The 51,671-nt window shown below is 62.3% G+C and carries 47 protein-coding genes and 2 pseudogenes (1 of these 49 only partly in view); 36 read left to right on the forward strand and 13 right to left on the reverse strand.

Annotation, left to right across the window (positions count from 1 at the left end; translation table 11 throughout):
* The 6 genes from B0G57_RS16265 to B0G57_RS16295 form a co-directional block, all read left to right on the forward strand.
* Window positions 1-325, forward strand: the 3' end of a protein-coding gene (locus tag B0G57_RS16265; protein ID WP_018441460.1) for a tetratricopeptide repeat protein. Its footprint begins 1,775 nt before the window's first position; 325 of the gene's 2,100 nt are visible here — the last part of the coding sequence; its start codon lies off the left edge, out of view; its stop codon occupies window positions 323-325.
* A gap of 103 nt (window positions 326-428) precedes the next feature.
* Window positions 429-1,541: a DegT/DnrJ/EryC1/StrS family aminotransferase gene (locus B0G57_RS16270; RefSeq protein WP_018441461.1), complete on the forward strand. Its 1,113-nt coding sequence runs from the start codon at window positions 429-431 to the stop codon at window positions 1,539-1,541.
* 193 nt (window positions 1,542-1,734) lie between these two features.
* Window positions 1,735-2,415, forward strand: a complete 681-nt coding sequence (locus B0G57_RS16280) for an acetyltransferase (RefSeq protein WP_018441463.1) — start codon at window positions 1,735-1,737, stop codon at window positions 2,413-2,415.
* Between the two features lie 63 nt (window positions 2,416-2,478).
* Window positions 2,479-3,435 (forward strand): GNAT family N-acetyltransferase, encoded by a 957-nt coding sequence (locus B0G57_RS16285; RefSeq protein WP_018441464.1) that lies wholly within the window; start codon window positions 2,479-2,481, stop codon window positions 3,433-3,435.
* A 45-nt stretch (window positions 3,436-3,480) separates the two neighbouring features.
* Window positions 3,481-3,909 (forward strand): sugar 3,4-ketoisomerase, encoded by a 429-nt coding sequence (locus B0G57_RS16290; RefSeq protein ID WP_018441465.1) that lies wholly within the window; start codon window positions 3,481-3,483, stop codon window positions 3,907-3,909.
* Window positions 3,906-4,910, forward strand: a complete 1,005-nt coding sequence (locus B0G57_RS16295; protein WP_018441466.1) for a class I SAM-dependent methyltransferase — start codon at window positions 3,906-3,908, stop codon at window positions 4,908-4,910. Before B0G57_RS16290 ends, B0G57_RS16295 begins: the two co-directional genes overlap by 4 nt.
* A gap of 122 nt (window positions 4,911-5,032) precedes the next feature.
* Here B0G57_RS16295 and B0G57_RS16300 read toward each other — a convergent pair whose 3' ends face one another.
* Window positions 5,033-5,854, reverse strand: a complete 822-nt coding sequence (locus B0G57_RS16300) for a phytanoyl-CoA dioxygenase family protein (protein ID WP_018441467.1) — start codon at window positions 5,852-5,854, stop codon at window positions 5,033-5,035.
* Window positions 5,855-5,863: 9 nt separating this feature from the next.
* Window positions 5,864-6,784, reverse strand: a complete 921-nt coding sequence (locus B0G57_RS16305) for a glycoside hydrolase family protein (protein WP_018441468.1) — start codon at window positions 6,782-6,784, stop codon at window positions 5,864-5,866.
* A 271-nt stretch (window positions 6,785-7,055) separates the two neighbouring features.
* Between B0G57_RS16305 and B0G57_RS16310 the strand changes: the two genes are divergently transcribed.
* From B0G57_RS16310 to B0G57_RS16330, 5 genes are all read left to right on the forward strand, one after another.
* Window positions 7,056-7,304, forward strand: coding sequence for a hypothetical protein (locus tag B0G57_RS16310; RefSeq protein ID WP_146013333.1), 249 nt, complete (start codon window positions 7,056-7,058; stop codon window positions 7,302-7,304).
* A gap of 153 nt (window positions 7,305-7,457) precedes the next feature.
* Window positions 7,458-9,164, forward strand: coding sequence for a glycosyltransferase family 2 protein (locus B0G57_RS16315; protein WP_018441470.1), 1,707 nt, complete (start codon window positions 7,458-7,460; stop codon window positions 9,162-9,164).
* Window positions 9,154-11,181, forward strand: coding sequence for an O-linked N-acetylglucosamine transferase, SPINDLY family protein (locus B0G57_RS16320; RefSeq protein WP_018441471.1), 2,028 nt, complete (start codon window positions 9,154-9,156; stop codon window positions 11,179-11,181). The genes B0G57_RS16315 and B0G57_RS16320 overlap by 11 nt, the downstream gene beginning before the upstream one ends.
* On the forward strand, window positions 11,178-13,574 hold the full coding sequence (locus B0G57_RS16325) for a tetratricopeptide repeat protein (RefSeq protein WP_018441472.1): 2,397 nt from the start codon (window positions 11,178-11,180) through the stop codon (window positions 13,572-13,574). The genes B0G57_RS16320 and B0G57_RS16325 overlap by 4 nt, the downstream gene beginning before the upstream one ends.
* Window positions 13,571-15,553, forward strand: a complete 1,983-nt coding sequence (locus B0G57_RS16330) for an O-linked N-acetylglucosamine transferase, SPINDLY family protein (RefSeq protein ID WP_018441473.1) — start codon at window positions 13,571-13,573, stop codon at window positions 15,551-15,553. Before B0G57_RS16325 ends, B0G57_RS16330 begins: the two co-directional genes overlap by 4 nt.
* 4 nt (window positions 15,554-15,557) lie before the next feature.
* Here the strand turns inward: B0G57_RS16330 and B0G57_RS16335 are convergent, their stop codons facing one another.
* The 3 genes from B0G57_RS16335 to B0G57_RS16345 form a co-directional block, all read right to left on the reverse strand.
* On the reverse strand, window positions 15,558-15,857 hold the full coding sequence (locus tag B0G57_RS16335; RefSeq protein ID WP_018441474.1) for a flagellar protein FliT: 300 nt from the start codon (window positions 15,855-15,857) through the stop codon (window positions 15,558-15,560).
* Window positions 15,858-15,875: 18 nt separating this feature from the next.
* On the reverse strand, window positions 15,876-17,345 hold the full coding sequence (gene fliD, locus B0G57_RS16340; protein WP_018441475.1) for a flagellar filament capping protein FliD: 1,470 nt from the start codon (window positions 17,343-17,345) through the stop codon (window positions 15,876-15,878).
* A 193-nt stretch (window positions 17,346-17,538) separates the two neighbouring features.
* Window positions 17,539-18,369, reverse strand: coding sequence for a flagellin domain-containing protein (locus tag B0G57_RS16345; protein WP_018441476.1), 831 nt, complete (start codon window positions 18,367-18,369; stop codon window positions 17,539-17,541).
* Between the two features lie 560 nt (window positions 18,370-18,929).
* On the opposite strand from B0G57_RS16345, the gene rpsU reads away from it, so the two are divergent.
* The gene (rpsU, locus tag B0G57_RS16350) at window positions 18,930-19,142 is read left to right on the forward strand and encodes a 30S ribosomal protein S21 (protein ID WP_018441477.1); all 213 of its coding nucleotides are present in this window, start codon (window positions 18,930-18,932) and stop codon (window positions 19,140-19,142) included.
* 289 nt (window positions 19,143-19,431) lie between these two features.
* Here rpsU and B0G57_RS16355 read toward each other — a convergent pair whose 3' ends face one another.
* Window positions 19,432-20,034: a DNA-3-methyladenine glycosylase I gene (locus B0G57_RS16355; RefSeq protein WP_018441478.1), complete on the reverse strand. Its 603-nt coding sequence runs from the start codon at window positions 20,032-20,034 to the stop codon at window positions 19,432-19,434.
* Window positions 20,035-20,370: 336 nt separating this feature from the next.
* Between B0G57_RS16355 and B0G57_RS16365 the strand changes: the two genes are divergently transcribed.
* The 3 genes from B0G57_RS16365 (at window position 20,371) to B0G57_RS16375 (ending at window position 22,801) form a co-directional block, all read left to right on the forward strand.
* The gene (locus B0G57_RS16365; RefSeq protein ID WP_018441480.1) at window positions 20,371-21,285 is read left to right on the forward strand and encodes a BadF/BadG/BcrA/BcrD ATPase family protein; all 915 of its coding nucleotides are present in this window, start codon (window positions 20,371-20,373) and stop codon (window positions 21,283-21,285) included.
* A gap of 48 nt (window positions 21,286-21,333) precedes the next feature.
* Window positions 21,334-22,155 (forward strand): Cof-type HAD-IIB family hydrolase, encoded by an 822-nt coding sequence (locus B0G57_RS16370; protein ID WP_018441481.1) that lies wholly within the window; start codon window positions 21,334-21,336, stop codon window positions 22,153-22,155.
* A 334-nt stretch (window positions 22,156-22,489) separates the two neighbouring features.
* Window positions 22,490-22,801 (forward strand): H-NS histone family protein, encoded by a 312-nt coding sequence (locus B0G57_RS16375; RefSeq protein ID WP_018441482.1) that lies wholly within the window; start codon window positions 22,490-22,492, stop codon window positions 22,799-22,801.
* Between the two features lie 80 nt (window positions 22,802-22,881).
* Here the strand turns inward: B0G57_RS16375 and B0G57_RS16380 are convergent, their stop codons facing one another.
* Complete coding sequence (locus tag B0G57_RS16380; RefSeq protein WP_018441483.1) at window positions 22,882-23,949, reverse strand: glycosyltransferase family 4 protein; 1,068 nt, start codon at window positions 23,947-23,949, stop codon at window positions 22,882-22,884.
* 574 nt (window positions 23,950-24,523) lie between these two features.
* Here B0G57_RS16380 and flhD point away from each other — a divergent pair.
* The 15 genes from flhD to B0G57_RS16455 all read left to right on the forward strand — a co-directional run bounded on the left by flhD (window position 24,524) and on the right by B0G57_RS16455 (window position 39,081).
* On the forward strand, window positions 24,524-24,844 hold the full coding sequence (gene flhD, locus B0G57_RS16385) for a flagellar transcriptional regulator FlhD (RefSeq protein WP_018441484.1): 321 nt from the start codon (window positions 24,524-24,526) through the stop codon (window positions 24,842-24,844).
* A 19-nt stretch (window positions 24,845-24,863) separates the two neighbouring features.
* Window positions 24,864-25,421, forward strand: a complete 558-nt coding sequence (gene flhC / locus B0G57_RS16390) for a flagellar transcriptional regulator FlhC (RefSeq protein WP_018441485.1) — start codon at window positions 24,864-24,866, stop codon at window positions 25,419-25,421.
* 193 nt (window positions 25,422-25,614) lie between these two features.
* Window positions 25,615-26,475, forward strand: a complete 861-nt coding sequence (gene motA / locus B0G57_RS16395; protein WP_018441486.1) for a flagellar motor stator protein MotA — start codon at window positions 25,615-25,617, stop codon at window positions 26,473-26,475.
* A gap of 57 nt (window positions 26,476-26,532) precedes the next feature.
* Window positions 26,533-27,540: a flagellar motor protein MotB gene (gene motB, locus B0G57_RS16400; RefSeq protein ID WP_018441487.1), complete on the forward strand. Its 1,008-nt coding sequence runs from the start codon at window positions 26,533-26,535 to the stop codon at window positions 27,538-27,540.
* Between the two features lie 7 nt (window positions 27,541-27,547).
* Window positions 27,548-27,919, forward strand: a complete 372-nt coding sequence (locus B0G57_RS16405) for a response regulator (protein WP_018441488.1) — start codon at window positions 27,548-27,550, stop codon at window positions 27,917-27,919.
* Between the two features lie 20 nt (window positions 27,920-27,939).
* Window positions 27,940-30,261 (forward strand): chemotaxis protein CheA, encoded by a 2,322-nt coding sequence (cheA, locus tag B0G57_RS16410; RefSeq protein ID WP_018441489.1) that lies wholly within the window; start codon window positions 27,940-27,942, stop codon window positions 30,259-30,261.
* 24 nt (window positions 30,262-30,285) lie between these two features.
* A complete protein-coding gene (cheW, locus tag B0G57_RS16415; protein ID WP_018441490.1) occupies window positions 30,286-30,816 on the forward strand; it encodes a chemotaxis protein CheW in 531 nt (176 codons plus the stop codon).
* A gap of 73 nt (window positions 30,817-30,889) precedes the next feature.
* Window positions 30,890-32,890, forward strand: a complete 2,001-nt coding sequence (locus B0G57_RS16420; RefSeq protein ID WP_018441491.1) for a methyl-accepting chemotaxis protein — start codon at window positions 30,890-30,892, stop codon at window positions 32,888-32,890.
* A 100-nt stretch (window positions 32,891-32,990) separates the two neighbouring features.
* Window positions 32,991-33,971: a CheR family methyltransferase gene (locus B0G57_RS16425; RefSeq protein ID WP_018441492.1), complete on the forward strand. Its 981-nt coding sequence runs from the start codon at window positions 32,991-32,993 to the stop codon at window positions 33,969-33,971.
* On the forward strand, window positions 33,968-34,747 hold the full coding sequence (gene cheD, locus B0G57_RS16430) for a chemoreceptor glutamine deamidase CheD (RefSeq protein WP_018441493.1): 780 nt from the start codon (window positions 33,968-33,970) through the stop codon (window positions 34,745-34,747). The genes B0G57_RS16425 and cheD overlap by 4 nt, the downstream gene beginning before the upstream one ends.
* Window positions 34,748-34,752: 5 nt before the next feature.
* The gene (locus B0G57_RS16435; protein ID WP_020566281.1) at window positions 34,753-35,829 is read left to right on the forward strand and encodes a protein-glutamate methylesterase/protein-glutamine glutaminase; all 1,077 of its coding nucleotides are present in this window, start codon (window positions 34,753-34,755) and stop codon (window positions 35,827-35,829) included.
* A gap of 94 nt (window positions 35,830-35,923) precedes the next feature.
* Window positions 35,924-36,319, forward strand: coding sequence for a chemotaxis response regulator CheY (gene cheY / locus B0G57_RS16440; RefSeq protein ID WP_018441495.1), 396 nt, complete (start codon window positions 35,924-35,926; stop codon window positions 36,317-36,319).
* A 1-nt stretch (window position 36,320) separates the two neighbouring features.
* Entirely contained in the window at window positions 36,321-37,037 is a 717-nt protein-coding gene (gene cheZ, locus B0G57_RS16445; RefSeq protein ID WP_018441496.1) for a protein phosphatase CheZ, read from the forward strand.
* Window positions 37,038-37,259: 222 nt separating this feature from the next.
* The gene (locus B0G57_RS16450; RefSeq protein WP_018441497.1) at window positions 37,260-37,769 is read left to right on the forward strand and encodes a DUF2844 domain-containing protein; all 510 of its coding nucleotides are present in this window, start codon (window positions 37,260-37,262) and stop codon (window positions 37,767-37,769) included.
* A 73-nt stretch (window positions 37,770-37,842) separates the two neighbouring features.
* Window positions 37,843-39,081 carry a DUF3443 domain-containing protein gene (locus tag B0G57_RS16455; protein WP_267879610.1) on the forward strand — a complete coding sequence of 413 codons (1,239 nt, stop codon included), beginning with the start codon at window positions 37,843-37,845 and terminating at the stop codon, window positions 39,079-39,081.
* A 163-nt stretch (window positions 39,082-39,244) separates the two neighbouring features.
* Here the strand turns inward: B0G57_RS16455 and B0G57_RS16460 are convergent, their stop codons facing one another.
* Window positions 39,245-39,565 carry a type II toxin-antitoxin system RelE/ParE family toxin gene (locus tag B0G57_RS16460; RefSeq protein WP_018441500.1) on the reverse strand — a complete coding sequence of 107 codons (321 nt, stop codon included), beginning with the start codon at window positions 39,563-39,565 and terminating at the stop codon, window positions 39,245-39,247.
* A gap of 8 nt (window positions 39,566-39,573) precedes the next feature.
* A complete protein-coding gene (locus B0G57_RS16465; protein ID WP_026229812.1) occupies window positions 39,574-39,870 on the reverse strand; it encodes a type II toxin-antitoxin system Phd/YefM family antitoxin in 297 nt (98 codons plus the stop codon).
* A 228-nt stretch (window positions 39,871-40,098) separates the two neighbouring features.
* Between B0G57_RS16465 and flhB the strand changes: the two genes are divergently transcribed.
* From flhB to B0G57_RS16490, 5 genes are read left to right on the forward strand one after another with little or no spacing between them, the layout of a single operon-like run.
* Complete coding sequence (flhB, locus tag B0G57_RS16470) at window positions 40,099-41,337, forward strand: flagellar biosynthesis protein FlhB (RefSeq protein WP_018441502.1); 1,239 nt, start codon at window positions 40,099-40,101, stop codon at window positions 41,335-41,337.
* Window positions 41,334-43,436: a flagellar biosynthesis protein FlhA gene (flhA, locus tag B0G57_RS16475; RefSeq protein ID WP_018441503.1), complete on the forward strand. Its 2,103-nt coding sequence runs from the start codon at window positions 41,334-41,336 to the stop codon at window positions 43,434-43,436. Before flhB ends, flhA begins: the two co-directional genes overlap by 4 nt.
* The gene (flhF, locus tag B0G57_RS16480) at window positions 43,433-45,481 is read left to right on the forward strand and encodes a flagellar biosynthesis protein FlhF (RefSeq protein WP_018441504.1); all 2,049 of its coding nucleotides are present in this window, start codon (window positions 43,433-43,435) and stop codon (window positions 45,479-45,481) included. The genes flhA and flhF overlap by 4 nt, the downstream gene beginning before the upstream one ends.
* The gene (locus B0G57_RS16485) at window positions 45,474-46,346 is read left to right on the forward strand and encodes a MinD/ParA family ATP-binding protein (RefSeq protein WP_018441505.1); all 873 of its coding nucleotides are present in this window, start codon (window positions 45,474-45,476) and stop codon (window positions 46,344-46,346) included. The genes flhF and B0G57_RS16485 overlap by 8 nt, the downstream gene beginning before the upstream one ends.
* Before the next feature lie 32 nt (window positions 46,347-46,378).
* The gene (locus B0G57_RS16490) at window positions 46,379-47,107 is read left to right on the forward strand and encodes an RNA polymerase sigma factor FliA (protein WP_026229813.1); all 729 of its coding nucleotides are present in this window, start codon (window positions 46,379-46,381) and stop codon (window positions 47,105-47,107) included.
* A 16-nt stretch (window positions 47,108-47,123) separates the two neighbouring features.
* Here the strand turns inward: B0G57_RS16490 and B0G57_RS16495 are convergent, their stop codons facing one another.
* The 4 genes and pseudogenes from B0G57_RS16495 to B0G57_RS16505 all read right to left on the reverse strand — a co-directional run bounded on the left by B0G57_RS16495 (window position 47,124) and on the right by B0G57_RS16505 (window position 51,033).
* Complete coding sequence (locus B0G57_RS16495) at window positions 47,124-48,377, reverse strand: MFS transporter (RefSeq protein ID WP_018441507.1); 1,254 nt, start codon at window positions 48,375-48,377, stop codon at window positions 47,124-47,126.
* Complete coding sequence (locus tag B0G57_RS31760; RefSeq protein WP_324603309.1) at window positions 48,374-49,183, reverse strand: carbamoyltransferase C-terminal domain-containing protein; 810 nt, start codon at window positions 49,181-49,183, stop codon at window positions 48,374-48,376. Before B0G57_RS31760 ends, B0G57_RS16495 begins: the two co-directional genes overlap by 4 nt.
* Window positions 49,107-49,964, reverse strand: a pseudogene (locus B0G57_RS32260) (carbamoyltransferase C-terminal domain-containing protein); the annotation flags it as partial. The pseudogene B0G57_RS32260 and the gene B0G57_RS31760, both read right to left, overlap by 77 nt.
* A gap of 7 nt (window positions 49,965-49,971) precedes the next feature.
* A complete protein-coding gene (locus tag B0G57_RS16505; RefSeq protein WP_026229814.1) occupies window positions 49,972-51,033 on the reverse strand; it encodes a SagB/ThcOx family dehydrogenase in 1,062 nt (353 codons plus the stop codon).
* Between the two features lie 413 nt (window positions 51,034-51,446).
* Here B0G57_RS16505 and B0G57_RS16510 point away from each other — a divergent pair.
* Window positions 51,447-51,569: pseudogene (locus tag B0G57_RS16510) on the forward strand (sigma factor-like helix-turn-helix DNA-binding protein); the annotation flags it as partial.
* Between the last annotated feature and the right edge of the window lie 102 nt (window positions 51,570-51,671).

Consider the following 51,671-nt stretch of genomic DNA (forward strand, 5'->3'; position numbering starts at 1 on the left):
TGGACACGATTGCTATATCTCGCCGTTTCTCGGCGGTGCTGATTTGTATTACCCCGGGGCATTCTTTTGGACTCATCCTGACGAGTTGCTGGAGCATCTGAATTGCCTGTCGCCCGCTCGATTGGAGCGCGAATCGCAGCAGGCACGGCAGCATTTCGAGCAGTTGCATACCAACGAGGCGCTTTCGCGCGCCATCGATGGCGGGGCCGATGCGCCTCTTGTACCGGATAGGCGCCCGCACAAGGCCGACCCGCTGCAATTGTTCCTCGATGACGTCCATTACGCTGCACAGGACTACTCGATACACGTGAATTTGATCAAATGAAGCTCATGCGATCGGCGTCGGCGTGCGACGCGCTGATTGGGGGAAGCCCAGGCACCCCAAGAAAGTGGAGCCAATCGCCTCGATCGTGCTAACCGATATTCACATGTCCACTGTACCGTTTTTCTCGCCGCGGCTGGCCAATGCGGGGGTCGACCTGCATGAACCCGTGCGGCGCGTCCTTGCTAGTTATTGGTACGTGCTCGGAAGCGAGGTGCTTGCGTTCGAGCGTGAATATGCCGAGTACCTGAAGGTAAGGCATTGCGTGAGTGTGGCGAACGGCACAGACGCAATCGAGCTCGCTTTGCGGGCGGTAGGCGTCGCGGCCGGCGATCGAGTTGCAGTTACCGCCAACGCCGGGTTTTACGGTAGTACAGCGGTGTTGAAAATCGGCGCGGCGCCAGTTTACGTGGACGTCGATGCGTCCACGTTGACGATGAGCTGCGACCAATTGCAGCGTGCGCTGCACACGTATTCGCCGAAAGCGATCGTGGTGACGCATCTGTATGGGCAGCTTGCGGACATCGAAAAAATTATAAAGGTCGCGACGGACGCTGGCGTCCCCGTCATCGAAGACTGCGCCCAAGCGCATGGGGCGAAGCGAGGCGACCGATTCGCTGGCAGCTACGGCGCGCTCGGCTGCTTCAGCTTTTATCCAACCAAGAATCTGGGCGCCCTCGGCGACGGCGGGGCGATCGTGACCGACAACGAGGAATGGGCAGGGCGGCTGAGGCAGTTGCGCCAATACGGTTGGAGTACGAAGTACCACGTAGCAATCAATGGCGGTTGCAACAGTCGCCTGGACGAACTTCAGGCGGCCGTATTGCGAGCCAAGCTGCCCCAGCTCGACGCCTGGAACGATGAGCGCAGGGACATTGCACGCAGGTACAACGCAGCGTTCGCTCATTTGCCAGTTCGTTGCCCGTCATCGCTTGGCAGCGACTATGTCGCGCATCTCTATGTGATCCGGACGGAACGTCGCGATGAACTGCGCCAGTTCCTGGCGCAGCGCGGTATCGCCGCCGAAGTTCATTACCCCGTGGCGGACCATTTGCAGACCGTCCATGATGGCGGTGCCGAGGCCAACGCGCTGCCGGTGACCGAGACCGCATGCTCGACCGTGCTGTCATTACCCTGCTTCCCTGGTCTCGCACGCGAGGAAACCGAGCGCGTAGTCGGAGCCGTGCTGGGCTATTTTGACGAAGCGGGACACTCATGATGTCGCCGGCTCGCTTCGCAAATATCGGTTACGAGGACTTCATACGCTTCGCGATGGGCGATTCGTTGTCGAGATACGAACGTATCGGGTCTGCCAAGGCGTATCGCAATGGTTTCGAGCGGGCCATCGTGCCGGCGTTGCCGATGGCGAATCGCCGCGAGGACGTTTCGGTTACCCGTCCGTAGGAGGCGCAATGCAAAAATCGAAGAAGGTCGTCATTATTGGAGACAGTGCGTTCGCGGAGGTAGCCTACGAATGCTTCACCCATGACTCTCCTTATGAGGTGGTTGGCTTCAGCGTTGAGTCGGCCTACCTGACGAAGGACACGCTCTTCGGCCTCCCTGTCGTGCCGTATGAATCGATAGAGTCGCACTTCACGAGCGCCGAAGTCGAGTTCTACGCGGCCCTTGTCTATTCGCAATTGAACCGCCTGCGTCGCCGCCTTTATGAGGCGGCCAAGCGCAAGGGCTACAGGCCGGCGAGCTACATCAGCACGAAGGCCTTCGTGTGGCCGAACGCTGTGATCGGGGAGCATTGCTTCATTTTTGAAGACAACACCATTCAGCCTTTTGCTCAGCTAGGCAACAACGTCGTCCTATGGAGTGGTAACCATATTGGTCACCACAGTGTGATCGAGGATCACTGTTTTGTCTCATCGCACGCGGTTGTGTCCGGCTTTTGCCGCATCGGTGCGGCCTCGTTTATCGGCGTCAATGCGGCCGTCGGCAACAACGTGACGATCGCGGCTGACAACTGGATCGGCCCGGGCGTGACGATCATCCACGATACTGAGCCGGCGCAGCTCTTCAAGGGAAATCAACCCGAGCCGACCAAGGTTAGTACCCATCGCTTCTTCAAACTCAAGGAGAGTTGAAGTGGCCGCTATGAGTGTTGCCGTTCACGGTGCGGGTGACAGGACTCGAACGGAGCAGAGCGGATGACGATCGAGGTCATTCCGTACAGTGAGGCGTCGGCCCAAGAGTGGGACCGGCTGTGTACGGCTTCAGTCAACGGAACCTTGCTGCACACGCGTCGGTTCCTTTCTTATCACGGCGAGCGCTTCCAAGACGCATCGGTCATTCTGCACGACGCGGGTCGAATTGTCGCCGTACTGCCGGCTGCGATCCGCAGAGAGCAACCTGAGGCGGTGGTCAGCCATCCCGGTGCCACCTATGGCGGGATCGTGCACGACGGATGGCTTGCGGGTGCGCGAATGTGCGAGGCACTAGCGGCTGTCGCCGAGCACTTTCGGAGGCAGGGCTTCCGGTCACTGGCTTACCGGCCTGTTCCGTACATTTACGCGACGAGTCCTGCGCAGGACGATCTTTACGCACTGGCACGGCTCGGTGCGGTGCGAGAGCGATGCGATCTGTCGTGCTCCATCGATCTCGTATGTAGACGCGCCGTGACCGAGCGCCGGCGCCGCGGCCTGAAAAGGGCGTCCAAGGCGGCATCGATCTCCGACGATGCCGGTTTGATCCCGGCGTTCTGGGCGGTGCTGGAGGATAACCTCGCGCGTAAGTACGGCGCTACGGCCGTGCATTCGGTCGATGAAATCAGATTGCTGCAAGCGCGCTTTCCGTCGACCATCCGCTTGTGCTGCGCGCTTGTAGAGGGGCGGGTCGAAGCAGGCATTGTGATGTTCAACTCGGCAAACGTGTGGCACGCCCAGTACATCGCGTCGAGCGAACGCGGGTACGAGCTGTCCCTCCTTGATGCGGTCTTTGAAGCAGCGATTACGCAAGCGGCGCGCAGCGGTGCCAGGTACTTCGATTTTGGAACCAGCAACGAGGCAAATGGCACGGTGCTGAATGACGGTCTCTACCGTTTCAAGCACGAATTCGGCGGTGGCGGTGTGGCTTACGAGTTCTACCGGCTGGAGCTCAGCGAGTGACGACCGACAGCCGCCAACGACATTGAAATGCGAAATCTTTGAGACATGATCAAGTCCACTATCAACGACTGCAAAATTATCAGCTTGCCGAAAGTCACCGATCCTCGCGGCAATCTCACTTTCATCGAGTCGAGCAAGCATATCCCTTTCGATGTCAAGCGCGTGTTCTATCTTTACGACGTGCCGACTGAGGAGAGTCGAGGCGCTCATGCGCACAAGACGCTGCACCAGTTTGTGGTCTGCCTGTCTGGGAGCTTTGACGTTCGCGTGGATGACGGAGAAAGCCAAGCGACGTTCCACCTGAACCGTCCATGGAAAGGTCTGCATGTTCCGCCAATGATCTGGGGTAGCGAGATAAATTTCGATCCCGGCACGGTCTGTCTCGTTCTAGCATCGGCACTTTACGATGAGTCCGACTATATCCGCGAATACGAGACGTTCCAATCGCTGGTCGGATACGCGAGCGCGATATGAAATCGATATCCACCCGCCTTCTATCGCAGTATGTTTCACCCATTGACCGCGCCAGTCTCGTTGTCACGGATGACGGTCTCCAGGCTCATGATCGAACGTTCGCGTTCCTTCCAGGCGTCGAGGATCTCATTCCGGACTTCCGCGATACGATGCGGCTTGAGCGAGGGGGAAAGACGTCCTTGCAAATGTACGATTTTAAGGGGGCGAGGGATATCTACCGCAATTTCCTTTCATGGCTGTTCAGGACGTTCAATGTCGATGAACACGAATTTCGATCAGATCTCATTCGCCGTCTCAGGCTGCACCCGAGTGCCCGCGTACTGATTACTGGCTGCGGAATTGGCGACGATGTGATTGCAGTGCGTGACTCGGTCGGACCGGACGCTAGCATATTTGCGTCCGATCTCGCGCCCGAGATGGTCCTGGCCACTCATGAGTCGCTAATCGAGATGCGAGGAAAAACGTTGTCGGCGGTCAGCCTCAGCGTCTGTGACGCTTGCCATCTTCCATTTGAAGATGGCTTCTTCGACGCCGCGTTTCACTTCGGCGGAATCAATCTCTTTGACGACATAGGTTTGGCAATTGCCGAGATGGCACGCGTTACACGAGATGGTGGTCGCGTCGTGTTCGGGGATGAAGGCGTCGCTCCCTGGCTGGCCACTACCGAATACGGGCGGATGGCCATTGCAAACAATCACTTGTGGTCAGCCAAAGCTCCGATAGACTTGTTGCCGCATTCCGCAATTGACCCATCTCTCGGTTGGGTGCTTGGCAACTGCTTCTACGTCATCGAATTCCAGAAGGATTCTCGAGGACCTTTCATGGATCCCGACGTCCGCCATGTCGGACGGCGAGGAGGGTCGATGCGAACGCGCTACTTCGGGCAATTGGAAGGCGTTTCTCCAGACCTGAAACAACAGATCCTCGACGACGCGGCGAGCAAGAATCTCAGCGTTACCGACTGGCTGGAAAAGGCCATCGAGGAGGCGCTTCGCCACTAGGTACTCGCACTTCGCGCAGTCGGTCCAGCGGTGAGTCGAAGTGGGCAGGTGGGATCATGCACGCGGGCTGCCAAAAGCGGCCGCGCCGCAAAAACCGCAGATCTTCTCGACAGCGTTCGAACTCATTTCGGGAGGCGACGCCGTCTCCATTCGACCGCATCGGCGGCGGGAGACCATCTGTATCCGAGATACTTGCGTGTAGTTTCATCGACGACATCTATTTTTTGAGCACTTGCGATCGCGCGGGGGATGTCGATTTGTTGCGCCATGAACGGTAGCCCAATGAGGTGATTGACGGCTCTTCGAACCGAGGCGGACCGATTGATGCCCGCCCGATGGAAAAGCATCGCGTCGAGAATCAAATATGACCCTGCGGGAGCAGTCAATTGCAATTCGAATTTGGAAACGAACGCGTTGGTCGGGAACGCTTCGACGTGATGCGTTGCTGGTAAGACAAACGTGGCGCCGTTGTCATTGGTAAATTCGTCGACACAAAACAGAGCGTTAATGGCGAGCGGCTTCGTGCTCACCCAGTGTTGGTAGCTGAGATCTCGGTGCCATTTGGCCTGATAGTTGTCGCGATCAGGGCGATTGAGAATTCCGTTCTGCTGCATCAGAATGAAATCCGAGCCAAACAACCGGCGAGCCAGCTGCATCAGGTTGTTGTTGGTCGCGAGCTGGAGAAACGCGGCATCGTAGGCTACGACGCATCGTGCCACGTCCGTGTCATGCATACTACGCAGCACATCCTCCCCATCCATTTCTACGCACTGGGCGGAGTACACGGAGTCTAGCCTTGCTCTGAGGTCCACTAATGCGGCATCCGGCATTCCGCTATCGAGAATTGTGTAGCCGTTTACCATCAGCTCAGCCAAACGTTCGTCGATCAAGTCAGCTTCGTTGAGGCGCATGGCAACGCCGTGAGTAGAATGAACGGTGCTCATTGTGGCTCTCTATTTGATAAGCTTGGATACGGCAAAGCCCTCTCGGCCAAAATCGTTTCCGTTGTAGAAGCAATAGGTCGACCCATGTGCTTCGATGATGGCGGAATACGATAAACCATTCGAGTCGAACGAGCCGGGCGTTGGTTCTAGTCCCATTTCCGCGTCTTTTCGAACCCAGTTCAACCCGTCTTCAGAGGTGGCATAGCCCAGCCGGTATGCTGCTAGCGAACATACTCGGATGGAGTAATAAAGATGGTAGGTACCATGCTCGTCAATTTCGATCCACGGCCTTCCGAACCCATGTTCGTCGTGCTGCAATTCCATGCAGGATCTGCCTTCCACAGGCCACTCGATCCCGTCAGGTGATTCGAGATATTTGAGCGAGTATCGGGGAACTTGTTTGCCACGGATAGTTTCCCAAGACGATCCCGCGACGTACCACATCGAAAAGCGGTCTTCAAATTCGATGACAAACGGCGCACAGCGGAACGTCGACTCGTAGTCGGATCCACCCAGTATTGGCGTTGTCTTCACGCGCTGGAAGGATTCCCCGTTATTGCTGCTCGTGGCGAGTCCCGTGAAGATTTTGTATCGAACGTCTCTAAAGCGCTCGAACCCCGAGTAGTACATCTGGAGCTTGCCGTCGCGAGTTTTCAAGACCTGAGCGACGACTACGCCGTGCTCGTCAAAGGACGGTGCAGTGCCAACGTCCATCACTGGCCGTTCGGACAGGCGCAGCACTTTCCGTGGATCTCGGGCATCGACGTCGACGTAGTACGGTCTACCGATGTTGTCCTTGTCGCACACCGTCACAAAGACTCTTATCGTGTCTTCGTTCACAAAAACGGGCGTGGGTACCATTACGCGCGTTGGTACGTCGACGCCAAACCTGTCGGCAGTGCAGACGAGTCCAAGTTTTTCCCATTTCATAGGCTTCGCTGAAAGAACTATTGCACGTTGATCTACAGATCCGAGTCGCGCGACACGTATGAAGACGGGCTCGGCGCGGATCGTACTGCGGCAACGGGCATTGGACTTCCTCGGGGCAAGCGGTGATCGGGGCATTGCCAATTAGTCTAGTCCCGATGTTTCACGGCCGATTGGCCGAGCAAAGGCTGAATTCCGTCGCAATTCAAGCTGACGGCGCTATTGCAAGCGTCGTGCGTTCGTCACGTCGGTCGTGTGTGCGCAGCGCCAGACGTTGGACGACATCGAGATCATCCTTGGCGACGATACGCCGGAAGCGACGCTGAGACCGCTGTTCGAGCGCAGCGACGGCCGGCGCGTTCGCCACGTCCAGTATGGCTTCGGCGAGGAGCAGCCAACGCTCAGGAGAGAGAACCTCATGCTTTACGCCATTCCCCGATCGAGTCGGGGACGCCCGGCTAGTGCACTGAGTCGGGCGTCAATTTTTCAAAAATGGCCCCGAAATCCGCCGCTGTTCCACTGATTGGCGCCGCCCGGGCATTGCTAACCTGATAGCGTCCGGCCTACCACGGCTGCATCGTGCAGTCGATGCGCAGCCTGAGCGAGCGCTGCCTGCCGGCGCGCGAGCCGCGGGGCGGCCCACCCACCGTAGGTCAGCAAAGGAACAAACCGTTTCATGGCAACCGTCAGCATCCTGATTCCGGGCCGCAGAGCCGACTATCTTGGCCGCGCACTGATCAGCGCACAGCGACAAACGTTCGGCGACGTCGAAATCCTCGTCGGCGACGAGACGCCCGATGCCGCGTTGCAACCGATCGTCGACCGCCTCGACGACGCTCGCATTCGCTACATTCGGCATAGCCCCGACGACGCTCTACGCATTGACGAGGTACTCTGGGCACGCGCGAGCGGTCGCTACGTGAAATGGCTCGGCGATTCGGACATGCTGATGCCCGAGTCGGTGGAGCGGCTCGTCGATGCGTTCAGGCGCGCACCGGATTCGGTTCTCGCCTTTCACGGGCGCGTCTTCGTCGACGCCAACGACTCGGTCGTCGACACACCCCGATCGCTCATGAAGGTCAACGAGCTGGGCCTTGTCGGCCGTGATTTGCTCGTGAGGGAAATGGTCGGCGAGTTGCGCAACTTCGTCGGCGAGACGTCCAATGTCATGGTCGACCGTCAACGAGCCAGCGCCGACGATATCTTCGCCTATCGCGGTTTCAAGCTCGACGGGCTCGGCGACGTGGGGATGTACCTTAACCTCGCGGAACGCGCGCCGCTCATTGCCGTCGGCGGATACTGGAGCATGTCGCGTCGCGATGCCAGCGAGCGGGCGCGTCGGCTACAGACGTACGAGAGTGCCGCCATTTATGAATGGGAGCTGTTCGTGCGAGGCGAAGCCGCATCCGGGCGCCTCACCGGAGCGGCCCTTGCCGAAGCAGCGGCGCGCCTGCAGCGAGTCTATTCAGCGCGGAAGGGCGATTTTCCAGAACTCGCTCGGCTGCTCGACAATCTCGGTGAGCTGACTACGGTCGCGGCCCCCGAGCTATTCGATACGGAACGCTTTCGATCCGGCTACGCCTCGGCCCGTGCCGCGGTTGCTGCGCGGACGTCGCAAGCCGCATTGGGAGTCTCGTCGAATGGGCACGCTGCGGCCACGATCGCACCGCGAGACACGGACCGTCTCACGGCGGTGACGGCCAAGCCGGTGCGGCTGGTGTGCGCGACCCGCGTTTCGCAGGAGCGGTTCATGACCGACACGGCGCTCGGCCGTTCTTTGTCGGCGCATCGATACGAGCAGGCGCCGGAGTTATTGCTCTACGCCAACAACTCGACGGGACTGCCGACGCTCTACAACGCAGCCATCGAGCAATCGGCCTCTCATCCGGCCATCCTTGTCTTCGTGCATGACGATGTGTCGATCGTCGATTTTTTCTGGGCCGAGCGTGTTCAGGAGGCGCTGCGGCACTTCGACGTAGTGGGCCTCGCCGGCAATCGGCGCCGCTTGCCGCGGCAGCCGGCCTGGGCCTTCGGCACGCCGGATTTCAAGTGGGACGACGCCGCTTACTTGAGCGGTTCCGTGGGCCACGGCAACGGCTTTCCGAGCCAGGTTTCGCGTTTTGGTCCCGCTGGTGTCGAGTGCAAACTGCTCGACGGGCTCATGCTGATCGCGGACAGCGAGCGACTGGTCCAAGCCGGCGTGCGGTTCGACGAGCAGTTCGCGTTCCATTTCTACGACGTGGATTTCTGTCGCCAGGCCGAATCGAAAGGACTGCGCATGGGCACCTGGCCGATCAGCGTCGTGCATGAAAGCGGGGGCGCATTCGGCTCCGCCGCGTGGCGCGCCGGATACGAACGCTATTTGCGCAAGTATGGCGAGTGACCAAAACCAGGCCCAGAACCGGCTCTCCAACGAAGCGATCGATGCCTTCGGCTCCAACGCCGAGGGCGTCGCTTTTTTGCGTCCGGCACTGAAAGAAGAGCCCAGCGTTCGGTTCGTGACGCCGCCGGCGATTGCCGTTCGTCCCGCACCGAGCGCACTTTCGACGTCCGCTTCGGCATCGGTACCCGCGCAGGATCCCGTATCGAGCGTGCCTGCGCCGATCGAAATCGGCCTTGCCCATCAGCAAGCCGGTCGCTTCGCGGAAGCAGCAGCCATCTACGAGCAGATTCTCGCGGTAGACCCCGAACACCCCGACGCGCTGCATCTGCTGGGCCTCGTCGCTTATCACCTGGGAGACTATCCCAGGGCGATGGACCTGATCATGCGGGCGCTTTCTCACCGCGAAAGCGAAGTCTTCTACGGCAACCTCGGCAATGTACTTGCCGCGCGCGGCATGAAGGCCGCCGCGATCGAGAGCTTTTGCCAGGCGATCGTGCTCAAGCCGGACTACGTGCCCGCGCAAAACAATCTCGGCAACCTGTTGCGCGAAAGCGGTCAATTGGCCGCGGCCGTCGAATGCTTCAAGAGCGTGATCCGGCTTCAGCCCGACTACGCCGAGGCTCACAACAACCTGGCCAATACGCTCGTCGATCTCGGGGAGCTTGATGCCGCAATCGATCACTATCGTCGCGCAATCGAGCTGTCACCGTACCGCTTCGAGATACGCAGCAATCTGCTCTTCATCGTTGCTTACCGCGAAAACCTCGATCAGGCAGAGTATTTGGCCGAAGCGATGGCGTTCGGTCGCGCCGTCGAGACGACGGTCAAGCCGCGAACCGACTGGTGCGTGCCGCTCGTGCGCGAGCGCGCGGGACCGCTGCGCGTCGGGCTCGTTTCGGGCGATCTCAAGGTCCATCCGACCGGGTTCTTTCTCGAAAGCATCCTCGAACATATCGACCGGCGGCGTATCGAGTTCGTCGCGTATCCGACTCGGCGTTTCGAGGATTTCCTGACCGCGCGCATCAAGCCTCATTTCGCCGAGTGGACGAGTCTCGCAGGGCTTTCCGACGAGCTCGCCGCGCGCCGCATTTGCGACGACCGAATCGACATACTCGTCGATCTCTCGGGACACGCGAATTTCAATCGCCTGCCGCTATTCGCGTGGCGCCCTGCGCCTGTACAGGCGACCTGGCTCGGCTATTTCGCGACGACTGGCCTCGCATCGATCGATTACATTCTCGGCGATCCCCACGTATTGCCGCCCGGATGCGATGATCAGTACACCGAAAGAATTTGTCGGCTGCCCGACAGCTATCTGTGCTTTACGCCGCCCGACTACGACGATGTCGCCGTCGGCGAGCTGCCGATGCTTGCGCATGGCCATGTCACGTTCGGTTGTTTCAATCACTTGATGAAGATGAACGACCGCGTCGTCGCCGTGTGGGCGCGGATTCTGCAGGCGGTGCCGGGCTCGCGGCTCTTTCTGAAGGCGAAGCAGCTCGGCGAAGAGAGCGCGCGCCAGTCGACGGTCGCGCGATTTGCGGCCGTCGGCATCGAGGCGGATCGCCTTGTCCTCGAAGGGGCTTCGCCACGCAAGGCGTACTTCGAGGCCTATCGTCACGTCGACATCGCATTGAGCCCGTTTCCCTATCCAGGTGGGACCACGAGCGTCGAGGGTCTCTGGATGGGCGTACCCGTGCTGTGCCGCCGCGGCGATCAATTTCTGTCGAACATCTGTGCGAGCATGCTTCATTCGGCAGGGCTCGAGGAGTGGATTGCCGAAGACGACGATGAGTACGTGGCGAAGGCCATCGCATTCGCGAACGATCGAGATGCGTTGGCCGAATTGCGCCAGGGGCTCCGCGCGAGATTGATCGCCTCGCCTCTGTGCGATGCGAGGCGTTTCGCGCGCCATCTGGAAGCGGCGTTCGAGGGAATGTGGCGCGAGCGTATGCGCGAGCTCTCGAGAATATCGGCAATGGGCCCTGGTATTCCTCCATCGGAGCCGGTTCGATGAAGCCGCGAATCAATGCACAGCAACAAAGCGCGCGCGGCGTTGGAGGCGGTGCGCAAGACGTCGCCTCTCTCTTGAACGAGGCGTTGGCCCATCACCAGGCGGGGCGCCTCGTCGATGCCAAGGCGCTCTATTCGCGGATTCTTGCGATCGCGCCCAAGCACGCCGACGCACTCCATTTCATGGGGCTGCTGGCCTGCCAGATCAAGCAATACGACGCGGGACTCGTGCTGATGCGCGAATCGATCGCGATTCATCCGAATCCGATCTACCACAACAACTTCGGTAATGCGTTGCGGGAGGCAGGGCGGCTACCCGAGGCGATCGATGCGTATCGCCAAGCGGTGGCGCTCAAGGTCGACTACGCCGAGGCGCACAACAATCTCGGCAATGCACTGCGCGAAAAGGGTGAACCCCGAGCCGCGCTCGAAAGCTGCGTGCATGCGATCGAGCTGCGTCCGGGCTATGCGGAGGCTTACAACAACCTCGGCAATGCGCTGAAGGACTTGGGCGAGCTCGCCGCCGCGGCCGAAAGCTATGGCAAGGCCATCTGGTCGAAACCAGCGTTCGCCGAGGCGCATCTGAATCTCGGCCACGTGCGCAAGGCCCAGGGCGAGCTGGAGGCGGCAGTGGCCTCGTACCGAGCGGGCATTGCCTGCGCGCCGAATCTCGCCGCCGCCCACGATAGTCTCGCGACGCTGCTTCTGCACCGTGGCGATATAAACGGCGCCATCGAGGCGTATCGACGCGTCGTCGAACTCGAGCCGACTTCGGCTGAAGCGCACAATACCCTTGGCAATGCGCTCAACAATGCGGGTCGCCCTGACGCGGCCGTGCCGTTCTACGAGCAGGCCATCGCGCTCAAGCCGGAATTCCCGGATCCCTACCACAACCTCGCGAACGCGTTGCGTCGGGTCGGCGTGCCGACGCGCGCCGTTGAGTTCGCCCGGCGGGCGATCGAGCTGCGCGGCGGCGACTCGCCGTCGTTTCACAACAACCTCGGAGCGATCCTCGCCGATCTGAATCAGTTCGACGCGGCGCTACAGTCTCATCGCAATGCACTTGCGATTGATCCGGACTTCGGCGAATCGCACACTTGCGTGCTATTCGGACAATCGTACATCGCGAACTGGTCGGCCGAGACCCATCTGGCCGATGCGCGTTACTTCGGCGAGCGGATGGCGGCACGCGCGCGGCCTTATTCGCAGTGGCCGGCGTTCGAGGCCATGAATCGAGCCGAGTCGTGCGCGCATGTCGAGTCGGGCGTGCCGCATCGGCGCCAAAAACGCCCGCTGAAGGTCGGTTTCGTTTCGGCCGATTTCCGAAAGCACCCGGTCGGCTATTTCCTCGAGTGCGTGCTCGCGCAGCTCGATCGCACACGGATCGAGCCGATCGCTTACTCGAACGGATTGCACAACGACGAGCTGACGGCGCGCATCAAGCCGCGCTTCGCGACGTGGCGCCATGTCGCTGAGATGGACGATGCGGCGCTGGCCGAGCGCATCCATGAGGACCGCATCGATATTCTCGTTGACCTCGCCGGCCACACGGGGCGCAACCGTCTGCCAATGTTCGCCTGGCGCCCCGCGCCGGTTCAGGTGAGCTGGCTCGGCTACTTCGCGACGACGGGCCTCGCCGAAATCGACTACGTGCTGGCGGACCGGCACGTCGTGCCGTCGGGCGAGGAAGGGCAATACGTCGAGCGAATATGGCGGCTGCCCGATTGCTATCTCTGCTTTACGCTGCCCGACGAGATGGCGTCGGTTTCGCCGCTGCCCGCGTTGAAGAACGGCTACGTGACACTCGGTTGCTTCAACAATCACAAAAAGCTCAACGACGGCGTGATTGCTGTCTGGTCGCGCGCGCTGCATGCGCTGCCGAACTCGCGTTTGCTGCTCAAGAATCACCAGTTGAGCGAAGCAATGATTCGCGATGAGACGCTCGCGCGATTCGCCGCGCAGGGAGTCGGGGCGCAACGTTTGATCCTCGAAGGACCTTCTTCGCGCGACGAGTATTTCGCGGCCTATCACCGCGTCGACTTCGCCCTCGACCCGTTCCCCTATCCGGGGGGGACGACGAGCGTCGAAGCGCTCTGGATGGGCGTACCCGTGCTCGGCAGGCGCGGCAATCGGTTTCTCTCGCATCTCGGCGAGATGGTCCTGCAAACGGTCGGTCTGCCCGAATGGATCGCAACTGACGACGACGATTACGTGGCGCGTGCCATCGCGTTTGCCGGCGATCTGCCGGCGCTTGCCGCACTGCGCTCGGGCTTGCGCGAGCGTGTCGTGCGCTCGCCGCTTTGCGACGCGCCGCGCTTCGCGGTTCATCTTGCGGGAGCCTTCGAGCAGATGTGGGAAGCGCGCGTCGCACAACATGCCATGGAAACGAGCCGATGAGCGATTTCACGACAGACCGCAGCAGCGCTACAGGATTATTCGAGGCTGGCATCGCCCATCATCGCGCCGGCCGCCTCGATGAGGCGCGTGGATTTTACGAACGCACGCTTGCGGCGATTCCCCGGCATGGCGACGCGCTGCACCTGCTCGGCGTGATCGCGATCCAGCGGCAGCAGTACGCGCAAGCGTTCGATCTCATCTGCCGTGCCATCGAAATCAGCGAGCAGGCGATCTACTTCGACAATCTCGGCTCCGCCCTCTTCGGCTGGGGCAAGCTCACGGCGGCCGCGGAAAGTCATCAGCAGGCGATCGCGCTCGACCCGCAGAGCTTTCGCGCGCACAACAATCTGGGGAACGTGCTTCACCGGATGCGGCTGCCGGCAGCCGCCGCGGCGAGCTTTCGGGCGGCGATTGTCCTCAACGCCGATTTCGCCGAGGCGCACAGCAATCTCGGCAATGTACTGCGCGAACTGGCCGAGCCGGAGATGGCCGCCGAGCATTGCCGCAAGGCGATAGCGCTGAACCCCGAGTTTGGCGAGGCGCACAACAATCTCGGCAATGCACTCAGGACGCGAGGTAAGCTCGTCGAGGCCGCCGAGTGCTACCGTCGGGCGCAACGCCTGATGCCCCAGGAGGCACAGGTTCCGCTCAATCTTGGCATCGTCAACCGCGAGATGGGAAAGCCTGACGAGGGCATCGCCTATTTCAGGCAGGCTCTTGCGTTGCGCCCATCGTGGGCCGAAGCGTGGAGCAACCTGCTTTTTTCGCTGAGCTTCGCGGAGAAGGTGACACCCGATGCCTATCTGCGAGAGGCGCTGACATTCGGCCGCATCGCATGCGAAGCAGTTCGGCCGTACACAGCATGGTCCATCGATGCGACACCTGGTGCACCGTTGCGCGTCGGCTTCGTCTCGGGGGATTTGCGCTCGCATCCGGTTGGTTATTTCCTCGAAGGCGTGCTCGCGCATGTGGATCCCGCGCGCGTGCGGCTTTACGCTTATTCGACTCGACCCATCGAGGATGCACTGACTGCGCGAATCAAGCCGCGTTTTGCCGTCTGGCGTACGCTGGTCGGGCTCAACGATGAGCAGGCGGCGCGCGCGATCCATGACGACGGCATTCAGGTGCTCCTCGATCTATCTGGACACACCGACAGCAATCGGCTTCCCGTCTTCGCATGGAAGCCTGCCCCGGTGCAGGCGAGCTGGATCGGCTATTTCGCGTCGACGGGCCTGGCGGCGATCGACTACGTCGTCGGCGACGAATGGGTGTTGCCGCCCGACGAGGCGGGCCATTTCGTCGAGCGTCCATGGCGTCTTCCGCACGGCTACCTCTGCTTTACGCCGCCCGAGCCGCCTGTCGAGATCGACGCATCGCGCCGCGAAGCGGAGGCGCCGCCGACGTTCGGTTATCTGGGCGATTTTTCGAAAGTCAATGATCGTGTCGCGGCCGTTTGGGCGAAGATTCTTCGCCGTGTTCCCGGCTCGAAGCTCTTCCTCAAGGCATTTCAATTCGGCAATGACGCCGAGCGCGAGGCGGCGCGCGCGCGCTTTGGCGCGCTCGGGATCGACTCGGAACGATTGGTCCTGGAGGGGCCTTCGCCGCGTGCCGAGTATCTGGCCGCCTACAATCGCGTCGACCTCGTGCTGAGTCCGTTTCCCTATCCGGGCGGCACCACGACTGCCGAGGGCTTATGGATGGGCGTGCCCGTGCTGTGCAAGCGCGGCGACCGATTCCTGGGCCACCTGTGCGAGAGCGTCGTTAGAAGCGTGGGGCTCGACGATTGGATTGCCGCTGACGAGGACGATTACGTCGCGAAGGCAACTGGGTTCGTGCACGACCGGCGAGCACTCGCCGCACTGACCGCCACGCTTAGAGCGCGCGTGCTCGCGTCTTCCCTTACCGACGCTCCTCGCTTTGCCCGCACGCTAGAGGACGCCTTCGCGGCAATGTGGCGGACTTACGAATCCGCTGCCTAGGGTACTAGCGTAGCCGCTGTGTCTTCCGATAGAGGCGGGCCGCTTCGATGCCGCGCCGCGCTTCGGAAAAGCGCGACGAGCACATGTCGCGTGCTTCGCGCGCCTTCTCGATGATGACGGCGTTCATCGCTTGAATTTCTCGGATCATGGCGAGGTTCTCTTCGCTCTGACCGGCGGCAAGCGACATCAGGAGCGGAGCGCGCTCCTTGGAAACGTCGGCCGCGATCTGCCAGTCGCCCGCCTCGAGGGCGGCAACGATGGTCCGGCTGAGTTCGTGCGCGCGAGCAAGCACTTCCTGAGACATTTCGTTCGGTCCTTCGTGTTACTTGCTGTTGAGCGAGCCCGAGAGGCCGCCGCCGCCGAACAGCCGGTTCAGGTAGCTCGTTTCGTTCGTCGTCTGCGCCATGAGCGTATTCAACTGCGTGAACTGAGCCTGATACTGCGCGGTCAGCGTCTGCTCCCAGGCCGTGAGTGACGTTTGCGCCTGCGATTGCGCCGCGAGATCGGCATTGAGCGACGACTCGCGTTGCGTGATCTGGCCCGTCGCCGAATCGGTGTACGAACTGATGAAGGCGTTCAACTGCTCGCCGAAGCCGTTCGTGCCGTTGAAGATCGCTGAGACCGTGGAAGGCGACGTCGCGAGCGTCGAATTAAGCTTCGACGTATCGAGCGAGAGCGTGCCGTCGTGATTGAGGTTGATGCCGATCTGAGCAAGATCGTAAGTCGTGCCGCCCACCGTGATGCCGCTGCTCATGATCGATGCGATGCCGTTCACAGCGGAGTTCAGCATAGCGTCGCCGAGCAGCGGCCCGGCTTGCGAGCCCTGTGCCGCGCTTGCGTTGAACGAGGAGAGCGACGTCTCGGTCGAAATCCACTGGTTGTACGCCGTCACGAAGCTTTGAATCTGATTGGAGATCGCCGTCGTGTTCTGGGCGATGCTCAGTGTCTGCGTCGTGCCGACGGATGCGCTCGTGAGCGCGAGGTTGACGCCCGTCAGCGCGTTCGTGATCGTGTTGCTCGCGCTATCGATGGAGGTGCCGCTGACCGTCAGCTTCGCGTCTTGCGCCGCGGTGACTTGCGTGAAGTTGGCCGTCGCCATGCCCGAATCGACGCCGGCGCCGCCCGATACGGTGACGGTGTTCGCGGCGCCCGTTTGCGTCGACGTGAGCACGAGGTGCTGGCCGTCCGTACCGGTGACGACGGCAGCCGTCACGCCCGGGTTGGTCGACGAATTGTTGATCGCATTGGCCACGCCCTGCAGCGTGTTGTTCGTCGAGTCGAGCGTGATCGACATCGAGCCGCTGCCCACGCCGATCGTCAGTGTGCCCGTTCCGAGCGTGGCACCGCTCGCATAAGCCTTCGAGGAAATTTGGTTGGCTGTTGCGATCTGCGTGACGTTGATCGAGTAGGTGCCCGCCGCCGCGCCCGTCGTCGTCGACGCCGTGATGCCGCTTCCGCTCATCGTCGCGCTGAGCGATTGGAAGATCGTGCCATCGACGAGACTACCGGCCTGGCCGGCCGTCGACGTTTGACCGGACAGCGCGCTCAGCACGGACGACAGCGCTGACTGCATGCTGCCGAGCGCCGAGAGCATCGTGTTGTCGCTCGAAATGGCGTTCGTGATCGTCTGTTGCTGCCCGGCGGTCTTTGCGGTAACGAGCGAGGAGACCAGCGAGCTTACGTCGAGTGTCGAGTTCGTCAGGCCGGACAGAATAGATTGCGCCGCTTGCTGGAGCAGAGAGCTCTCGCTGCTTGCAGTGCCATTGACGCCCGTCGTCGTGATAGTGCTCATGTCATGCTCTCCACACGCTGCCGTTGTCTCTAGGGTTGAGTCAGTCGTTCCTTTGAGTCAGCGGTTCCTCAATGCACAACGGGAGGCATGCCTCCCGGTGATCCGCCGACGGTGGTGCGACAGGAGTTCGATCGCCGATGGCGCCTGTCGCACCGTGACGAACCGAAGCGGTCCGTCACGCGAAGTGCGTAGCTTACTGCAGGAGCTTCAGCACTTGTTGCGGCAGCGAGTTGGCCTGTGCGAGCACCGAAATACCGGCTTGTTGCAGCACCTGCGCCTTCGACAGGTTCGCCGTTTCTTGCGCGAAGTCGGCGCCGACGATCTGCGATTCCGAAGCCGTCAGGTTCGTCGATTCCGTTTGCGTGTTCGTGATCGCGGCCTGGAACGTGTTCTGCGTTGCACCGAGCGTCGCCTGGAACGTCGAGATTTGCGTCAGCGCGGCATCGATCGCGGTGATGGCGTTTTGCGCACCCGACGTCGTGCTGACGTCCACGGACGAGACGCCGAGGCCACCCGCGTTCCACGTGGTCGTGCCGAAGTTCGCCGTGATCGTCTGGTTTGCGCTCGCGCCGACCTGGAAGCTCACGCTGCCGCTCGAGCCGAGGCCGCCGCCGAGCAGCGTTTGACCGTTGAACGACGTTTGCTGTTCGACGCGGTTGATTTCTCCGAGACGCGTGCCGACTTCCGTCTGCAGGTCAGCTTGCGCTGCCGTGCCGAGCGAGCCGTCGCCCGATTCGACCGCCAGCTGGCGGATACGCTGCAGGTTCGAGACGATCGACGAGAGGGCGCCGTTCGCCGTTTGAACCATCGAGATACCGTTGTTGGCGTTCATCACGCCTTGGTTCAGCGCGTTGATCGACGCGGTTTGCTGCGTGGCGATCGCGAGACCGGCGGCGTCGTCGGCAGCCGTGTTGATGCGGTTGCCCGACGACAGACGGTTGATGGCTTGCGACAGGGCGCTTTGCGTGCCCGACAGGTTCGTCTGCGTCTGCAGCGACAGGATATTAGTGTTGATGTTGAGCATTTCTTTCCTCGTGTGAAAACGTCCAGAAAACAAGGCCGTACGGGTTCGGCGTCGCGCTTCCACGATTGGCGCTGCCCGCCTGTCCTGGTTGTCGGCGAGGGCGGGAAGAAACTTTAGGGAAGGATTGACGAAATAGCCGACGAATGCATTTCGCGGCGATCGGACAGGCCGGCGCGACGGTGCGATGAGCGGTGCGCAGGCCCTCTTGCCGTCGGCCGATTACGGGCGGCTAACTTCAGCCTTGGGGGCGGGGAACCGTCGGTATGCGGCCTGGGGGGCATTCCATTGCATTCCATTGAATTCTTGTCATTCGTTGGTCATCGTTGCCGACATCTTCGGCGGAAACCACGGCGGGCTAGCAATCGCCCCCGAGTTCTGATACCATCCAACGTTTCGTCCGTGTCTCGACGCCGACCGAGCGGGTTTTCCCAAAGGTGCGGGGCATGGGGGCGCGGCCTGCAAGGAAGTCTCGTGAAACCTTGCAAGGGAACCGCCGCGCCGGCGGAAGCGGCGCGTGCGCGTCATGCCGCCCCACGCACTTGAACGTACCTGGAAAATAGATGACGACGATTTTGCTGAAGGAAAACGAGCCGTTCGAGGTGGCGATTCGCCGCTTTCGCCGCGCCATCGAAAAGAATGGACTGATCGCCGAGCTGCGCGAGCGCCAGACCTATGAAAAGCCGACGGCCGTGCGCAAGCGCAAGAAGGCCGCCGCGGTCAAGCGCCTGCACAAGCGCCTGCGCAGCCAGATGCTGCCGAAAAAGCTCCACTGAGCGAGCGTTGCCGCATGTCGGGCATGGCTCGCATGCGGAGGCTTCAGACAGATGGCGGTGCGCTCCGGAACGGAGCCGCGCCGCCGTTTTGTTTTGCACGAACGATTTCGTGAGGGCAACGGCGTGTGCGCAAGTTGCCGGCACGAGCCGCGGTTCTGGCGGCTTCAGGTGCCGTAGAACCTAGCGCTTAGCGTTGCGCCCCTCGGCATCCGGGTCACGGATCTGCTGACCTTTTGGTTTGGGGTTCTTCAGGCTTTGCGGATGTCGGCGTTGGTTATGCCTGCTTGTGTCAGGCCGACTTCTTTCTGCTGGGCTTCGCTTTGGCCAGCTTGGCGCACCGTGCTCGCCAGGCGCAACTCGTCTGGTGATCGTTGACCATGCCGACGGCCTGCATGAACGCATAGCAGATCGTTGAGCCGACGAACTTGCAGCCGTATCCCTTGAGTGCCTTGCTCAGTTCGTCCGATATGGGCGTCGAGGCGGGCGCGTGCTCCTTGTACAGCGCCCAGTCGTTCTGAATCGGCTCGCCGTCGACGAAAGACCAAACGAAGTTCGCGAGCGAGCCATGCTCGGCTTTAATGCGCAATACAGCGCGCGCGTTGGCGACGGCGGCCTCGAGCTTGGCACGATTGCGCACGATGCTGGCATCGCCCATCAGCCTCTCGATATCGGCTTCCGTATAGCGCGCGACAGCTTCGACGTCGAAATCGGCGAAGGCGCGGCGATACCCTTCGCGCTTGCCGAGGATCGTCGACCATGAGAGCCCCGCTTGCGCGCCTTCGAGCACGAGCATTTCGAAAAGATGCCGGTCGTCGCGAGACGGGACGCCCCATTCGCTGTCATGGTATTGCTCGTCGGCCGGTGTTCTTACCCAATTGCAGCGCTCGTTCATTCGGAGGCTCCTCGTTTCGCGTTGGCGTCGGCGCGATTCGGATCGGTTTCGCCGTACGTGGGCAAGAAGAATAACGGATCGGCGACGCGCGGTAATTTGGCCGAATGGGAGATTGGCGGCGAACCGCGAAGCAGATACGCTTGCTCATCGGCGCGGTCCGGCGAAGCGCGATCGAAAGCCGCGCAGCCTGCCGCGATCGGTCTTGGGCAACGTCCAGCCAGGCTTTGCATACCCACTGCTCGGAACCGGCCTTCAGGCCGCAGTTTCGGCTCCCAGCCTTGAAGGGCGGAGTTTTAAGCCGAGGCTCCTTTTACGATAAAGCGATATCCAGCACTTATGAGTATCGAAGAAAGCGCGCAAGCAGCGCAGTTCCTCGTCGGTGTAGATGGCGGCGGCAGCGGCACACGTGTCGTACTGGCGGACGCGACGAGCGGCAATGAACTCGCGCAAGCCACGGGCGGCGCGTCGGCGCTCGCGCTAGGCGCCGAACGTGCGTGGGCAGCAATCGGCACGGCTGTCGCGCAGGCCTTCGAGCGCGCGGCGCTGGAACTCGAATGGTCGCGCTGCGCGCTCGGCTGCGGGCTCGCGGGCGTCAACAATCGCGACTGGCTCGCCGCATTCAAGGCGCAAGCGCCGCGACTCGCCATGCTCGCCGTGGAGAGCGATGCCTACACGACCTTGCTTGGCGCGCACGGCGGATCGGCGGGCGTCATCGTCGCGCTCGGCACGGGCAGCATCGCGGCCGTGCTCGCGGAAGACGGCAGTTGCCGAATCGCCGGCGGCTATGGCTTCCCGTCCGGGGACGAGGCAAGCGGCGCATGGCTCGGCTTGCGCGCGATCGTGCATGCGCAGCAAGCGCTGGACGGCCGCGCGCCGGCGGACGAGTTTTCTGATGCGCTGCTCGCGCAAACGGGCGCGCATGACCGCGACAGTCTCGTCGTCTGGCTGTGCGCCGCGAATCAAGCGGCCTACGCGAGCCTCGCGCCGATCGTGCTCGCACATCGAACGCATCCGGTTGCGATGCGGCTGCTCGCCGAAGCCGGACGCGACATCGCTCGGCTCATCGACGCGCTGGATCCCGCCGCACGCCTGCCTGTGGCGCTTTGCGGCGGCCTCGGTGAGCCGCTGCGCGCGCACATTCCGCATTCTCATAGCAACCGGCTCGTAGCGCCGCGCGCCGATTCCGCGCATGGGGCCCTCGAACTCGCGCGGCGCGCGGCCGGCGAGCGGCCGCCGCGCCAGGCGCACTAGCCACGTTAAAATGGCGGCCTCGCCGTTTCGGCCGTTTGTCCTGAAGCCATGTATCAAGTCATCGCCACCGATCTCGATGGAACGCTGCTCAATAGCGAGCATCAGCTCGATCCTTTCACGGTGGCGACGGTGCGGCGGCTGGCCGAAGAAGGGATCCATTTCGTCATCGCGACTGGACGCCACTACTGCGATGTCGCGGGCATTCGCGATGTGCTTGGTATCCGCCCGTATCTCGTCACATCGAACGGCGCGCGCGTGCACGCGCCCGACGACACGCTGATTCACGCGCTCGATTTGCCGGCCGCGACCGTGCGAAAGCTCGTGCGCCCCGAAATCGCGGGTGAGCATCGACGCGTCATCGTCAATCTTTTTGCCGACGACGCCTGGCTTATCGATCGCGATGCCCCGCATCTGCTTGCCTTCCATCGCGACTCCGGATTTCGCTATGAAATCGTCGATCCGCTCGAGCATGACGGCCACGATATCGCCAAAGTGCTTTATATCGGCGAGCCCGACGATCTTGCGCAAGTGGCGGCGAATCTAGCGCGCGAATTCGGCGAGACGCTTTACGTGACTTATTCGCTGCCCGACTGTCTGGAAGTCATGAGCGCGAATGTTTCGAAAGGCCGGGCCCTGGAATTCGTATTGGCGCGCCTCGGCGCGGACAATGCGAACTGCGTCGCTTTCGGCGACAACATGAACGACATCGATCTGCTCGAGACGGCCGGCCACCCTTTCATGATGAACAACGCGAATCCGCAACTGATGGCACGGCTGCCGCAAGTGCCGCGCATCGGGAACAACTTCGAAGCCGGGGTCGCGCATCAGCTTCGCAAGCTCTTTTCGATCACCGACGAATTGACTTCCTGATAGCCGCGCCGGCCTCATTGGGCGGCTCAGTCGACTATAAGCATGGCCCATGCGCCATGCGGCCAGGAGATTCGATGCATTCGACCTGCATCGGCTCCGAGTGATCCGGCATTACGCAATGACTGGCGGAACGCTCAAGCGAATTAGTGAATTCCCTGAATGCGTCACGAACTGAAATATTTCATTGCGTTAATGTGGCATTACCCACGGTAGGCGCGGGCTCGAGAATTATCATATGATTTCCTGGTAAACCCAGGTGAATTGAGCATTGCCAGCTTTGCGCGTTCCGACTAACCTCCGGGCACGCATTGTTCTTTTATCCAGGGAGACCACGATGTCCCAATACGCAGAACTCAAGGCACAGATTGCGAAGCTGCAGGCGCAGGCGGACGAGGTAAGGCGCGCCGAGCTTGCCGACGTCATCGCCGACATCCAACAAAAAATCGCCGAATTCGGGCTGTCGGCGCGTGACCTCGGTTTCGCGGAAGCGCCTCGTCGTGGTCGTCCCCGCAAGGGCAGCACGCAGAAAGCACCGCTGCCGGCGAAATACCGGGATCCGAAGACGGGGGCGACGTGGAGCGGCCGCGGTCGAGTGCCGGGCTGGATGCAAGGCAAGAACCGCGACCGTTATCTCATCAAAGAGTGAATGCGCTGTGATGCGCGCCGCCGAAGGCCTGCTGCTTCCGAGCCCCCACTGGCGCCGCGCAAGGACCGTCGCACATCACATCAACCCGCCGCGACACTGCGCAGCGCGGGGCGGCGCGCGGTGCGCTCGATCAGCGTTTCATACTTCTCGACATAGGCGCGCGCCATCGCCTGCGCGGTGAAGCGCCGCTCGAACTGAGCGCGGATTTCTTCGCGTGAGAGCTCGTCGAGCCGCTGTACGGCGGCAACGGCGCTATGTGTGTCTTCGACGATGTATCCGGTCACACCGTGGTCGATCACCTCGGGCACCGAGCCGCGGTTGAATGCGACGACGGGCGTCCCGCAGGCCATCGCTTCGATCATGACGAGCCCGAACGGCTCGCACCAGTCGATCGGGAACAGCAACGCTTTCGCGCCCGAGAGGAATTCGGGCTTTTGCGTCTCGTCGATCTCGCCGATGAACTCGACATGGGCTTCGCCGAGCAGCGGCTCGATCTCCGTCTTGAAGTAGTCGCGGTCGACCTTGTCGATTTTTGCCGCGATCTTGAGCGGCAGCCCGCTCATGGCGGCGATGCGAATCGCGGTATCGACACGCTTTTCCGGGCAGATGCGGCCGAGGAACGCCAGATACTCGGGCTCCTCCTGCGTGCGCGGTGTCAGCAGCCCCGAGGGCAGGCCATGGTAGACGTTGCCGAGCCAATTGGCCTGCGGCAACGGTGTGCGCTGCGACTGCGATATCGAAATGACCGGTGCATCCGTGAACGTGTTGAAGACGGGCTGCAGCTCGGGCAGATCGAGCCGCCCGTGCAGCGTCGTCACGAACGGCGTCCCTGCGTTCGCGAACAGGGCGAACGGCAGGTAATCGAGATGGAAATGCAGCACGTCGAAGTCGGACGCGAGACGCCGCACTTGCTCGAGCAGCAGCATGTGCGGAGCGAGGGGATCGCGAATCGAGGGGTCGAGCCGCAGGGCTCGCGGCCACGCCGCTTCGAGCGTAGCCGAAGTCACCGAGTCGCCGCTCGCAAACAGCGTCACGTCGTGGCCGAGCTCGACAAGCGCTTCGGTCAGGTACGACACGACGCGCTCGGTACCGCCATAGAACTTCGGGGGAACGGCCTCGTAAAGCGGCGCAATTTGAGCGATTCGCATACGGGAATCTCCTTGCTTAAAAAGAGCGGCGCCGTTTTTCGCTGCTGCGCCGCATAAGGTCCTTGGTTGTCATTATCGGGAGCGGACGCGCCGCTGCTTAGCGCATTTTCAAACCCTTAAGCCTTGTTACAGCCCGAAACAGCGGCGTCGCGAGCGGGTGTGTCGACGCTGCGCAAGCGTTTCGCAAGGCGCGCGCAACGTCCGAGCGGCGTGGCGCGGGTCACGCATTTATTGCAAAGCAGCGACCACCCTCCCTATAATCTGCCTGTGTGCCGCCGCGGGTGATCGCGCCGTAATTTCCCGCAGCGCCCGGCCCGGCGCGGTTCAGAGCGCTTGGCAGTCTCCAAAATAGCAAGAACGCGGCCCGATGTAGGAATAACTCCTACATGCATTCCAGATAGTTCCGACACGCCCCGCGGTTCTTCTTCCGATTTCCAGTCTTTTTACAATTCGACACAATTGCGCCAAGCCCAAGAAGGGCCGGCTCGCGCGCGGCGTTGGCGCCGCATCGGGCAAACGTTTCCGAATGACCGAGCACCGCATCGGAAGTGTGCGGCATCGAACGGGGGAAATCATGGACGCAACCAGCGAAACGCTCAGCGAGATCAAAGACGTCAATCTGTCGTATTTGCTGCTTGCCCAACGGCTGCTGCGCGAGGACAGGGCAATGGGGATGTTCCGCATGGGCATCTCGGACCAGCTCGCCGACGTGCTGGCGAACCTCACGCTCGCGCAGACGGTGAAGCTCGCCGCATCGAACCAGCTTTTGTGCCGCTTCCGCTTCGACGATCACGCGGTGCTTTCGTCGCTGGCCGATAAAGGCAAGTCGTCGGCGCTCTCGCATTCGCATTCCGCCATTCTGATGGCGGGCCAGCCGGCCGAAACGATCGGCTGATCGCGCGAGCTCAGCTAATATGGCAACAAAGAGCGTAGTGCTCGAAGTCAAGGAAATCACGCTGGCGATCGAGCTGATCGAACTCGGCGCGCGTTTGCAGTTGCTCGAGGCCGAAACGAGCCTCTCGCGCGACAGGCTCATCAAGCTCTATAAGGAACTGAAAGGCGTTTCGCCGCCGAAGGGCATGCTGCCGTTTTCCACGGACTGGTTCATGACCTGGCAGCCGAACATCCATTCCTCGCTTTTCTACAATATTTACCGGTTCATGGCGCTCCATGGCCGCTGCGAGACGATTCAGAGCATCGTCAAAAGTTACCGGCTCTATCTCGAGCATGCGGCCTTGCATGGCGACGAGCCGCTGCTTTCGCTCACGCGTGCCTGGACCCTCGTGCGTTTCTTCGAGTCGGGCATGCTCCAGATGACCGCTTGCGTGCGTTGCAAAGGTCAATTCGTCGCGCATGCGCACGATCCGCAGAACGGTTTCGTCTGCGGGCTCTGCCAGCCGCCTTCGCGAGCCGGCAAAACCAAAAAGTCCGCCGCCAAGACGGCCGTGACCAGCCTGGCCGAGGCGGCCTGAGCGTCCGGCCGTCTTTCGGCATGTCTGACCCGCTTCGAGGGAAGCCTTGCATGTCGACGCGCGTTCCGGTTCCCGCGGCGGACCCATACCGCCGCAATACTGCCGTTTACGCGCATTCGTCCTCAAAGTTTCGGCCCGCCTGCCGTAAACCTGATCAACGGCGGTCTCCGCCGACCATTGTGAGGACCCGGCAGTGCTGATTTTCGTTGGAACACTCGTGACTGTGCTGTCCGTCTTCGGCGGCTATGCGCTGGCGGGCGGACATCTGGGCGCGCTCGTGCAGCCGGAGGAGGCGCTCATGATTATGGGCGCCGGGCTCGGGGCGTTCATCCTCGGCAATGGGCTCAAGACGATCAAGGCGACGGTGAAGCTGTTGCCGACGCTGTTCAAAGGCTCGAAGTACACGAAGGATGTGTACATGGAGCTGATGGCGCTTCTTTACGTTTTGCTTGCGAAGGCGCGCAAGGAAGGCACGCTCACGCTCGAGGCCGATATCGACGACCCCGAGAAGAGCCCTATCTTCACGCAATATCCGAAGATCCTCGCGGACAAGCATATCGTCGAGTTCCTGACCGACTACCTGCGGCTCATGGTGGGCGGCAACATGAATGCATTCGAGATCGAAAGCCTCATGGACGAGGAAATCGAAACGCATCACGCCGAAGGCGAGGGGCCCGCGCACGCGCTGATGCGCACGGGCGACGCGATGCCGGCGTTCGGCATCGTCGCCGCGGTGATGGGCGTCGTCCATACGATGGCGTCGGCCGACAAGCCGCCCGCGGTGCTCGGCGCGATGATCGCGCAGGCGCTCGTCGGCACGTTCCTCGGTATTTTGCTTTCGTACGGGCTCATCGGCCCGCTCTCGAGCCTCGCCGAGCAGCGCGTGGCAGAGTCCACGAAGATGTTTCAGTGCATCAAGGTCACGATCCTCGCGAGCCTGAACGGCTATGCGCCGGCCATCGCCGTCGAGTTCGGCCGCAAGGTGCTCTTCTCGACCGAGCGCCCGTCGTTCGCCGAGCTCGAAGAGCACGTGCGCCGCGTGAAGGCGAAGTAAGCGCGGACGGCGAACCAACCTGGCAGGCGGCAAGGCACGACTCGAGGAAGCGCGCGGATGAGCAAGGGCAAGGACAAGGCGATCGTCGTCAAGCGCGTGGCGCCCGCAAGGAAGGGGCACCACGGCGGCGCATGGAAGCTCGCCTATGCGGACTTCATGACCGCGATGATGGCGTTCTTTCTGCTGATGTGGCTGCTGTCGGCCGCGACGCCGGTCCAGCTCAAGGGCATCGCCGAATACTTTCAGCAGCCGCTCAAGGCGGCGCTTTTCGGCGGCGATCGCAGCGCCGATTCGTCGAGCATTCTGAAGGGCGGCGGCCGCGACATCTCGACCGACGCGGCCGGCGTCACGCGCCGCACCGAAGGCTCGACCGACAAGGCGACGCATACGACCGCGCAGAACGACGACCAAGCGATCGATCCGCTCAAGGGCTCCCTCGAGCGGCGCGAGCAGGAGCGCCTGCACGACCTGCAGGTGAAGCTGATGGCGGCAATCGAGGCGAACCCGATCCTGCGGCAGTTCAAACAGCAGATCCGCATCGATTCGACGCTGCAGGGCCTGCGCATCGAGATCGTCGATACGCAGAAGCGGCCGATGTTCGCCACGGCGAGCGACGACGTCGAGCCCTACATGCGCGACATTCTGCGGGCGATCGGCAAGACGTTGAACGACGTGCCGAATCATATCGTCGTGCAAGGCCACACCGATGCCGTGCCCTATGCCGGTAACGGGCGCGGCTATACGAACTGGGAGCTCTCGGCCGATCGCGCGAACGCGTCGCGGCGCGAGCTCGTCGAAGGCGGCATGGACGAAGGCAAGGTCTTGCGCGTGCTCGGCCTCGCGTCGACACAAAACCTGAACAAGGCGGATCCGCTCGATCCGGAGAATCGCCGCATCAGCATCATCGTGCTCAACCGCAAATCCGAGGAAGCGGTGATGCGCGACGACAGTACAACAACGACGCTGTCCAACGACGCCGCCGGCGCGACCTCGTTCGCGCAGAAGATGCAGCCCCCGCTTCTGAAGGCGCCGGGCGAGCAGGCCGGATCGACGGGCAAGCAGTGAGGCACTCATGATCAGGGACATTCTGGCGATCGACGACTCGGCCGCGATGCGCGAAATCCTCGCCGCGACGCTGCGCGAGGCGGGCTACGAGGTGACCGTGGCGGCCGACGGCGACGAGGGGCTCGCGAGCGCGCTCGCGCACCCGCATCCGTTCGATCTCGTGCTGACCGATCAGTACATGCCGAGGAGAAGCGGCCTCGATGTGATTGCCGCGCTGCGCTCGCAGCCGGCCTACGAGGCGACGCCGATCTTCGTGCTGACGACGGAGGACGGCGATGCGTTCAAGGACGCGGCGCGCGCGGCCGGCGCGACGGGCTGGATCGCCAAGCCGCTCGATCTCGACACGCTGACCGAATTGATCGCGGCGCTGCCCTCATGATTCTTCGCGGTGACTGACGCATGACACTCGACATCACACAGTTTTATCAGACGTTCTTCGACGAGGCGGACGAGCTGCTCGGCGAGATGGAGCAGTTGCTGCTCAATCTCGACGTCGGCACGCCGGATCCGGAGGACCTCGCGGCCATTTTCCGCGCGGCTCACTCGATCAAGGGCGGCGCCGCGACGTTCGGCTTCGCGGCGCTCACCGAAACCACGCACATTCTCGAATCGCTGCTCGATCGCGCCCGCAACAACGAGCTGACGTTGCGCAAGGACATGATCGACACGTTCCTCGAAACGAAGGACGTGCTCGCTGATCAGCTCGCCGCCTATCGCGCGAGCGCCGAACCCGACGCCGCGGCGGCCGCCGCGATTTGCGCGAAGCTCGAGCGCTTGCGCGATGGCGAGCCGGCGCAAGCTTCGGCCCCGACGGCCGCCCCCGCGGCGCCGGTCGCGTCGGCTCCGGCGCCCGCTCCCGCACCCGCGGCGCAAGCGAGCGCCGCCGGCGGCGCGGCCGAAGGCATGGCGCCCGATCATGTCGTCGACCAGGCGATCGATGCGACGCACGGCACCGCAAACGCTGTCGTGCCAGATGCGGCGCAGGCGGCCCAGGCTTCAACGGATGCAGGACCTCACCTGAAAGTGACGCTACGGGGGGTGGGGGAGAAGGACCAGGCGCTGCTCATCGAAGAACTGGGCAACCTGGGCCACATCGTCGAACAGGCGAAGAGCGGCGGCGACTTGATCGTCTACCTCGAGACCGACGTGCCGACCGACGACATCACCGCCGTGCTCTGCTTCGTGATCGACGAAAGCCAGATCGTGATTGGGCGCGGCACGGCGCCGGGCGCGGAAGGGGAGGCCTCGGCCGAGGCGGCGGGAGACGCGGCATCCGCGGCGCAGCCGGCCGTTGCATCGGCTTCGGCCTCCATGGCCGCCGCGGCGCAAGCCGCGCCCACACCTGCTCCAGCGCCGGCGGCGATGTCGGCCCCGGCCGCGGCGGCTCGACCGGACGCCCAGCCGGACGCACAACCCGAGGCGAAGCCGACAATGCCGGCTGCTGCTTCGTCGTCAGCTTCATCGGCATCCTCGCCTTCCTCCGCGAGCGCCGACGAGCGCAAGGCGCGCCCGGCCGCCGCCGCCGCGACGAGCGAGGGCGGCTCGATCCGCGTGGGCGTGGAGAAGGTCGATCAACTGATCAACCTCGTCGGCGAGCTCGTCATCACGCAGGCGATGCTGGCCGAGACGACGAGCACGTTCGACCCGGCGCTGCACGATCGACTCTTCAACGGCATGGCGCAGCTCGAGCGCAACGCGCGCGATCTGCAAGAAGCGGTGATGTCGATCCGCATGATGCCGATGGATTATGTCTTCAGCCGCTTCCCGCGCCTTGTGCGCGACCTCGCGGCGAAGCTCGGCAAGGAAGTGGAGCTCGTCACGTTCGGCCAGGCGACCGAGCTCGACAAGAGTCTCATCGAGCGGATCATCGATCCCCTCACGCACCTTGTGCGCAACAGCCTCGACCACGGCATCGAGACAGTCGAGGCGCGGCGCGCCGCGGGCAAGGATCCGACCGGCCAATTGGTTCTCTCGGCGGCGCATCACGGCGGCAACATCGTCATCGAAGTCAGCGACGATGGGGCCGGCCTGCGCCGCGACAAGATTCTCGCGAAGGCCGCCAAGCAGGGGATGCAGGTCAGCGACTCGATGACGGACGAGGAAGTCTGGAACCTCATCTTCATGCCGGGCTTCTCGACGGCCGACCAGGTGACGGACGTTTCGGGCCGCGGCGTCGGCATGGACGTCGTCAAGCGCAACATTCAGTCGATGGGCGGACACGTCGAGATCGCCTCACAGGCAGGCAAGGGCACGACGACGCGCATCGTCCTGCCGCTTACGCTCGCGATCCTCGACGGCATGTCGGTCAAAGTCGGCAACGAAATCTTCATCCTGCCGCTCAACTTCGTGATGGAGTCGCTGCAGCCGTCGGCCGACGATATCTACACGGTCGCGAACGGCGAGCGCGTCGTGCGCGTGCGCGGCGAATATCTGCCCGTCGTCGCGCTGCACGAGATCTTTTCGGTCGAAGGTGCGCGCACCGACCCGACGCAAGGCATCGTCACGATCATGCAGACGGAGGGCCGCCGCTTCGCCATGTTGATCGACGAGCTCGTCGGTCAGCAGCAGGTCGTCGTGAAGAACCTCGAAACGAACTACCGCAAGGTGCACGGCATCTCGGCGGCGACGATTCTCGGCGACGGCAGCGTCGCGCTGATCGTCGACGTGGCGGCACTGATCCGCGATTCGCGCGCCTCGCATGGCGCAATGAATTTTTCGTAATTCCCAACCGTGGTGGGGGCTAACGTGGCAGAACTCCAAGTCAGCAATACGAACAACGCGCTCGTCGCCGGCGGACGCCGCGACGCGCAGCAGGCCGACGCGAACGGACAGGAATTCCTCGTCTTCACGCTCGGCGCCGAAGAATACGGCATCGACATCCTGAAAGTGCAGGAAATCCGCGGCTACGACAGCGTGACGCGCATCGCCAATGCGCCCGAGTTCATCAAGGGCGTCATCAATCTGCGCGGCATCATCGTGCCGATCGTCGATATGCGCATCAAGTTTCATTTGGGCCGCGTCGAATACGACCATCAAACGGTCGTGATCATCCTTAACGTGGCGCACCGCGTCGTCGGCATGGTCGTGGACGGCGTCTCCGACGTTCTCACGCTGACGCCCGACCAGATCATGCCCGCGCCCGAGTTCGGCGCGACGCTGACGGCCGAGTACCTGACCGGACTCGGCACCGTGGACGGCCGCATGCTGATTCTGATGGACATCGAGAAGCTGATGACCAGCAAGGAAATGGCGTTGATGGACTCGTTCGCCGGGTAACAGGCCCGCGGCGCCCGCCTCGAGGAAACGTCGGGGGGCGCTCAGTAAGACTGTGTGTACGGAGATTCGAGAAATGCTGCACAACTGGTCGATTCGCACGACGCTCACGGCGATGGGTGCGGTGTTCCTGGCGCTGACGCTCGCCGTCGGCGCGCTCGCGCTCACCGCGCTCTCGGGAGCGGGCCGCACGCTCGACGCGCTTGCGCTCGACGATTTGCCCGCGATCCATTCGCTCGACGATACGAGTGCCTATCTGCTGCGTTCGCGCATCGCGCTCGACCGATTCCGCGCGCTGACCGAAGCGAACAACGCCGATGAGGCGAAGAAGGTGCTCGATCGGGCTCAGGAGCTTTACGGGAAGGCGGGTGAAGCGTGGCAGGCGTTCCAGAACGCCCCGAAGGCAGGCCTCGATTCCGCGCTCGTCGCCGAACTTTCGGCGCGCTACGCCTCGCTCACGCATGACGGTGTCGATCCCGAGTTCGCCGCCGTGCGAGCCGGAGACATGGCCGGCTACCACGCGATCGCCGATACGAAAATCAGCCCCATGTTCGTCGCCTTCGACCAGACGGCGAGCAGCGTCGTGAAGGCACGCCAGCAGCACGTCGAGCAAATGCGCGCGGAGGCGGAATCGCAAATCTCGCTGATGAAGTCGCTCATCGTCGGCATCGGCGTGCTCGCGATCGTACTCATCGTCGTGATTCGCCTGGCGCTGCGCGGCCTCATCGTCAAGCCGCTCGACGATGCGATCGAGCACTTCGAGCGCATCGCCGAAGGCGACCTCACGCGCCGCGTCGAAGTGACGAGCAAAAACGAAGTCGGCCGTCTTTTCGCAGGCATCAGGAAGATGCAGGACAGCATCACGGCGATGGTGAAGGCGGTGGCGAGAGGCGCCGAGTCGATCGACGTCGGCGCGCACGAGATCTCGATGGGCAACACGGATCTCTCGCAGCGCACGGAAGAACAGGCGTCCTCGCTGCAGCAGACGGCCTCGAGCATGGACCAGCTCACGGGCACCGTGCGCCAGAATGCCGAGAACGCGCGGCAGGCGAGCCAGCTCGCCGTCAACGCGTCGGATATCGCGATGCGCGGCGGCGACGTCGTGAGCCAGGTCGTCACGACGATGCAGGACATCGCGACGAGCTCGAGCAAGGTCGTCGACATCATCGGCGTCATCGAAGGCATCGCGTTCCAGACGAACATCCTCGCGCTCAACGCGGCCGTCGAAGCGGCTCGCGCGGGCGAGCAGGGCCGCGGCTTCGCGGTCGTGGCGGGCGAAGTGCGCGGCCTCGCGCAGCGCAGTGCGGCGGCGGCCAAGGAGATCAAGGCGCTCATCGGCGATTCGGCCGACAAGGTGGCGAGCGGCTCCGAACTCGTCGGCCGCGCAGGCTCGACGATGGAGGAAATCGTTCAGGCCGTGCGCCGCGTGACCGACATCATGGGTGAGATCAGCGCGGCGTCGGAAGAACAGTCGACGGGCATTGAAGGCGTCAATCGCGCGCTCGTGCAGATGGACGACGTGACGCAGCAGAACGCGGCGCTCGTTGAGCAGGCGGCCGCCGCCGCGGCCTCGCTCGAAGAGCAGACGCGGCAACTGAAGGCCGAGGTGAGCCACTGGCGCGTCAATGAGCATGCGCCCGCCAGCGGTGGCGGTAGGACGTCGATGCCGCACGCGGCGCCGGCATCGCCGGCAGCCCAGACGGCTCACACGGCACAGACGGCCACGGTATCGCGCAAGCCGGCACTGACGTCAGCGAAATCCGCCCGTACCGTGTCGCGGCCTTCCTCCGTCGCGTCGTCGCGCGCAACGCATTCGGCGGCATCGGCCGCCAACGCATCGCACGATTCGACGGCGCCGAAAGCAAACGTTGCGCAGGCCAGCGCACAAGCCGCGCAGTCCCATCACGAAGCCGCCCCGACGCCGCCGGCAACGGCGAGCACCGCCTCGACGGTCGCGCGGCCATTGCCGACGAAGCCCGCCAAGCCGAGCGTCGCCCGGCCCGCGAAGCCGGCGCCAGCCGTGGCGGCAGCGGTGTCGACGAGCAAGTCTTCCGACGATGACTGGGAAACGTTCTGAGAATGAAGAAATGAAGATGAAGACGCAGCCCAAGACGATGGCCTGAACGCCCCGACGAAGACACGAAGCGACGAAGTGACGGAACGAAAAGAGTAGGACCATGACGATAGCGCGCGCATCCGAGCGGCCCGATGGGGTCGAGCCAAGCGGCCCCGGCCTCGCCGAGCGCGCCGGCTTTGGCGATCGCGATTTCGAGTTCACGTCGGCGGACTTCGCGCGCATCCGCGAACTCATCTATCGGCGCGCGGGCATTTCGCTGTCCGACCATAAGCGCGACATGGCTTACAGCCGCCTCGCGCGGCGCCTGCGCGCGCGCGGGCTCGACAGCTTTCGGCGCTACCTCGATCTGCTCGAGTCGGAGCAGGATGCGGCCGAGTGGGAAGCCTTCACGAATGCGCTGACGACGAACCTCACGGCGTTCTTTCGCGAGGCGCATCACTTTCCGATACTGGCCGAGTTCGTGAAGCGCCGTCAGCAGCCGGTCTCGATCTGGTGCTCGGCCGCCTCGACGGGCGAGGAGCCCTATTCGATCGCGATGACGCTCGTCGAGGCGCTCGGCGATTCGGCCGCGCGCCAGGCAACGATCCTCGCGACGGATCTCGATACACAAGTGCTCGCGAAGGGCGAGGCGGGCGTCTACTCGCTCGACCAGGTAAAGCCGCTTTCGACGGAGCGCCTTAAGCGTTTCTTCCTGAAGGGGACCGGCCCGCATGCGGGTCTCGTGAAGGTGCGGCCCGAACTGCGTGCGATGATCCGCTTTCAGCAATTGAATTTGACCGACGCCGATTATGGATTGCGCACTCAGTTCGACGCGATTTTCTGCCGCAACGTGATGATCTACTTCGACAAGCCGACGCAGTCGCAAGTGCTCGCGCGCTTCGAGCCGCTCGTGAAGCCGGGCGGGCTGCTCTTCGCCGGTCACTCGGAGAACTTCACCTATGTGACGCAGGCATTCCGGCTGCGCGGGCAGACCGTCTACGAGCTCACGCGCGATACGGGGGCGGGCGCACGCGCGCAGGCGACGGGACGCGCGGCGGCGAGCGGCAGCGCGGCAAGACGCGGGCAGGAGGCTGAAGTATGAGCAGCCTGCCGATCGCGACCAATCATTACTTCGACAACCACTTCAATCGCCGTGGCGTGAAGCTGCTGCCGAACGAGTTCTATACGACGGGCGACGATATGGTGCTCGTGACGGTGCTCGGCTCGTGCGTGGCGGCCTGCATTCACGACCGCACAGCGGGAATTGGCGGCATGAACCACTTCATGCTGCCCGACGACGGCGAGCCGACGCAGGCCGCGTCCGAATCGATGCGCTATGGCGCTTACGCGATGGAAGTGCTGATCAACGAGCTCATCAAGATGGGGGGCCGGCGCGAGCGCTTCGAGGCGAAGGTGTTCGGCGGCGCCGCTGTTCTCGCCGGCATGACGACGATCAATATCGGCGATCGCAACGCCGAGTTCGCGCGCCGCTATCTCGCGCTCGAGAAGATCCGCATCGTCGCCGAAGACCTGCAAGGCGTGCATCCGCGCAAGGTCGCATTCATGCCGGCGACGGGCCAGGCGATGGTCAAGAAGCTGCGGCTGCAACAGGAGCCGAGCGTCGCCGAGCGCGAGCAGGAACTCGCGAAGCAGGTGGCCGAAGCGCGCGCGGCGCGCCACGCGCGCGCCCGCGCGAAAGAACATGCCGAGCTGTTCACGTCCCACGCCACGCCGGGTGCCGCGAAGCCGCGCGCCGACTTCGCGGGACCGGCAACGGCGGCGGCGCCGGCCAAGCCGCGCATCGAGCTCTTCGGCGCGGTGGGCGGCGTGCGCGGCGGCGGCAATAGCAACAGCCCTAAGACGGTAGAGGAGGCCTGAGCGCTGTGCAGAAAATCAAGGTTTTGTGTGTCGACGATTCGGCGCTCATCAGAAGCCTCATGACGGAGATCATCAACGGTCAGCCGGACATGACGGTCGTCGCCACGGCGCCGGACCCGCTCGTCGCACGCGAGCTCATCAAGCAGCACAACCCCGACGTGTTGACGCTCGACGTCGAAATGCCGCGCATGGACGGGCTCGATTTTCTCGAGAAGCTGATGCGCTTGCGGCCGATGCCCGTCGTCATGGTGTCGTCGCTGACCGAGCGCGGCTCCGAGATCACGCTGCGCGCGCTCGAGCTCGGCGCCGTCGATTTCGTGACGAAGCCGAAGGTCGGCATCCGCGACGGCATGCTCGAGTATTCGGAAAAACTCGCGGACAAGATTCGCGCCGCTTCGCGCGCGCGCGTGCGCCAGGCGCAGCCGGCCCGCGCGGGCGGCGCGACACCGGGCGTGCAGGCGCCGATGCTGAACAATCCGCTCGTGAGTACGGAGAAGCTGGTCATCGTCGGCGCCTCGACGGGCGGCACCGAGGCGATCCGCGAGCTGCTCGAGCCGCTGCCGCCCGACGCGCCGGCCGTCATGATCGCGCAGCACATGCCGCCGGGCTTCACCAAGTCGTTCGCGCAGCGCCTGAACGGGTTGTGCCGCATCACCGTGAAGGAAGCGGAGCATGGCGAGCGCGTGCTGCCGGGCCATGCTTATATCGCGCCGGGCCATGCGCATCTGCTGTTGGCGAGAAGCGGGGCCAACTATATCGCGCACCTGTCGGACGATCCGCCCGTGAACCGGCATCGGCCGTCGGTCGACGTGCTGTTCCGGTCCGCCGCGCAGCACGCGGGCAAGAACGCGGTCGGCGTGATCCTGACGGGCATGGGGCGCGACGGCGCGGCGGGAATGTTAGACATGCGAAATGCGGGCGCATACACTCTCGCGCAAGATGAAGCGAGCTGCATCGTCTTCGGCATGCCGCGCGAGGCGATCGCGCTCGGCGCGGCCGACGAGATTGCGCCTTTGTCGGAAATGAGCCGCCGCGTGATGGCGCGTCTGGCGGCGATGGGCGATCGGGTACAGCGCGTGTAGCTTCGGCCGACGGCCTGGCACCTGACGGAGAGACGGGTGCGAGGCTCGACACTGCGGCTTTCGTGCGGGCGAAATTGGGAACTAAGGGAACGAGATGGACAAGAGCATGAAAATCCTGGTGGTGGACGACTTTCCGACGATGCGACGGATCGTCCGCAACCTGCTGAAGGAGCTCGGCTATTCGAACGTCGACGAAGCCGAGGACGGCGCGGCCGGCCTGTCGCGCCTGCGCGGCGGCGGCTACGACTTCGTGATTTCGGACTGGAACATGCCGAATCTCGACGGCCTCGCGATGCTGAAAGAGATTCGCGCCGACGCGTCGCTTCAACACCTGCCGGTGCTGATGGTGACGGCCGAGTCGAAGAAGGAAAACATCATCGCGGCGGCGCAGGCCGGCGCGAGCGGCTACGTGGTGAAGCCTTTCACGGCTGCCACGCTCGACGAGAAGCTCACGAAGATTCTCGAGAAGTTGGGCAAGACCGGGAGCTGAAGTGGACCAGCCGACAAACCTCCTCAGCGAAGGCGCCGATCTTGCCGATCTGACGACCGATCGCATCCTCGCACGCATCGGTCAGCTCACGCGCACGCTGCGCGATTCGATCCTCGAGCTCGGGCTCGACAAGCAGGTCGAGCACGCGGCGCAAACGGTGACCGACGCGCGCCAGCGCCTCAATTACGTGGCCAATATGACCGAGCAGGCCGCTCAGCGTGTGCTCGGTGCGATCGAAATCGCGAAGCCGATGCAAGAGCAGATGCAAAGCGACGCGAAATCGCTCGATAGCCGCTGGGAGCAGTGGTACGACGCGCCGATCGAACGCGAGGAGGTGCGCGCGCTGCTCTCCGAGACGCGGACGTTCCTGGGGGGAGTGTCGGAAGCGACGAGCGCGACGAATGCGCAGTTGCTCGAAATCATGATGGCGCAGGATTTTCAGGATCTGACCGGGCAGGTCATCAAGAAGATCATGGACGTCGTCTACTCGATCGAGCAGCAGCTTCTTTCCGTGCTGATCGAGAATATCGCTCCCGAGCGGCGCGAGCAGTTCGCGCAGAACGCGGCCGCGCTCGCGGCCGAGCCCGGCACTTCGTTCAGCACCAGCAGCGACGACGACGGGCTTCTCAACGGCCCGCAGATCAATCCGCAAGGCAAGGCGGACGTCGTGCAGGATCAGCAGCAGGTCGACGACCTGCTCGCGAGTCTCGGGTTCTGACGATTTCGGCGGCGATTTCGCAGTTTGTTTCGATTTTGAAACGGGCGGACTGTGATGGTCCCGCCCGTATTGTCGTTGCGACTCGATGAACTTTGCACGATGCGACGCATGCGTGTTACGGAGTAAATCATCGGTGGCAAACGATTGCCGCGTGATGGTAGTTTACAAGACCGAAAATCGAGATTTAGCGACATAACAGCAAATCGAGGGAGAGTCTTTCTCATGTTCATTCGTTCGATTCAGGGCACGTTGCCGGCTGTGGTTGCGGCTTGTGCGTTGCTTGTGGTCATGGCCCCCGCTCACGCAGCGCTCGGCGGGGCGCCGATGCAAACGCCATCAGGGGCGACCGTCGATAGGGCGTCGACAGTGGCCCATGCGGCCTCGTCATCTTCATCTTCTACGACGTCTACGAGCACCTATACGGTCAAGCAAACGACGCTCGAAACGGGCACCGTCGTGCGCGAATACATCGGATCGGACGGAAATGTGTTCGGCATCGCATGGCAAGGCGCTCAGATGCCCGACCTGTCGACGCTGCTCGGCAGCTACTTTCCGCAAGTGCAGAGCGCAGTCGCTGCGCAGCGGGAGCAGCGAGGCGGCGGCCGCGGGCCAACGAATGTCGAACAGTCAGGTCTCGTTGTGCATGTGGGCGGGCACATGGGCTCTTTCGTGGGCCAGGCCTATCTGCCGAGCGCATTGCCGAGCGGCGTAGCCGCCAGCGATATCCAATGAGCGGTCGACTACGAGCGGAGAAATCATAGTGCGATCAGAAAACAGATTTTTGCGCAGGATCTGCGCAGTATGCGTGGTCATTGCTACAGCATTGCTCACCGGGTGCGGCGGGGGCGGGTCCAGCGGTTCCGGTGGTTCTAGCAGCTCGAGCAGCTCGGGAAGCTCGAGTGGTTCGAGTAGTTCGAGCTCATCCAGTACGGCGAGCAATCAAGTGACAGTAACGGTCGCTAAGAGCGCGTTGACGTCGACGCGCACGCCCAATATTCCGACGGTGAGCGTGACCGTCTGCGTCCCCGGGACTTCGACTTGCCAGACCATCGGTAATATTCAAGTCGACACCATGTCGTATGGCTTGCGGCTCGTGAATACGGCTGCTTCGGCGGTACTTGGCAGTCTGTCGGCCGAGACGGACAGCAGCGGAAATGCGATTGCCGAGTGCTCCGTATTCGCGGACGGCTATACGTGGGGCTCAGTGCGCAGGGCTGATGTAAAGATCGCCGGCGAAACGGCGAGCAACATTCCGATTGGGATCCTCGGTGATATGGACTCGACCATTGCGGCGCCGTCTAGCTGCACATCGCGAACGACCGGCAGTTCCGAGAATACGGTGAACGCGATCGGTGCGAACGGCATTCTCGGCATCGGAGTGGCGCCATATGATTGTCCGACTTGCGTGACCACCGCGAGCAATGGCACGTATTACAGCTGCGGCAGCAGCACCTGTAGTCAAACGACGATGGCATTGACGAGCCAAGTTGCCAATCCGGTCGCGAACTTCACGTCCGATAACAACGGCATTATTTTGACGATGCCGTCGATCGATACCTCCGGGGCGGTCTCGGCCACCGGTACGTTGACATTCGGTATCGGCACGCAGTCGAACAACACATACTCAGCGTCGCACAAGTTTGGAACGGATTCATCGGGCAACGTGAATAGCACCGTGCTTTCATCGACGAGCGCTTCGACTTTCGGATTCTTCGACTCTGGTTCAAACGGCTACTTCTTCGACGACAGCACGCTTGCGCAATGTTCCGGCGGCACTTGGTATTGTCCGTCGCCGACGACTACGCGCAGTGTGACGGTTTCGAACAAATCCGGTTCGGCGGCGTCCGCTACTGTGACGATGACCATCGCCAGCGAAAGCACGTTGAGTACCAGCAACTATGCGTTCAACGATTTGGCCGGCACACTGGGCCTCTCCAATGTGATGGACTTCGGCCTGCCATTCTTCTACGGCAAGACTGTCTACTTCGGGTACGACACAGCCACGGCAGGAACCGGCAGCCAATCGCCTTACGTGGCGTACTAGCCGAAGGTCGATACCTTTCCTTTCCTATCGCTTTGTGGGCGGGTGATATCCCCGCCCATAAGCGCTTTCCTTGGCCCGCCTGGCATTGCCCGGCGCATTCGAACCGCCGTCCCCTCCCGTCACCCGAATGACGGCCGTGATGCCCGCCACGCTTTTTTAGCGGCTAAAGCTTCGCCATGAGCAGCATATCGAACAACTTCCCCAGGTCCTGCCGGACGTCGACGATAAAAGCAATGTAGATGGTGTCACCATCCGCCTTATAGATGATTCGCGTTTTGCCCGTAATCGCTTGACGCCAATTCTTGACGGCCGGTGTCTCGTCGTCCACGAGTGAGCCCATCAACGGATACTGGCAGATGGTCTCAATCGTGCGCTCGATGGCTGCTTTAGTCTCGAGCCACGTTCGTTGACCGAATCGAGTCACGAGATAGCGGCGCAAATTCTGGACGGTGATATCGGCGGTGGGATAACGCCTGACTCGCATGGACCCCGTCACTCGTCAGCCTTCGTGCGTCCGAATTCGGCCTGATCGAGCTTATCGAGTTGTTCGAAGAGCTCCGAGATGTCGCCATGCTCACCGGCCCGATGATGTTGCTCGGCCAGCGCCAGCAGCTTGAGCATCTCGAACTTGTCTTGCAGTGCTTGATAGGAGCGGACATCCTGAATGACGAGTTTTGCCTCGCCGTTTTGCGTGATGACCATTGGCTGGCCGCTCTCCTCGAGGTCCCTCACGATTTGCGCGGCCTCGGCCCGCAGGTAGGTGATGGGTTTGATGTTCTCCAGGCGCATGGGATCCTCCATAGTTCGGTACGAATATATACCGAATTCGGTACGACGCCAACCCTGACCGGTCTAGCAAAACAAAACAGCGTCAGCCGAGGCCTTCTCAGCCCGCACCATCAAGCGAATTACACCCCTTTCCCGGCCCTTATCCGCCGATCGTCGATTGACGCCAGCGGGAATAATCCGTGTCAGTGAAAAGCGGCATTGCGCCGCGCGAAGAGCGGAGAAAGCCTGGTGGCAGAGGATAGCGACCTCGAGAAAACCGAATCAGCCACTCCCCGGCGCCTCGAGAAGGCGCGCGAGGAGGGGCAGGTCGCCCGCTCGCGCGAGCTCGCTTCATTTGCATTGCTTTCGGCCGGATTTTTCGGCGTATGGGCGCTCTCGGGCCCGATCGGCCTGCATCTGCAGGCCATGATGCGCGGCGCGTTCACCTTCAACCACGCCTACGTCGTCGATACGAACCGCATGCTGATCGGCGCCGGCACGGCCAGCCGGGAAGGGGTGATCGCCGTCGCGCCCGTGCTCGCCCTGACCGCGCTCGCCGCACTCCTCGCGCCCATGGCGCTCGGCGGCTGGCTGCTCTCGAGCAACGTCTTGCAGTTCAAGCCCGAGCGGCTTTCGCCCATCGCCGGCATCGGCCGCATCTTCTCGATCAATGGCCCGATCCAGCTCGGCATGTCGATCGCGAAGACGCTCGTCGTCGGCGTCATCGGCGTGCTCGCCGTCCTGCACCACAAAAACGAAATCCTCGCGCTGCCCTCCGAGCCCATGCTCAAAGCGATCGGCCATAGCCTCTCGCTCGTCGCCGTCTGCTGCGGAACGACCGTCGCCGGCATGTTCGTCATCGCCGCGATGGATGTGCCGTACCAACTCTGGTCGTTCCACAAGAAGCTGCGGATGACGAAGGAAGAAGTGAAGCGCGAGCACCGCGAGAACGAGGGCGACCCGCACGTGAAGGGCCGCATTCGCCAGCAGCAGCGCGCGATGGCCCGCCGCCGCATGATGGCGGCCGTGCCGAAGGCCGACGTCATAGTGACGAACCCGACCCATTACGCCGTCGCGCTCCAGTACGCGGACGGGGAGATGCGCGCGCCGAGGGTCATCGCCAAGGGCGTCAACCTCGTCGCGGCCCGCATCCGCGAACTCGCCGACGAGCACAACATCCCGCTGCTCGAAGCGCCGCCGCTCGCGCGTGCGCTCTACCACAACGTCGAGCTCAATCACGAGATTCCGGGCACGCTCTACAACGCGGTGGCCGAAGTGCTCGCCTGGGTCTATCAGCTGCGCCGTTTCCGCCGCGACGGCGGCGACGTGCCGGCCGCGCCGACCGAGCTCGAGGTCCCCGCCGATCTCGACAAGGGGCCTGTCACGGACGAGGACGCGCTCGAAGAAGAGGAAGAGGCGCTCGCGTCGGGGACGACGCGCGCGAACCGCGCAGCGGGGCGTGACGCCGGCACGGGAGCGTCGGCATGAACGCGCGCGTGCAAAGCCTCTTCGGCAAGGGCCCGCAGATGCTGGCCCAGGCCAACTTGCGCAAGGTGGCAGGGCCGGTCCTGATCTGCATGATCCTCGGCATGATGATTCTGCCGTTGCCGCCGTTCCTGCTCGATCTGCTCTTCACGTTCAACATCGCGCTCTCGGTGATGGTGCTGCTCGTCAGCATGTACACAATGAAGCCGCTCGATTTCGCGGCGTTCCCGAGCGTGCTGCTGTTCTCGACGCTGCTGCGTCTTTCGCTCAACGTCGCCTCGACGCGGATCGTGCTGCTCGAAGGGCACACGGGACCAGCCGCCGCGGGCCGCGTCATCGAATCGTTCGGCCACTTCCTCGTCGGCGGCAACTTCGCGGTCGGCATCGTCGTCTTCGCGATCCTCATGATCATCAACTTCATGGTAATCACGAAAGGCGCGGGACGTATCGCCGAAGTGGCCGCGCGCTTCACGCTCGACGCGATGCCGGGCAAGCAGATGGCGATCGACGCCGACCTCAACGCCGGCCTCATCAACGAGGAAGGCGCGCGCAAGCGCCGCCAGGCCGTTGCGCAAGAAGCCGAGTTCTACGGCGCCATGGACGGCGCGTCCAAGTTCGTGCGCGGCGACGCGGTGGCGGGCCTCATCATCATGGTCGTCAACGTGGTGGGCGGGCTCATCGTCGGCGTCGCGCAGCACGGCATGGACTTCGCCTCGGCCGGCAAGACCTATACGCTGCTGACGATCGGCGATGGCCTCGTTGCACAGATTCCGTCGCTCGTGATCTCGACGGCGGCCGGCGTCATCGTTTCGCGCGTCGCCACCGACGAGGACATCGGCACGCAGCTCACGGGCCAGCTCTTCACGAACCCGCGCGTGCTGCTGATCACGGGCGCCATCATCGGTTTGCTTGGCCTCATTCCGGGCATGCCGCATTTCGCGTTCTTGGTGCTCGGCGCGGGCTTGATCCAGCTTGGCCGCCACCTCAAGAAGCGCGCCGAGGCCGCCAAGGCGAGCGCGGTGCTCGTCGAATCGACGCCGGCCGCGGCGCCCGTTGAGAACAACGAGGCGAGCTGGGACGATGTGACGATGATCGATACGCTCGGCCTCGAGGTCGGCTACCGGCTCATCCCGGTCGTCGACAAGAATGCCGACGGCGAGCTGCTCAAGCGCATCAAGAGCATCCGCAAGAAGTTCGCGCAGGAGATCGGCTTCCTGCCGCCCGTCATTCATATTCGCGACAACCTCGAGCTGCGTCCGAACGGTTATCGGATCACGCTCAAGGGTGTCGAAGTCGGCACCGGTGAAGCGTATCCGGGCCAATGGCTCGCGATCAATCCGGGGCAAGTCACGGCCGCGCTGCCGGGCGCGCCGACGAAAGACCCGGCCTTCGGCCTGCCCGCGATCTGGATCGACACGAACTTGCGCGAGCAGGCACAGGTGTACGGCTATACGGTCGTCGATGCGAGCACGGTCGTGGCCACGCACCTGAACCATCTCGTCGTTCAGCATGCGTCCGAGCTGCTCGGCCGGCAGGAGGTTCAAGCGCTGCTCACGCGCATCGGCAAAGATGCGCCGACACTCGTCGAAGACCTCGTTCCCAAGATGTTCTCGCTCGCGACGCTGCAAAAGGTGCTGCAAAGCCTGCTCGAGGAAGGCGTGCCGATCCGCGACATGCGCACGATCCTCGAAGCGTTCGCCGAGCAGGCCGGCAAGCTGTCGGACGCGCACGATCTCACGGCCGCCGTGCGTCTTGCGCTCGGGCGCGCGATCACGCAGCAGTGGTATCCGGGCAGCGGCGAGATGCAGGTCATGGGGCTCGACGCAAATCTCGAGCGCGTGCTCTCGCAGGCCCTTTCGACGGGCGCGAACCCGGGCCTCGAGCCGGGTCTCGCCCATACGCTTCTCGCTGAGACGCAACGCGCGATCGTGCGTCAACAAAACACCGGGCTGCCGCCCGTGCTGCTCGTGCAGCACGCGCTGCGCGCGATGCTCGCGCGCTTTTTGCGCCGCAGCCTGCCGCAATTGAAAGTGCTCTCGTACGCCGAAGTGCCTGAGACACGCACGATCAAGGTCGTCAACCTCATCGGGGGTCTAGCTTGAATATCCGCAAATTCATCGGCGCGACGAGTCGCGACGCGCTGCGCCTCGTACGCGAGGCCCTGGGCGCCGACGCAGTCGTGCTTTCGAACCGGACCAACGATGACGGCAGCGTGGAAATCGTCGCGCTCGCCGATACGGATCTCGCTGCTATCGCGCCGGGTGCCGGCGACGGGGCCGGCAACAACGCGAACGCGAATGGAAATGGCCAAGGCGCCGCGGGTTCCTACGGCGCGGGCCTCGCCAGCCGCCCGCAAGGCGGGCAGGACGCTGACGGCGCACATGTCTCACTTGGCGCGCATGCCGCGGCGGGGTACCCGATGCTTGCGGCCTCGATGTCCCAGGCTGCGCAGCCCGCTCCCATGTCGGGCATGATGCCCGCCAACCCCTACGCGAACGGCATGCCGGATGTGTTCTCGGCCGTGTTCGGCGCAAGCGCGGAAGTCGGAGCGACGAATGCGGAAGGTAAGCCGGTCGATACGTTCGCGCCTGCCGCGATTTCGGATGTCGGTGCGTTGACCACGGCTGCAGCCGCCGCGCCGGCTGGCAAGCTCGCGCTGCGCGAGCCGCGAGTCGAAATGAAGCCGTTGCATACGGCTGCCGCGAAAGCCGGTGCCATGAGTCCTGGCACCACGCATTCCGCCTCGCCGGCAGCGGCGAACGGCGCGGCTGCGGCCGGTTCGTCGGCGTCGCGTACACCCGAATCGTCGCCGACGATGGTCGAATCGCATCCGTGGCTCATCGAGCACGCTCATCGCATCGCCGCGCAGCAGCGTGCGGCGCACACGGCCAGCCCGACGAGGTCGCACGCGTTGACACCGTCAGCGGCTGCGGCGAAGGGGCTCGGCACGCCGGGCAAGATTCTGTCGCCCGAGGAACTGGCTTCCGCGGAAGTGCCGGACTGGGCGCAAGAGGCGGCCGAAGCCGCCGCGCGCCGCGTCATTCCGCGCATTGCACCGGCTTTCGAAGGGGTTGCTGCATCGACGAAGGCGCGCGGCGCCGATGGCGCGGGTGCGTCCGAGGGTGCCGCCGCCGTGGCCGACGCGGTCCGTGCGCGCATCGAGGAAGTCGTCAGCAGCACGGTGATGAACGAGCTTTCCTCGCTGCGCGGAATGATGGAAGAGCAGTTCGCCGGGCTGCTCTGGGGTGACCGGCAGCGCCGCAGCCCCGTGCAGGGCACGCTGACGAAGCAGCTCTTCGCGGCCGGCTTCTCGGCGCAGCTCGTGAGAATGGTCATCGACAACCTGCCCGCCGTCGAGAACGTCGACGCCGGCATGGACTGGATTCAATCCGTGCTCGCGGCCAATCTGCCCGTGCTCGAGAACGAAGACGAATTGATGGAGCGCGGCGGCGTGTTCGCGTTGATGGGGCCGACGGGCGTCGGCAAGACCACGACGACGGCCAAGCTCGCGGCGCGCTGCGTGATGCGCTTCGGCGCAAGCAAGGTGGCGCTGCTCACGACCGACAGCTACCGGATCGGCGGCCACGAGCAGCTCCGCATTTTCGGCAAGATACTCGGCGTGTCCGTCCATGCGGTGAAGGACGCGGCCGACCTTCAACTCGCGCTTGCCGAGCTGCGCAACAAACATATCGTGCTCATCGATACGATCGGCATGAGCCAGCGCGATCGGACCGTCTCCGATCAGATCGCGATGCTCTGCGGCGCGGGGCACCCCGTGCAACGCCTCTTGCTGCTCAATGCGACGAGTCATGGCGACACGCTCAATGAAGTTGTCCAGGCCTACCAGAGCGCGGACGGTCAACCCGAGCTCGCGGGTTGCATCCTCACGAAGCTCGACGAAGCCACGAACCTCGGCGGCGTGCTGGACACGGTGATCCGTTACAAGCTGCCTGTCCATTACGTGTCGACGGGGCAGAAAGTGCCCGAAAACCTCTACGTCGCCACGAAGAAATTCCTGATCAAGAGCGCCTTTTGCATTCCGCGCGACGGCTCGCCGTTCGTTCCGCACGACGACGACATTCCCGCCTTGCTGTCGGCGCTCTCGACCCGTTCGACCGCCGAGCTGCACGAGGTTCGCTTTGGATAAGCACGTCACCGACCAAGCCGAAGGTTTACGCAGGCTGCTCGCGAGGACCGGCTCGCGCGTCGTTGCGGTGACGGGCGGACCGATCGGCGTCGGCTGCACGTCGACGGTCGTCAACCTCGCGGCCGCGCTCGCGGGTATCGGCAAGGACGTGCTCGTGATCGACGAATGCCTTGGCGCGAACTCCGTCTCGACGATGCTGGGCGGCGTGCATGGCGCGGGCAGTCTGCGCGCCCTGCTACAGGGCGAAATCGGTATCGAGGAGGCCGCGCCGCGGCATGAGCTCGGCTTTTCCGTGCTGGCAGCCTCGCGCGAGAACTGCGCGGGCTACAGCGCGGCGCAGCTCGGCGTCATGCTCTCCGGGCCGGCCGACGTCGTGCTCATCGATGCGCGGCTCGATCGCAAGGGCGCGCTATCGCTCCTCGGCGCGCAGGCGCATGACGTCATGATCGTCACGCGTGTGGCCGCGCAGGCGATCACCGAGGCGTATGCCTGCATGAAACGTTTGCACTACGAGCACGCGATCGGGCAGTTTCGCGTGCTCATCAATCACGTATCGAGCCTGGCCGATGCGCATACCACGTTCGAGAACCTCGCCGAGGTGGCGGGGCGTTATCTGACCGTTTCGATCGCACATGCCGGCTGCGTGGCGTCGGATCCGCTGATGGAGCATGCGCTCGAGCTCGAGCGCTGTGTCGTCGATGCGTTTCCGTCGGCGCCGGCCGCGCGTGATTACCGGCACGTTGCGGCTGAAATGATTTATTGGCCGATGCGCGCGGCGCTTTCGCCGCGCGCGAGTGCGCTCGTCGGCACGGGGATGCCGGCCTCGGCGCTCGCTGACGCGCCATCCGCGCGCCAGCATGCATAACACGTAGGGGACAGGAGAAAAGGGGGCCCTCGATGTACAACGCTCAAGGGAAAATGTCCCAGACGGATGTGCTGACGCAGTACGCGCCGCTCGTGAGACGGCTCGGACTGCAGCTCGTGGCGAAGATGCCGGCGAGCGTCGATCTCGACGATCTCATTCAGGCCGGCATGATCGGTCTGCTCGATGCAGCGAGCCGCTACAAGGAAGATCAAGGCGCGCAGTTCGAGACTTATGCGAGCCAGCGGATTCGCGGCGCGATGCTCGATGAGCTGCGCAACAACGACTGGCTGCCGCGCAGCCTGCGCAAGACGTCCCGCGAAGTGGAATCGGCCGTGCATCAGGTCGAGCAGAAGCTCGGGCGCTCGGCGAGCGAGACGGAGATCGCCGACCATTTGAAGATGCCGCTCGATGCATATCAGACGATGCTGCAGGATTTGCATGGTTCGCAGCTCATCTATTACGAGGATTTCGATCGGTCGGCCGACGACGAGCCGTTTCTCGATCGGTATTGCGTCGATCACACGGATCCGCTGTCGGCGCTGCTCGATGAAAGCCTGCGCGCGGCGCTCGTCGAGGCGATCGAGAAGCTGCCGGAGCGGGAGAAGCTCTTGATGTCGCTCTATTACGAGCGCGGGATGAATTTGCGCGAGATCGGCGCGGTGTTGGAGGTCAGCGAATCGCGGGTTTGCCAGCTGCATAGTCAAGCGGTGGCGCGGCTGCGAACGCGGTTGCGCGAGATGGCTTGGGCGGGGGTGGATTGAGGCTCGACGCGTGGCTTCAATCGGTGGAGCCGGTGTTCGCTTGACCCGTGTTGTTGTCGCATTGCGTTTGCATAGTCGGGCAATGGGCGTACAGCCATGCGCCGGCTACGACTGCAGCAATGCCACTAATTAAAAAGACGGTCGGAATCGACGATATCCTCGCGAGCGTTGAGCCAATCAGTGGACCCAGCACGAGCGTGCCTAGCTGGACGCTCCGCGCTGTCGCGCTGATCGTGCCTAAAGAGTGCGATGGCGATGCTGCTTGCATCACCACGCCGAAAGTCATGGCCGTGATGCCATAAAAGCCGCCGTTCGCGATCCAGAGGGCAAGCAGAGCATATTCGGGTAGCGGCCAATTTAACGAACTGAGACCGCCAGGCAATACCACGGTCAGCCCGAAACCGGTGAGCCCAATGGAAGCGACGCGAACGGGAGTTGTTGCGGCAAACATGCGCTTAAAAATGACTGCGCCGGCGACTCCCCCAGCAGCGGTACAACTCACGATGGTTCCGAAGGTGCCCGCGGGAAAGGCTTGCTGCTTTAAGAACAGCGCTAAAAGAGGATCATAGAGTCCAAGCACTGCAGTCTGTATCAAGACCGCGACGAGGGCGGTCCGGAATCCTACGTTCGATAGGCACAGTTCGATCAGTGCCCACGGTTCGGGGCGCTTGGCGTTGGCAGAGCAGGCGGCTGCCCTGGGGTAGTGTTGCTTTAAGGCATGCAAGACCGGCAACGCCGCGAGTGCGAGCGCCGATGGCAGCAAGAACCCCAATTGTGGCTGGCATAGCACTGTCATCATGGCGCCGATCAATGGTGCCGCCACTTTAAGCGACTGATCAATGACCGTGCTCCAGCGTGCGTTCTCGATAACCTGCGCCGGGCTCAGCATCAATCTGATCATCACCTGCTCCGCGGGCATTGACCCAAGGTTGCTCAAGCCTTTTAGAAACACTAAGACGACAAAGACATCAACATTCGGCGAAAGCATCAGCAGCAGCGACGTTGCGGCACGGCAACTGTAGCTGGCCCTTAGCAGAGATATCGGGTGCCGAATGTCTGCCAGTTTGCCAAAATATGGTCCTAGTAATAAGCCAGGTAAGCCGTAAAGGGCCGATGCAATCCCGATGGTTATTGCGTTGGCTTGCCAATAATAGCTCAGGCTGGAGAATATCAGCGTGAAGTCTACCCAGATGATGATTGAGCCTACAGCGCGCAGGAGTAAAAGATACGTATATCCAGGGCATTCACGAAGAACGGTAGAGCCATTCATGGTAGATGCCTGAACGCAGATTCTTCTCTTAAAAAAAGGAGACCCTCTATTATGAATCCGTCGAGGTTATGCTCGTCGCCATATCTAACAAGGTCCGATGCTCTATTAATGAATCCGCGACCATTGAAATTCAAAGAGGTATTGCATAATACGCCGACACCCGTCTCGTCCTTGAAGGCCTGCAACAGGCTATGAAGCAACGGGTGCTGTTTTTCGTTGAGCGTTTGTACGCGTGCAGAGCCATCGACGTGCGTCACCGCTTGCAGCGTATCGGTCTTTGAAGCAGCGAAGAACAACATGTGCGGACTACTTCTGTTCAGGTCAAAATGTAAGTCGACATCGTTTTCAAGGCACAGCGGCGCTATCGGCCGATACTGTTCGCGTTGCTTTATGTCGTTCAGACGTACACGTGTGGCCCGGCGGAAAGGTTCCGCCAGAATCGATCTGTTGCCTAGTGCTCTTGGCCCCAACTCTGATCTGCCGGAAATCCAACCCAAGATTGCTCCCCTGCTCAGAAGTCTGGCAGCAATGCAGATCGTTCGAGACCCTAACGAAACTGCCCAGACGAGCATGCCGGTCGGCTCCAATGTCATCTGTGAAGGGTAAGCCGCAATATACATCCCAGCGCAACTTTGCATTACCCGTGACGTGGAACTGTGCGTCTGCCCCAGTACCGATAGCCGCTCCAGTATCGTTGGTACATGGCGGTACGAATACATCGCTGAACAAGCCTGTATCAAGCCACTCACGGTTCCATTCGCAGTTGAGGCCACACCCACCGCTGACGAGCAGTGGGCGCCTTTCATTCACCATCGGCGATATCTTATTCTTGAAGTAAGCAAAGATCGTGTCTGATATCAATCTGGCCATCCGCTTCGATGTCGTTGACTCAGTGCCACTATCGAACAAATCGAATTCGCTAAATTCGTCTTTGCAAAAATCGGGTGGTTTAAGAGGTGAACTCAGCAGTTTAGAGAGGAGTGCGCGTTCCTGCTGTGTAGCAATTATATTATTTTCATAGGCGGCCAACGCCATAAGCTTGCCGGCGTCCCCAAGCCGTATGCCGCCCGGAGGAAGAGCGAATGTCGGATCGGCGATGGCATACGCGGCTGCATAGCGCACGCCGGGTCCGAGCATAATATCCCCAAGTTTTCGTACCTTGACGTTGGCATCGACTTCATAGAAAGAGCCGATGTAGCCCTCCCAAGTCAATGCGTAGCATGGTGTTCCCTGGGGGAAGGGTGATAGCGCATAGGCGCATAGGACATGGGACCGTTCGTGCGATGACGAAAAATGCTGAAGTGGTACGCCAAACATGGACGTCCGCCGGTGTTCCACAGCGTTGACGCCGAAGTAGCCCGCACCTATGGACCGTCCATTGGGATTGGCGCCGGTCGCCCATCCACTTAGCGCAAAGACGTCAGGGGATGTGTCAATCAGCTGCAGAGATTCGGCAAATAGGGTGCCGTCTACTGCTGCATATCGAAAGCCGGAGTCTTTCTCAGCTTCTATCACTAACCTAAGGGTACCATCGGTTATGTGCGCAATATGCCCGTCATGACCTGGCTTGAACGCAACGATTCGCATGTGCACCTCATTGATCGTGAATTGCCGAGCGGGCTGCTGCGAGGGCTTCTGGCGCTACGGGACCATTGCCGATCCCTGCGCCGAGAAAGAACATAACGGAACCTGTCTCTTCATCGATTTTTAAAAGCTCATTGATTTTGTGATCTCTGAAGTATCCCGTGATCCAGGATTGCACGCCTTGAGCCGTGCAGACGAGCTGGAAGGTTTGCGCAAGGCAACCGATGTCGAGTAAAGCAACGCGGTATGCTCGGGAATGCGGATATTTCCACCACAGCTTACTGAAGGTGGACGTGACAAATATTCCATATGCCATCGCTTCGCAAAAATCCTGACGGCAGAGTAGATGGCCAAGTTCGCCTTCTGTCAATGCGCTTCTTACAGCAGTCAAGCAATGCTTGTCTGAACTGTAGTGGTAGATGCCGGATTCCAGACCGTTGACACGGAGCGCAATTAGATACGGCTCACTCGGATGCAGTCCGCCGCCGGAAGGGGAAGTCCGCCGGTACCCCACGGGCACCAGCCCTAACCGTTTGAGATCTGTTCGTTCCGTACCGTGTACCGCACCGAAAGTCGCGTACAAGGCGTCGGAGACGAGTTGGATATCAATCGGTGCGCTAGTAAACGCCCGGCAAGTCTGTCGCTTCCACAACGCAGAGCGCAATGACATGGAACCTAACGCTTGCAAGCTTGGCGCGGGGAGTGCGACGCGCTGCCCTAAAGGTTCATGAAACATGGCAGGAATCTTATCTGCGAGGGACATGCAATATTGAATGTAACCCGCGTAAGGATCTTCCTTAGACTCGTTGCCCTCTGTTAGCTCCGGAATCTGGCTTCCGACATGATAAATTCGAGACAGACAGTCCCAGCCCCACGGTGCGGGCTCGCATTTATCGAATATTCCGGATTTCAAGACTTGCTCATCGATCGGTGAGTCAAGTGTTGATTTGCCACTGGAAATGTCAATTATTCTTTGTAGGTATGTGATGTCGAGCTCGTACTGGTTGTGGTTGCGATAATCCCATAGAAATAGTCGACCGTCGCTGACGCGCAAGAAAATCGATGGTGTCATTTGTCAGGGTGTTTATTGTTGGGCAGACCGCACGCACCGCGCCGGCCGTCGCGGTGCGGCTCTAATTAGTGCGCGACCTGGCTAACAGGTGCACCGATTGGCGTGTTGTATGCGTCGTTGGATTGGTACGAAAGGGTTGGTTCGAGCGAGATCTTCTTCATTGCGTCCTCCGTGTGAGAATTGACATTTGAAGCTAAATGCTAGCTTTGCGGCGCCGCGTGAGAATATTCGCATTTTTGCCTGTTTCGATGCAATGTCTGAGCGATTGTATTTTCTTATTGAATTTCTATCGCAAAAATATCTGTATTTATTGAGATTGCATATCTCATAAATGGACTGGTCGCGCGCACACATCTCTTTCGACGAGCTAATCCGGGCCGGCACGATCGGTTTGATCGCGGCTGGGAGCCGTTATGAACCTGCGCGAGATCGGCGCGGTGATGGAGGTCAGTGAATCGCGGGTTTGCCCGTTGCGCAGTCAAGCAGTGGCGCGGCTGCGCGCGCGGTTGCGCGAGATGGCTTGGGCGGGGGTGGATCGACGCTTGTCTGGCGACAATTACTTTTGCCGGTGGCGACAACTAGATTTGCCGGTGTTCGGCGGCTGACCTGCTGAGGTCGCGGCCGTCGCTATCATGCGG

It is taken from the genome of Trinickia symbiotica (genome assembly GCF_002934455.1).
GTDB classification, from domain to species: Bacteria; Pseudomonadota; Gammaproteobacteria; order Burkholderiales; family Burkholderiaceae; genus Trinickia; species Trinickia symbiotica.

Bases quoted from the DNA above. Each gene is read 5' to 3' on its own strand.
- B0G57_RS16270 (WP_018441461.1), top strand. From the start codon at position 429: ATGTCCACTGTACCGTTTTTCTCGCCGCGGCTGGCCAATGCGGGGGTC.
- B0G57_RS16280 (WP_018441463.1), top strand. From the start codon at position 1,735: ATGCAAAAATCGAAGAAGGTCGTCATTATTGGAGACAGTGCGTTCGCG.
- B0G57_RS16285 (WP_018441464.1), top strand. From the start codon at position 2,479: ATGACGATCGAGGTCATTCCGTACAGTGAGGCGTCGGCCCAAGAGTGG.
- B0G57_RS16290 (WP_018441465.1), top strand. From the start codon at position 3,481: ATGATCAAGTCCACTATCAACGACTGCAAAATTATCAGCTTGCCGAAA.
- B0G57_RS16295 (WP_018441466.1), top strand. From the start codon at position 3,906: ATGAAATCGATATCCACCCGCCTTCTATCGCAGTATGTTTCACCCATT.
- B0G57_RS16300 (WP_018441467.1), bottom strand. From the start codon at position 5,854: ATGAGCACCGTTCATTCTACTCACGGCGTTGCCATGCGCCTCAACGAA.
- B0G57_RS16305 (WP_018441468.1), bottom strand. From the start codon at position 6,784: ATGAAATGGGAAAAACTTGGACTCGTCTGCACTGCCGACAGGTTTGGC.
- B0G57_RS16315 (WP_018441470.1), top strand. From the start codon at position 7,458: ATGGCAACCGTCAGCATCCTGATTCCGGGCCGCAGAGCCGACTATCTT.
- B0G57_RS16320 (WP_018441471.1), top strand. From the start codon at position 9,154: ATGGCGAGTGACCAAAACCAGGCCCAGAACCGGCTCTCCAACGAAGCG.
- B0G57_RS16325 (WP_018441472.1), top strand. From the start codon at position 11,178: ATGAAGCCGCGAATCAATGCACAGCAACAAAGCGCGCGCGGCGTTGGA.
- B0G57_RS16330 (WP_018441473.1), top strand. From the start codon at position 13,571: ATGAGCGATTTCACGACAGACCGCAGCAGCGCTACAGGATTATTCGAG.
- B0G57_RS16335 (WP_018441474.1), bottom strand. From the start codon at position 15,857: ATGTCTCAGGAAGTGCTTGCTCGCGCGCACGAACTCAGCCGGACCATC.
- fliD (WP_018441475.1), bottom strand. From the start codon at position 17,345: ATGAGCACTATCACGACGACGGGCGTCAATGGCACTGCAAGCAGCGAG.
- B0G57_RS16345 (WP_018441476.1), bottom strand. From the start codon at position 18,369: ATGCTCAACATCAACACTAATATCCTGTCGCTGCAGACGCAGACGAAC.
- rpsU (WP_018441477.1), top strand. From the start codon at position 18,930: ATGACGACGATTTTGCTGAAGGAAAACGAGCCGTTCGAGGTGGCGATT.
- B0G57_RS16355 (WP_018441478.1), bottom strand. From the start codon at position 20,034: ATGAACGAGCGCTGCAATTGGGTAAGAACACCGGCCGACGAGCAATAC.
- B0G57_RS16365 (WP_018441480.1), top strand. From the start codon at position 20,371: ATGAGTATCGAAGAAAGCGCGCAAGCAGCGCAGTTCCTCGTCGGTGTA.
- B0G57_RS16370 (WP_018441481.1), top strand. From the start codon at position 21,334: ATGTATCAAGTCATCGCCACCGATCTCGATGGAACGCTGCTCAATAGC.
- B0G57_RS16375 (WP_018441482.1), top strand. From the start codon at position 22,490: ATGTCCCAATACGCAGAACTCAAGGCACAGATTGCGAAGCTGCAGGCG.
- B0G57_RS16380 (WP_018441483.1), bottom strand. From the start codon at position 23,949: ATGCGAATCGCTCAAATTGCGCCGCTTTACGAGGCCGTTCCCCCGAAG.
- flhD (WP_018441484.1), top strand. From the start codon at position 24,524: ATGGACGCAACCAGCGAAACGCTCAGCGAGATCAAAGACGTCAATCTG.
- flhC (WP_018441485.1), top strand. From the start codon at position 24,864: ATGGCAACAAAGAGCGTAGTGCTCGAAGTCAAGGAAATCACGCTGGCG.
- motB (WP_018441487.1), top strand. From the start codon at position 26,533: ATGAGCAAGGGCAAGGACAAGGCGATCGTCGTCAAGCGCGTGGCGCCC.
- B0G57_RS16405 (WP_018441488.1), top strand. From the start codon at position 27,548: ATGATCAGGGACATTCTGGCGATCGACGACTCGGCCGCGATGCGCGAA.
- cheA (WP_018441489.1), top strand. From the start codon at position 27,940: ATGACACTCGACATCACACAGTTTTATCAGACGTTCTTCGACGAGGCG.
- B0G57_RS16420 (WP_018441491.1), top strand. From the start codon at position 30,890: ATGCTGCACAACTGGTCGATTCGCACGACGCTCACGGCGATGGGTGCG.
- B0G57_RS16425 (WP_018441492.1), top strand. From the start codon at position 32,991: ATGACGATAGCGCGCGCATCCGAGCGGCCCGATGGGGTCGAGCCAAGC.
- cheD (WP_018441493.1), top strand. From the start codon at position 33,968: ATGAGCAGCCTGCCGATCGCGACCAATCATTACTTCGACAACCACTTC.
- cheY (WP_018441495.1), top strand. From the start codon at position 35,924: ATGGACAAGAGCATGAAAATCCTGGTGGTGGACGACTTTCCGACGATG.
- B0G57_RS16450 (WP_018441497.1), top strand. From the start codon at position 37,260: ATGTTCATTCGTTCGATTCAGGGCACGTTGCCGGCTGTGGTTGCGGCT.
- B0G57_RS16460 (WP_018441500.1), bottom strand. From the start codon at position 39,565: ATGCGAGTCAGGCGTTATCCCACCGCCGATATCACCGTCCAGAATTTG.
- B0G57_RS16465 (WP_026229812.1), bottom strand. From the start codon at position 39,870: ATGCGCCTGGAGAACATCAAACCCATCACCTACCTGCGGGCCGAGGCC.
- flhA (WP_018441503.1), top strand. From the start codon at position 41,334: ATGAACGCGCGCGTGCAAAGCCTCTTCGGCAAGGGCCCGCAGATGCTG.
- B0G57_RS16490 (WP_026229813.1), top strand. From the start codon at position 46,379: ATGTACAACGCTCAAGGGAAAATGTCCCAGACGGATGTGCTGACGCAG.
- B0G57_RS16495 (WP_018441507.1), bottom strand. From the start codon at position 48,377: ATGAATGGCTCTACCGTTCTTCGTGAATGCCCTGGATATACGTATCTT.
- B0G57_RS31760 (WP_324603309.1), bottom strand. From the start codon at position 49,183: ATGAAAGGCGCCCACTGCTCGTCAGCGGTGGGTGTGGCCTCAACTGCG.
- B0G57_RS16505 (WP_026229814.1), bottom strand. From the start codon at position 51,033: ATGACACCATCGATTTTCTTGCGCGTCAGCGACGGTCGACTATTTCTA.